The sequence below is a fragment of the Pseudomonas sp. P1_F1_2 genome (assembly GCF_056405815.1).
The window spans coordinates 1-57,671 of the sequence record NZ_JBFUBK010000001.1; the positions used below are offsets into that span (position 1 = coordinate 1).

Annotated in this window: 46 protein-coding genes and 2 pseudogenes (1 of these 48 running past the window's edge); 17 read left to right on the top strand and 31 right to left on the bottom strand. The window is 59.6% G+C overall.

Going from position 1 to position 57,671, the window contains the following annotated elements; translation table 11 throughout:
- Positions 1 to 153: pseudogene (locus AC1D2P_RS00005) on the top strand (IS110 family transposase); the annotation flags it as partial.
- A gap of 85 nt (positions 154 to 238) precedes the next feature.
- On the opposite strand, the gene AC1D2P_RS00010 reads toward AC1D2P_RS00005, so the two are convergent.
- Complete coding sequence (locus tag AC1D2P_RS00010; protein WP_223522541.1) at positions 239 to 1,579, bottom strand: substrate-binding domain-containing protein; 1,341 nt, start codon at positions 1,577 to 1,579, stop codon at positions 239 to 241.
- Positions 1,580 to 1,769: 190 nt separating this feature from the next.
- Positions 1,770 to 2,582, bottom strand: a complete 813-nt coding sequence (gene xthA / locus AC1D2P_RS00015; RefSeq protein WP_223522542.1) for an exodeoxyribonuclease III — start codon at positions 2,580 to 2,582, stop codon at positions 1,770 to 1,772.
- A 309-nt stretch (positions 2,583 to 2,891) separates the two neighbouring features.
- Here xthA and AC1D2P_RS00020 point away from each other — a divergent pair, with 309 nt between their 5' ends.
- The 7 genes from AC1D2P_RS00020 to AC1D2P_RS00050 all read left to right on the top strand — a co-directional run bounded on the left by AC1D2P_RS00020 (position 2,892) and on the right by AC1D2P_RS00050 (position 13,991).
- Positions 2,892 to 3,542, top strand: a complete 651-nt coding sequence (locus AC1D2P_RS00020) for a GNAT family N-acetyltransferase (protein WP_046032523.1) — start codon at positions 2,892 to 2,894, stop codon at positions 3,540 to 3,542.
- 66 nt (positions 3,543 to 3,608) lie between these two features.
- Complete coding sequence (locus tag AC1D2P_RS00025; protein ID WP_223522543.1) at positions 3,609 to 5,336, top strand: autotransporter assembly complex protein TamA; 1,728 nt, start codon at positions 3,609 to 3,611, stop codon at positions 5,334 to 5,336.
- Complete coding sequence (locus AC1D2P_RS00030; protein WP_477758191.1) at positions 5,333 to 9,001, top strand: translocation/assembly module TamB domain-containing protein; 3,669 nt, start codon at positions 5,333 to 5,335, stop codon at positions 8,999 to 9,001. Before AC1D2P_RS00025 ends, AC1D2P_RS00030 begins: the two co-directional genes overlap by 4 nt.
- Positions 9,002 to 9,239: 238 nt before the next feature.
- Entirely contained in the window at positions 9,240 to 9,713 is a 474-nt protein-coding gene (locus AC1D2P_RS00035) for a MarR family winged helix-turn-helix transcriptional regulator (RefSeq protein WP_109786615.1), read from the top strand.
- The gene (locus AC1D2P_RS00040) at positions 9,710 to 11,179 is read left to right on the top strand and encodes an efflux transporter outer membrane subunit (RefSeq protein WP_477811281.1); all 1,470 of its coding nucleotides are present in this window, start codon (positions 9,710 to 9,712) and stop codon (positions 11,177 to 11,179) included. Before AC1D2P_RS00035 ends, AC1D2P_RS00040 begins: the two co-directional genes overlap by 4 nt.
- A gap of 15 nt (positions 11,180 to 11,194) precedes the next feature.
- On the top strand, positions 11,195 to 12,397 hold the full coding sequence (locus AC1D2P_RS00045) for an HlyD/EmrA/EmrK family protein (protein WP_109786613.1): 1,203 nt from the start codon (positions 11,195 to 11,197) through the stop codon (positions 12,395 to 12,397).
- A gap of 64 nt (positions 12,398 to 12,461) precedes the next feature.
- Positions 12,462 to 13,991, top strand: a complete 1,530-nt coding sequence (locus AC1D2P_RS00050; RefSeq protein ID WP_477758192.1) for a DHA2 family efflux MFS transporter permease subunit — start codon at positions 12,462 to 12,464, stop codon at positions 13,989 to 13,991.
- A gap of 182 nt (positions 13,992 to 14,173) precedes the next feature.
- Here AC1D2P_RS00050 and lpxH read toward each other — a convergent pair whose 3' ends face one another.
- Both lpxH and AC1D2P_RS00060 read right to left on the bottom strand, forming a co-directional pair.
- Positions 14,174 to 14,926: a UDP-2,3-diacylglucosamine diphosphatase gene (gene lpxH / locus AC1D2P_RS00055; protein ID WP_223522546.1), complete on the bottom strand. Its 753-nt coding sequence runs from the start codon at positions 14,924 to 14,926 to the stop codon at positions 14,174 to 14,176.
- Positions 14,923 to 15,426, bottom strand: a complete 504-nt coding sequence (locus AC1D2P_RS00060) for a peptidylprolyl isomerase (RefSeq protein WP_034146890.1) — start codon at positions 15,424 to 15,426, stop codon at positions 14,923 to 14,925. Before AC1D2P_RS00060 ends, lpxH begins: the two co-directional genes overlap by 4 nt.
- Positions 15,427 to 15,676: 250 nt before the next feature.
- Between AC1D2P_RS00060 and AC1D2P_RS00065 the strand changes: the two genes are divergently transcribed.
- Both AC1D2P_RS00065 and cysS read left to right on the top strand, forming a co-directional pair.
- Positions 15,677 to 17,374, top strand: coding sequence for a glutamine--tRNA ligase/YqeY domain fusion protein (locus AC1D2P_RS00065; RefSeq protein ID WP_109786610.1), 1,698 nt, complete (start codon positions 15,677 to 15,679; stop codon positions 17,372 to 17,374).
- A 43-nt stretch (positions 17,375 to 17,417) separates the two neighbouring features.
- Positions 17,418 to 18,800, top strand: a complete 1,383-nt coding sequence (gene cysS, locus AC1D2P_RS00070) for a cysteine--tRNA ligase (RefSeq protein ID WP_109786609.1) — start codon at positions 17,418 to 17,420, stop codon at positions 18,798 to 18,800.
- A 290-nt stretch (positions 18,801 to 19,090) separates the two neighbouring features.
- Here cysS and AC1D2P_RS00075 read toward each other — a convergent pair whose 3' ends face one another.
- A complete protein-coding gene (locus AC1D2P_RS00075; protein WP_223522547.1) occupies positions 19,091 to 20,941 on the bottom strand; it encodes a sigma-54-dependent Fis family transcriptional regulator in 1,851 nt (616 codons plus the stop codon).
- Positions 20,942 to 21,404: 463 nt separating this feature from the next.
- On the opposite strand from AC1D2P_RS00075, the gene AC1D2P_RS00080 reads away from it, so the two are divergent.
- Genes AC1D2P_RS00080 through AC1D2P_RS00105 form a run of 6 tightly spaced genes read left to right on the top strand, consistent with a single transcriptional unit; the run spans position 21,405 to position 27,341 of the window.
- On the top strand, positions 21,405 to 22,499 hold the full coding sequence (locus tag AC1D2P_RS00080) for an ABC transporter ATP-binding protein (protein WP_046032511.1): 1,095 nt from the start codon (positions 21,405 to 21,407) through the stop codon (positions 22,497 to 22,499).
- Entirely contained in the window at positions 22,499 to 23,596 is a 1,098-nt protein-coding gene (locus tag AC1D2P_RS00085) for an ABC transporter ATP-binding protein (RefSeq protein ID WP_477758193.1), read from the top strand. Before AC1D2P_RS00080 ends, AC1D2P_RS00085 begins: the two co-directional genes overlap by 1 nt.
- Positions 23,593 to 24,459, top strand: a complete 867-nt coding sequence (locus AC1D2P_RS00090) for a carbohydrate ABC transporter permease (RefSeq protein WP_046032509.1) — start codon at positions 23,593 to 23,595, stop codon at positions 24,457 to 24,459. The genes AC1D2P_RS00085 and AC1D2P_RS00090 overlap by 4 nt, the downstream gene beginning before the upstream one ends.
- An 8-nt stretch (positions 24,460 to 24,467) precedes the next feature.
- Complete coding sequence (locus AC1D2P_RS00095) at positions 24,468 to 25,268, top strand: carbohydrate ABC transporter permease (RefSeq protein ID WP_046032508.1); 801 nt, start codon at positions 24,468 to 24,470, stop codon at positions 25,266 to 25,268.
- Between the two features lie 10 nt (positions 25,269 to 25,278).
- Positions 25,279 to 25,551 carry a DUF2160 domain-containing protein gene (locus AC1D2P_RS00100; protein ID WP_046032507.1) on the top strand — a complete coding sequence of 91 codons (273 nt, stop codon included), beginning with the start codon at positions 25,279 to 25,281 and terminating at the stop codon, positions 25,549 to 25,551.
- A gap of 47 nt (positions 25,552 to 25,598) precedes the next feature.
- The gene (locus tag AC1D2P_RS00105; RefSeq protein ID WP_223522549.1) at positions 25,599 to 27,341 is read left to right on the top strand and encodes an ABC transporter substrate-binding protein; all 1,743 of its coding nucleotides are present in this window, start codon (positions 25,599 to 25,601) and stop codon (positions 27,339 to 27,341) included.
- Positions 27,342 to 27,724: 383 nt separating this feature from the next.
- On the opposite strand, the pseudogene AC1D2P_RS00110 reads toward AC1D2P_RS00105, so the two are convergent.
- The 26 genes and pseudogenes from AC1D2P_RS00110 to AC1D2P_RS00235 form a co-directional block, all read right to left on the bottom strand.
- Positions 27,725 to 28,660 (bottom strand): annotated as a pseudogene (locus AC1D2P_RS00110) (OprD family outer membrane porin); the annotation flags it as partial.
- 176 nt (positions 28,661 to 28,836) lie between these two features.
- Positions 28,837 to 29,151, bottom strand: a complete 315-nt coding sequence (locus AC1D2P_RS00115; RefSeq protein ID WP_046032497.1) for a helix-turn-helix domain-containing protein — start codon at positions 29,149 to 29,151, stop codon at positions 28,837 to 28,839.
- Entirely contained in the window at positions 29,141 to 29,542 is a 402-nt protein-coding gene (locus AC1D2P_RS00120) for a type II toxin-antitoxin system RelE/ParE family toxin (protein ID WP_223522550.1), read from the bottom strand. The genes AC1D2P_RS00115 and AC1D2P_RS00120 overlap by 11 nt, the downstream gene beginning before the upstream one ends.
- 368 nt (positions 29,543 to 29,910) lie before the next feature.
- The gene (gene nuoN, locus AC1D2P_RS00125) at positions 29,911 to 31,374 is read right to left on the bottom strand and encodes an NADH-quinone oxidoreductase subunit NuoN (RefSeq protein ID WP_046032495.1); all 1,464 of its coding nucleotides are present in this window, start codon (positions 31,372 to 31,374) and stop codon (positions 29,911 to 29,913) included.
- 7 nt (positions 31,375 to 31,381) lie between these two features.
- Entirely contained in the window at positions 31,382 to 32,914 is a 1,533-nt protein-coding gene (gene nuoM, locus AC1D2P_RS00130; protein ID WP_046032494.1) for an NADH-quinone oxidoreductase subunit M, read from the bottom strand.
- Between the two features lie 40 nt (positions 32,915 to 32,954).
- Positions 32,955 to 34,808, bottom strand: a complete 1,854-nt coding sequence (nuoL, locus tag AC1D2P_RS00135; protein WP_477811282.1) for an NADH-quinone oxidoreductase subunit L — start codon at positions 34,806 to 34,808, stop codon at positions 32,955 to 32,957.
- Positions 34,805 to 35,113, bottom strand: a complete 309-nt coding sequence (nuoK, locus tag AC1D2P_RS00140; protein WP_007946416.1) for an NADH-quinone oxidoreductase subunit NuoK — start codon at positions 35,111 to 35,113, stop codon at positions 34,805 to 34,807. Before nuoK ends, nuoL begins: the two co-directional genes overlap by 4 nt.
- A 2-nt stretch (positions 35,114 to 35,115) precedes the next feature.
- Complete coding sequence (gene nuoJ, locus AC1D2P_RS00145; RefSeq protein WP_033057072.1) at positions 35,116 to 35,619, bottom strand: NADH-quinone oxidoreductase subunit J; 504 nt, start codon at positions 35,617 to 35,619, stop codon at positions 35,116 to 35,118.
- 9 nt (positions 35,620 to 35,628) lie between these two features.
- Entirely contained in the window at positions 35,629 to 36,174 is a 546-nt protein-coding gene (gene nuoI, locus AC1D2P_RS00150) for an NADH-quinone oxidoreductase subunit NuoI (protein WP_007946418.1), read from the bottom strand.
- 12 nt (positions 36,175 to 36,186) lie between these two features.
- The gene (gene nuoH / locus AC1D2P_RS00155) at positions 36,187 to 37,194 is read right to left on the bottom strand and encodes an NADH-quinone oxidoreductase subunit NuoH (RefSeq protein WP_109786602.1); all 1,008 of its coding nucleotides are present in this window, start codon (positions 37,192 to 37,194) and stop codon (positions 36,187 to 36,189) included.
- Positions 37,191 to 39,905: an NADH-quinone oxidoreductase subunit NuoG gene (gene nuoG / locus AC1D2P_RS00160; RefSeq protein ID WP_223522551.1), complete on the bottom strand. Its 2,715-nt coding sequence runs from the start codon at positions 39,903 to 39,905 to the stop codon at positions 37,191 to 37,193. Before nuoG ends, nuoH begins: the two co-directional genes overlap by 4 nt.
- A 137-nt stretch (positions 39,906 to 40,042) precedes the next feature.
- Positions 40,043 to 41,398 (bottom strand): NADH-quinone oxidoreductase subunit NuoF, encoded by a 1,356-nt coding sequence (gene nuoF / locus AC1D2P_RS00165; protein WP_477811283.1) that lies wholly within the window; start codon positions 41,396 to 41,398, stop codon positions 40,043 to 40,045.
- A complete protein-coding gene (gene nuoE, locus AC1D2P_RS00170) occupies positions 41,395 to 41,892 on the bottom strand; it encodes an NADH-quinone oxidoreductase subunit NuoE (protein WP_008020715.1) in 498 nt (165 codons plus the stop codon). The genes nuoF and nuoE overlap by 4 nt, the downstream gene beginning before the upstream one ends.
- A 2-nt stretch (positions 41,893 to 41,894) precedes the next feature.
- Positions 41,895 to 43,679, bottom strand: coding sequence for an NADH-quinone oxidoreductase subunit C/D (nuoC, locus tag AC1D2P_RS00175; protein ID WP_046032489.1), 1,785 nt, complete (start codon positions 43,677 to 43,679; stop codon positions 41,895 to 41,897).
- Positions 43,680 to 43,752: 73 nt separating this feature from the next.
- Positions 43,753 to 44,427, bottom strand: a complete 675-nt coding sequence (locus AC1D2P_RS00180) for a NuoB/complex I 20 kDa subunit family protein (RefSeq protein WP_007946424.1) — start codon at positions 44,425 to 44,427, stop codon at positions 43,753 to 43,755.
- A 10-nt stretch (positions 44,428 to 44,437) separates the two neighbouring features.
- Complete coding sequence (locus AC1D2P_RS00185) at positions 44,438 to 44,851, bottom strand: NADH-quinone oxidoreductase subunit A (RefSeq protein ID WP_003223812.1); 414 nt, start codon at positions 44,849 to 44,851, stop codon at positions 44,438 to 44,440.
- 689 nt (positions 44,852 to 45,540) lie between these two features.
- The gene (aceA, locus tag AC1D2P_RS00190; protein WP_477811284.1) at positions 45,541 to 46,866 is read right to left on the bottom strand and encodes an isocitrate lyase; all 1,326 of its coding nucleotides are present in this window, start codon (positions 46,864 to 46,866) and stop codon (positions 45,541 to 45,543) included.
- A gap of 475 nt (positions 46,867 to 47,341) precedes the next feature.
- Positions 47,342 to 48,103, bottom strand: a complete 762-nt coding sequence (locus AC1D2P_RS00195) for a secretin N-terminal domain-containing protein (RefSeq protein WP_223522553.1) — start codon at positions 48,101 to 48,103, stop codon at positions 47,342 to 47,344.
- Between the two features lie 216 nt (positions 48,104 to 48,319).
- Positions 48,320 to 48,745 carry a GNAT family N-acetyltransferase gene (locus tag AC1D2P_RS00200; RefSeq protein WP_046032487.1) on the bottom strand — a complete coding sequence of 142 codons (426 nt, stop codon included), beginning with the start codon at positions 48,743 to 48,745 and terminating at the stop codon, positions 48,320 to 48,322.
- On the bottom strand, positions 48,738 to 49,907 hold the full coding sequence (locus AC1D2P_RS00205; RefSeq protein ID WP_046032486.1) for a ribosomal protein uL16 3-hydroxylase: 1,170 nt from the start codon (positions 49,905 to 49,907) through the stop codon (positions 48,738 to 48,740). Before AC1D2P_RS00205 ends, AC1D2P_RS00200 begins: the two co-directional genes overlap by 8 nt.
- Positions 49,908 to 49,993: 86 nt before the next feature.
- Positions 49,994 to 51,364, bottom strand: coding sequence for an adenylosuccinate lyase (purB, locus tag AC1D2P_RS00210; RefSeq protein WP_109786599.1), 1,371 nt, complete (start codon positions 51,362 to 51,364; stop codon positions 49,994 to 49,996).
- 124 nt (positions 51,365 to 51,488) lie between these two features.
- Positions 51,489 to 52,112 carry a high frequency lysogenization protein HflD gene (gene hflD / locus AC1D2P_RS00215; protein WP_046032484.1) on the bottom strand — a complete coding sequence of 208 codons (624 nt, stop codon included), beginning with the start codon at positions 52,110 to 52,112 and terminating at the stop codon, positions 51,489 to 51,491.
- Complete coding sequence (gene mnmA, locus AC1D2P_RS00220) at positions 52,109 to 53,242, bottom strand: tRNA 2-thiouridine(34) synthase MnmA (protein WP_046032483.1); 1,134 nt, start codon at positions 53,240 to 53,242, stop codon at positions 52,109 to 52,111. The genes hflD and mnmA overlap by 4 nt, the downstream gene beginning before the upstream one ends.
- A gap of 59 nt (positions 53,243 to 53,301) precedes the next feature.
- A complete protein-coding gene (locus tag AC1D2P_RS00225) occupies positions 53,302 to 53,748 on the bottom strand; it encodes an NUDIX hydrolase (RefSeq protein WP_223522554.1) in 447 nt (148 codons plus the stop codon).
- Between the two features lie 237 nt (positions 53,749 to 53,985).
- Complete coding sequence (locus AC1D2P_RS00230) at positions 53,986 to 56,211, bottom strand: NADP-dependent isocitrate dehydrogenase (protein ID WP_109786597.1); 2,226 nt, start codon at positions 56,209 to 56,211, stop codon at positions 53,986 to 53,988.
- Positions 56,212 to 56,478: 267 nt separating this feature from the next.
- Positions 56,479 to 56,706 carry a hypothetical protein gene (locus AC1D2P_RS00235; protein WP_109786596.1) on the bottom strand — a complete coding sequence of 76 codons (228 nt, stop codon included), beginning with the start codon at positions 56,704 to 56,706 and terminating at the stop codon, positions 56,479 to 56,481.
- Here AC1D2P_RS00235 and icd point away from each other — a divergent pair.
- Positions 56,705 to 57,671: the 5' portion of an NADP-dependent isocitrate dehydrogenase gene (icd, locus tag AC1D2P_RS00240; protein WP_017339594.1), read on the top strand. 290 nt of this gene lie beyond the right edge of the window; 967 of the gene's 1,257 nt are visible here — the first part of the coding sequence; it begins with the start codon at positions 56,705 to 56,707; its stop codon lies off the right edge, out of view. The genes AC1D2P_RS00235 and icd overlap by 2 nt on opposite strands.

The following is a 57,671-nucleotide window of genomic DNA, read 5'->3' on the forward strand; positions in this document are numbered from 1 at the left end:
CCGTACTATGAGTCCTATCTCGTCAGAGGCTTGGCAAAAACCCAAGCCCTGGTGATCCTCGCCCGCAAGCTATGCCGGGTGGCATTCGCTCTCATGAAAAACCAGAGCGAATACCAGCCAAATTTAAGGCTGCAGGGTTCCCCTGCAACATAGAATCTCCCACAGGTACAGCGTGACCCCTGTGGGAGCCGAGCTTGCTCGCGATAGCGTCAGCCGATCCACCGTATCAGCATCTGACTCAATACACCCAAACCTCAACCCGCCGATTCTTGATCCGCCCCTCATCGCCGCTATTGGTCGCCACCGGCATTTCGGCGCCAAAACCGCGGATCTCGCGAAACACCACACCGCTTTTCACCAATTCCCGCCGCACGGCCATCGCCCGCAGCTTCGACAGCAGATCGGCACGCGCCGGGTCACTCTTGGCGTCACCAAACCCTACCAGCGTGACCTCGCGGTTGGTCTTGTCGTGCTGCTTTATATAGTCGAGCACCCGTGACAGGTCTTGCTGGGCCTTGTTGTCCAGCGTGGCACTGCCTTCTTCAAAGCGGAAATTCACCGACAGTCGCTGAGCATGGCGACTGAGCGCCTGGTAAGCCTCGGGCATCAGCGCGTTCGGCGTCACCGTGATGGCCTGGACGGTCTGAGCGATAAAACCGTTGGCCGCGACAATCGCCTGGCCTTTATTGCTTTGAGCGAACGTCGCCAAGGCCTCGGCCCAAGGGTTTTGGGCGTGGGGCGGCAGGTAAAAGAACAGCCGGCGCGACAGCGGATAGTCTTCCGTGGCGATCAGGCTATTGAGTGGCAGCATTGCCTGGGATTGGCCGTCGACGATGGCCACGGCTTTGGCCTGGCGCACATAAGGCAGGCCGATGAAACCGATGCCTTGCGGGTCCAGACTGACCGCGTCGGACAATTGCTCACTGGATTCGAAGCGTTTCGCAGCGCTGTTGAGCGTTTTTCCACGACGGCTGAGGACTAATTCCTTGAAGGTGTCGTAGGTGCCCGATTGGTCATCCCGCGCATACAAATGAATGGCGCCGCCTCTGCCGCCGAGTTCTTCCCAAGTTTTGACTTCGCCACTGAAAATTCGCGCCAGTTGTTCGGTATCGAGTTGGTTCAGCGGGTTTTGCGGGTGCAGGATGATGGCCAGCCCATCGATCGCGATGACTTGTTCGGCGTCGGGGCTTTTGAAGTCGCCCAAGGGTTCGAGGTCGACCCGTTCGCTGTCCTTGATCGGGCGCGAAGACGCGGCGAGGTCGGCGGACCTGTTTTTCAGCGCGGTGAAACCGGTGCTGGAACCGTGGGCCGCGACCTCCACCACGACGCGATGGCCTTGGGCCGTTTCGCCGACAACTTGCAGTTCGTTGGCTTTGTCCGGTGCTTCGCTGTGAACCTTGAGCAGGCCCTGTTCGCGCAGCATGCCTTCGACCAGCGCCGGACCCAAGGCCGCACCGATGGTGTTGGAACCCTGGATGCGCAGCACCGGGCCATTGGCGGTTGTCGGTAAATCACCGGCCGATGCCGTCAATGGCAGGCCGGCGCACAGCATCAACACAAACAAAACGCGCAGCGTCATGCCCGCACCTTAAAAAAACAAAGAAAGTGCGGGGACAATAAGTCAGCAAGGTTTCCGAAAGATGACAGTTAACTAATGTGGGAGCGAGCTTGCTCGCGATGACGGTGGCACTTCCAACATCTATGTTGGCTGAAAGTCCCCAATCGCGAGCAAGCTCGCTCCCACATTTTGATTTGTGTAAAGCCTGGGATCAGCTCAACTCAAGCCAGATCGGCGCGTGATCGGACGGTTTTTCCATCCCGCGCAGGTCGTAATCCACGCCGGCGTCCTTGATCCGTGGCAACAAGCCATGGGAGGCCATGATCAAGTCAATCCGCAGCCCGCGCTTGGGTTCATCTTCAAAGCCACGACTGCGGTAGTCGAACCAACTGAAACGATCGGCCACGTCCGGGTTGAGGTGACGGAAACTGTCCACCAGGCCCCAGTTTTTCAGGCGTGCCATCCATTCGCGCTCTTCCGGCAAGAAACTGCATTTGCCGGTTTTCAGCCAGCGTTTCATGTTGTCCGGGCCGATGCCGATGTCGCAGTCTTCCGGGGAAATATTCACGTCACCCATGACGACCACCGGCTGATCGTTGCTGAACTGGCTTTCCAGCAGTTGCTGCAGGTCGCTGTAGAAACGTTGCTTGGCCGGGAACTTGGTCGGGTGATCGCGGCTTTCGCCCTGTGGGAAATAGCCGTTCATGATCGTCACCGGCACGCCGTTGGCGTCGGCGAATGTGCCCCAGATGAAGCGGCGCTGAGCGTCTTCTTCATCGGTGGCAAAGCCTTTGTGCAGTGCCAGCGGTTCTTTGCGCGAGAGCAGGGCGACGCCGTAATGGCCTTTCTGCCCATGAAAGTACACGTGATAGCCCAGCGCCTGAACCTCGGCCAGGGGGAACTGGTCGTCGTGAACCTTGGTTTCCTGCAAGCCGATGACGTCTGGCTGATGTTTTTCAATCAGCGCCGCCAGCTGATGCGGGCGAGCACGCAGCCCGTTGATGTTGAAGGAGACGATCTTCATGGTCGGCAGTCCTGGCAAAAGGGCGATGCTAGCTGACATGTAGGAATCGGGCCAGCGTGGGGTGAGGGGATTCGTGTCCGGAGGTAGGTCTTTCATCGCCAATGCGGGCCTCATCGCGAGCAGGCTCACTCCTACAGTCCGAGTCTGGTCTATACCTTTGTGGGAGCCGAGCTTGTTCCGGGCGGCGTTCCGACGATGGCGTCATCACAGTCAACACTGATATCGATCAGTAGGGAACTGTGTCAGCACCGATAGGCTCGTACCAAGAAGAGCACAGCCATTTGAGCTGTACCGGGGAGATTAACCGTTATGCCTGAAACCTCTACCGCCCTTGCCGATATCCACATGCTCGACAGCGGCTATGCCCACGAAGCGCGCTCCCTGCTTTACCACGCTTACCGCCACGAACCGACCTTTGGTTACCTGTTCGAGGCCGAACGCCCCGGTTATGAACATCGCGTGCGGGCGACCGTGCGTGAGCTGGTCAAACAGCACTTTGTCCAGGAGTTGCCGGCCATTGGCTTGCTGGTCAACGACCGTTTGATTGGCATCGCGCTGATCGCGCCCCCGCAACGACGCCTGGGCATCACCGAAAGTTGGGCCTGGCGTTTACGCATGGTGCTCAGTGCCGGTTTTCGTTGCACCCGCCGCTACCTCGACTACCACGCCGCCGTCGCGGCCTGTCTGCCCACGGACTCGGTCCATGTGTTGCCGCTGCTGGGCATTCACCCGCAATTTCAGGGCAAACATTTTGGCGAGCAACTGCTGCAAGCGGTGCATAACTGGTGCGCCGTCGATGAAACCTCCGAGGGTGTGATCCTCGACACCGGAAATCCTCGCTACCTGGAGTTCTATAAACGTCAGGGTTACGAGGAAATCGGCGAGGTCGCTGTAGGACCCATCCGCGAGCACGTTTTTTTCCATGCCAATCCGCAGGTTTTGCACACCGCGACGGCATAAACGGTAGAACTTTAACGCCTCCCCACGCTCTATCACGCTCCCAAGCTCGTGATAGCATCCGTGCCTATGAAGTTTCCAGGAAGATTTACCAGTGGCGTACTGATGCTGTTAACCAGCAGTGCGGCACTGGCCCAAAGTGAATTGGATGTGCGGATCAAACCGTCCAATGATGAGCTGAAAGCCAATGTAGAGGGCTATATCGGCAACCTTGGCGATCGTGACGAAGAAGCGCTGCTGCGCTTCAGTCGTGGCGCCGAGCAGCAGGCGCGCAAGGCCGCCCAGGCCTTGGGTTATTACCAGCCGCAGATCGACAGTAATGTGAAGGGTGGCAAGACGCCGCGCCTGGTGCTCAACATCGACCCCGGCGAGCCGGTACACCTGCGCAATGTCACGATTCGCGTCGACGGCCCGGCGGCAGACCTCAAATCCTTTCGTGTGCCCCAAGGCGCTTCGCTGAAAACCGGTGCGGTGCTCAATCATGGTCATTACGAAGACGCCAAGCGCCTGATCCAGAATCAAGCCTCGCGCTTCGGCTTTTTCAGTGGTCACTTCACCAGCCAGAAGTTGTCGGTGGACCCGCGCGCCGGCGTGGCCGATATCGAACTGATCTACAACAGCGGCCCGCGTTATGCGCTGGGCAAGGTCAGTTTCGAAGGCGACACGCCTTTCGATGAAGACCTGCTGCAACGCATGGTGCCGTTCAAGGCCGGCGCGCCTTATGACTCTGAGCTCATCGCCGAGCTCAATCAGGCGTTGCAATCGAGTGGCTATTTCGAAGGTGTGCGCGTCGATGCAGCACCCACGGCATCCAAAGATGACGTGATCCCGGTGGACGTCAAACTCGAAACGCGCAAGCCGCGAACCATGGGCCTGGGCCTGGGTTATTCCACGGACGTCGGTCCCCGGATCAAGGCCAACTGGACCCGGCACTGGGTCAATCCGCAGGGGCATAGTTATGGCTGGGAAGCCGAGCTATCGGCGCCCCGGCAAAACGTCGGGCTGTTCTACGACATCCCGCTGGACCCGCCACTGACCGACAAACTGCGTTTTGCCGGTGGTTACCAGAACGAAGACATCGCCGGTACCGACACCCACAGCAAGCTGCTGACCCTCGGCCCGGAATGGCACAGCAAGTTACCCAGTGGCTGGCAGCGCGTGGTGTCGTTGAAATGGCAGCGTGAGGATTACTCACTGGGTGACGACGCGGGTTTGAGTACGTTGCTGATGCCCGGCGTCAGCTATTCCTACCTGAAAAGTGACAACCGCATCGACCCGCACAACGGCTATCGCCTGCAATTCGAGTCCAAAGTGGCGAAAGAAGGCCTGGGTTCAGACAGCAACTTGCTATACGGCACCGCGTTGGTGAAAGGCTTGACCACGGTCTTTGACAAACACCGCTTTCTTGGCCGGGTGCAGGTGGGCGGCAGCGCCACCAATGGCTTCAGCTCAGTCCCGCCGTCGCTGCGGTTTTTCGCCGGTGGTGATCAGAGCGTGCGCGGTTACGACTATCAAAGCCTGTCCCCGGAAAACTCCGAGGGCGACCGCATCGGCGGCCGCTACATGGTCGCAGCCAGCGCCGAATACCAATATTCCGTCGCCGAAAAATGGCGGGTCGCGACCTTCGTTGATCAGGGCAACGCCTTCAATACACTCGAATTGCCGAACCTCAAGACCGGTGTGGGTATCGGCGTGCGCTGGGTCTCGCCGGTAGGGCCGATCCGTCTTGACCTGGCCCATGCGCTGGACGACGACGGCGGCATTCGACTGCACTTTTCCATGGGGCCTGAGCTTTGAATCGTGGTTTGAAAATAACGCTGCTGGCGATTCTGGCGCTGCTGATGCTGGTGCTGCTGAGCGTGGTGTCGGTGCTGGGTACAGCCACGGGCAGCCGCTGGGCATTGGGGTTCGTGCCGGGTCTGACCGTCGAGAATTTCCAGGGCCGTTTGGGCGGACAGTGGAGCGCCGATCATGTGCTGTGGCAGCAAGACACCCGCCGGGTTGAACTGAGCAAGGTGATTTTCGCCTGGTCACCGTTGTGCCTGACGCGCATGACCCTGTGCCTTGAGCAAGTGAAGGCTGACCAGGTCAGCCTGCAATTTCCCCCGGGCGCTGAAGAGCAAAGCAGCGGGCCGCTCAGCCTTCCGGAATTGAAGTTGCCCGTGGCGATCGAGCTGGGTGACGTCCAGGTCGGCAGCCTGCTGTTCAATGGCAGCGAAGCGCTCAAAGGCCTGCAATTGGCGGCGCACTGGACGGTGCAAGGCTTGCAGATCGACTCGGTGAAGTTGCAACGCGATGACCTGAGCCTGAACCTCTCCGGCCTGTTGCAGCCCAGCGGTAATTGGCCACTCAAGGCTGAAGGCAATCTGACCCTGGCGACCCCGGGGCCTTGGACACTGGCGTTGAAGGTTGACGGCGATCTGCTGAAAACCCTGAACTTGAAAGCCGACAGCAGCGGTTACCTGAACGGGCAACTGACCGCTGAACTGCAACCCTTGGTGGAAAACCTGCCGGCCAAGGTGCGGATCACCGCCGATGGCTTCAAGGCCAGTGCCGACCTGCCGGACACGCTGCAACTCAATCAACTGGAACTGACCGGCGACGGTGATCTGAAAAACGGTTATCAATTGCTCGGCAAAGCCTCTTTGCCCGCCGAGCAAGGCCCGGTCGCGTTACTGCTGCAAGGCAAGGTCGACGCCAAGGGCGCGCAGATTGCCGGGTTGGACCTGACGGCCAACGACAAGCAATCCCTCAAACTCACCGGGCAGTTGGACTGGAGCAAAGGCCTGAGCGCCGATGCGAAGATCGACTGGCAGGATTTCCCGTGGCACCGACTCTATCCGCTGATCGACGAACCGGACGTCGCGTTGCGCCGCTTCAATGGCGACATCTCCTACACCGACGGAAAATACCTTGGCAGCTTCAACGCTGCACTGGATGGGCCGGCCGGCGCTTTCACCCTGAACAGCCCGTTCAGCGGCGACCTGACGAGAATCTACCTGCAACAGATTGAGCTCCAGGCGGGGCAGGGCAAGGCCGAAGGGCATCTGAACCTGCAATTCGCCGACGGCATTGCCTGGGATACGGCGCTCGACCTCTCGGCGATCAACCCGGCGTATTGGGTGGCGGAACTGCCGGGCACCCTCGCTGGGCCCTTGCGCAGCAAAGGCGAGATGAAAAATGAACAGCTCAGCCTGACCGCCGACCTCGATCTGAAAGGCAAACTGCGTGGCCAGCCGGCGGTGATTCAGGCCAAGGCTGACGGTGGCGGCGAGCAATGGAACCTCAATGCGCTGCACGTTCGTCTGGGCGACAACAGCATCAATGGCAAAGGCAGCCTGCAGCAGAAACTCGCCGGGCAGATCGACATCAACCTGCCGCGTCTGGCGCAACTCTGGCCGCAACTTCGTGGGCAACTGAACGGGCGCATCGATGTCGCCGGTACGCTGAAGGCGCCGCAAGGCAAGCTTGGGATGCAAGGTTCGCAACTGGCGTTCCAGGACAATCGCCTGCAAAGCCTGAACCTGGACGCGACCCTCGACAGTGCGCAACGGGCGAAAATCGAGCTCAAGGGCAGCGGCATCCAGGCCGGTGATACGTCGCTGGGAACGCTGACCGCCAGCGGTCAGGGCGACATCAAAAACCAGAAACTGACGCTCGACCTGCAAGGGCCGAAGCTCAAATTGGCGCTCGGCCTCGATGGCAATCTGAATCAGGGCAACTGGCGCGGGCGCTTGGCCAACGGCGATATCCAGGCCGGCGGGCAAGACTGGAAGCTGCAAAGCCCGGCGAAACTGGAACGACTGGCGGACGGCCAAATCACCTTCGGGGCACATTGCTGGGCGTCCGGCCCGGCCAGTCTGTGTGGTGAGGATTCGCGCCTGATGCCTGAGCCGAAGTTGCGTTATCACCTCAAGCAGTTCCCGATCGACAGCCTGGCGCAGTGGTTGCCGAAAGATTTCGCCTGGAAGGGCAGTCTCAATGCCGACCTGCAACTGGACTTGCCGGCCAGCGGTCCGAACGGCCAGATCAGCATCGACGCCAGCGGCGGTACGTTGCGCATGAAGGAAAAGGACCAGTGGCTGGACTTCCCGTACCAGACGCTGAAAATCACCAGCAAACTCACGCCCAAACGCATCGACACTGACCTCAACTTCGTCGGCGGCAAGCTCGGCGAGCTGATGGTCCAGGCGCAGATCAATCCGCTGCCCAAGAGCAAACCTGTGAGCGGCTCGTTCCGCCTCAGTGGGCTGGACCTGTCGGTGGCGCGGCCATTCGTGCCGATGGTCGAAAAGCTGACCGGGCGTTTGAATGGCAGTGGCACGATTTCCGGTGGCCTGTTGGCGCCGCAGGTCAACGGCAGCCTGCTGCTCAGCGACGGTGAAGTCTCCGGGGCYGAGTTGCCGATGGCGCTGCAAGCCTTGCAACTGCGCGCGGTAATTGCCGGTGAAACCGTGCAATTGGACGGCGACTGGAAAAGCGGCAAGACCGGGCAGGGCACGCTCAACGGCAACATCGACTGGGGGCAGGCGCTCATGGTCGACCTGGCGCTCAAGGGCTCACAATTACCAGTCACCGTCGAGCCGTACGCCAAGCTGGAAGTCGCGCCTGACCTGAAGATCTCGATGAAAGGTGACGAGCTGGCCATCGCCGGCAAAGTACTGGTGCCCAGAGGCGAGATCACCATTCGTGAGTTGCCGCCTTCCACGGTCAAGGTGTCCGATGACGTGGTGATCGTCGGTCAGCAGACCGAAGAGGGCAAACCACCCCTGGCCATGAAGATGGACATCGATGTGGTGGTCGGCGAAGACAAACTGAGCTTTGCCGGGTTTGGCCTGACTGCGAATGTGCAGGGCCATGTGCACATTGGCGACAACCAGGACACGCGCGGCGAGTTGTGGCTCAACGACGGGCGTTATCGCGCCTACGGCCAGCGCCTGTCCGTGCGTCGGGCACGATTGCTGTTTGCCGGCCCGCTCGATCAGCCTTACCTGGACGTCGAGGCGATTCGCCAGACCGACGACGTGATCGCCGGCATTCGCCTGAGCGGCAGCGCCGAACAACCGACCACGCAGATCTTCTCCGAGCCGGCCATGAGCCAGGAGCAGGCCTTGTCCTATCTGGTACTGGGTCGTCCGCTGAGCAGCAACGGCGAAGATAACAACATGCTTGCCCAAGCTGCGCTTGGGTTGGGCTTGATGGGCAGTTCGGGAGTGACTGGCGGGCTGGCCAAGGACCTGGGGATTCAGGATTTCCAGCTCGATACCCAGGGCAGTGGCAGCACCACCAGCGTGGTTGCCAGCGGCAATATCTCCGAAAAGCTCAGTTTGCGTTATGGCGTTGGCGTGTTTGAACCGGCCAACACCATTGCCTTGCGCTACAAGCTGAGCAAGAAGGTCTACCTCGAAGCCGCCAGCGGCGTGGCCAGTTCGCTGGACATCTTCTACAAGCGGGATTTCTAAGACCCCGTCACTTTTTCAAACCGAGTCGCTGCCATCGCGGGCAAGCCCGCTCCCACAGGGGATTACACCGATCCTGTGGGAGCGGGCTTGCCCGCGATAGCGTCCGTGCGCGCGCCACAATATCCGACTCCTTTGGTCAACTAAATACGAAGCAACCTAACTATTGCGTTGACATTGGCTGCCTAGGCAGTAACATCTCGTCATACATTCTCTGCCTAGGCAGCTAATTGGTGGCCAGATGAAACATTTCTCTCCGGACGATTTCCAGAATTGCCACCTCGGGCTCCTGCTCGGGCGCGCCGCGCTGCTCAAGGACCGGATTCTCGACACCCATATGGAACCCCACGGCATCACCGCCGCGCAGTTCAAAGTGCTGATCATCATTGGCCAATACGGCGTCGATACGCCGGCCGAGCTGTGCCGTCATCTGTCGCTGGACAGTGGTTCGATGACCCGCATGCTCGATCGTCTGGAACAGAAGGGTTTCCTCGCCCGCCAACGCAGCGAGGCGGATCGCCGTCAGGTTCAACTGGTGCTGACCGAAGACGGCCAGAAGCTCGCCGACCGCCTGCCGCACATCGGTGCAGAAGCGATGAACGAACTGGCCGGCGCCATCACCCCCGATGAGCTCAAGACCCTGGAACACATCCTCAAGAAAATCCTGGTGGCTGCCGGTGACTCGATCACCCTGCTGCGGGTAGGTGACAAATGAACAGTAAAACCCTGCGTACGAGCCTGAGTCTGGTGCTGTTGGCCATGACGCTGGCGGGTTGCGCCAGCTACAGCGGCCTGACCACCGAAGGCGTCAGCCTCGATGCGAAAAACCTGAAGGCCGGACAATCGTTGAACGGCGTCACGTTGTCGCCAGCGGCCTGGCCAAAAAACGATTGGTGGAAAAGCCTCGGTGATCCGCAGCTGGACGGTTTGATCCGCGAAGCTTTGCACGACAGCCCGGACATGCAAATTGCCGACGCTCGTGCCCACCAGGCCAGCGCTGCCGCTTACGCCGCCGACGCCGCCCGCATGCCGACCCTCGACGCCAGCGCTGGCGTCAGCCGTTCGCGACTCTCTCGGGATCAGGACCCGAGCGGGCAGGGCGGTACTTACGCCACCGTGCGTAACATCGGTGCCAGCTTCAATTACAACTTCGACCTCTGGGGCGGCCAGCGTGACGCCTGGGAAGCGGCGTTGGGCGAAGCCCGCGCTGCCGAAGTCGATCAACAGGCCGCCCAGTTGACCTTGTCCGCCGATGTTGCCCGCGCCTACAGCGATCTGGGTCAGGCGCACATCGTTTACGACCTGGCCAACGAGGACCTCAAGCGCACCCGGCAAATGCTCGATCTGGGCCAGCGTCGCTTGAGTTCGGGCATCGACAGCCAGTATCAGTTCCAGCAAACCGAAAGCCTGGAAGCCACTTCCGAAGCCAGCCTGATCGACGCTGAAAAACGCCTGAACAGCGCAAAAATCGCCCTGGCGGTGTTGCTCGGCAAAGGCCCGGATCGCGGCAACGAAATCGCCCGTCCAAAAATCCTCCAGGCCAGCGCCGTGGCATTGCCGTCGGTATTGCCCGCCGAGTTGCTGGGTCGCCGCCCGGACCTGGTGGCTGCACGCTGGCGGGTCGAGGCGGCGAGCAAGAACATTGCCGCCGGCAAGACCCAGTTCTATCCCAACTTGAACCTCAGCGCCGCCGCCGGTGCCGAATCGTTGTTAGGGGATGCCATGTTCGGGTCGGCCAGTCGCTTCTTTAATGTCGCGCCGACCATTTCGGTGCCGATTTTCGACGGCGGCCGGCTGCGCGCCGACCTCGATTCGCGCGATGCCGATTACGACCTCGCGGTGGCGCAGTACAACAAAAGCCTGGTGAAAGCGCTCGGCGATGTCAGCGACACGATCAACCAGTTACGCGATATCGGCCGGCAAATCGGTGCTCAGCAGCACGCCACCGACATTGCCCAGGATTCTTACAACACCGTGGTCCAGCGGTACGGTTCCGGCATCGGTAACTACCTGGACGTGCTCAGCATCGAGCAGCAATTGCTCCAGGCCCAGCGTCAGTTGGCCAACMTGAATGCCGAGCAGATCGACTTGTCGATCCAATTGATGCAAGCGCTGGGCGGCGGATTTCAGGGCGACACCCTGACCGCAGCCAACGCCATCCCAGCCACGCAGCACAACTAATTCAAGGTATTTGTCATGGCCACCGTCGATACACCTCAAGCCCCGGATAACGCTCAAGACACGGGCAATCCGCGTAAACGCAAAGTCATGCTGGTCGCTCTGGCCATCGTGGTTGTCCTCGCCGGAGTCGGCGTCTGGGGTTATCACGAACTCTACGGGCGCTGGAATGAAAGCACCGACGACGCCTACGTCAACGGCAACGTCGTGGAAATCACCCCGCTGGTGACTGGCACCGTGGTCAGTATCGGCGCTGATGATGGCGACCTCGTCCACGAAGGCCAGGTGCTGATCAATTTCGACCCGAACGACGCCGAAGTCGGTCTGCAAAGTGCCCAGGCCAATCTGGCCCGCACCGTGCGCCAGGTGCGTGGTTTGTACAGTAACGTCGATGGCATGAAGGCTCAGGTCAACGCGCAACAAGCCGAAGTGCAGAAGGCGCAGGACAACTTCAACCGCCGGAAAAACCTCGCAGCCGGCGGTGCGATTTCCCAGGAAGAGCTGTCCCACGCTCGCGATGACCTGACTTCGGCGCAAAACGCCCTGGCCAACGCCAAACAGCAGCTGAAAACCACCAGCGCGCTGGTCGATGACACCGTGGTTTCGTCGCACCCGGACGTGATGTCGGCCGCCGCGCAACTGCGTCAGGCCTACCTGAACAACTCGCGCAGCACCTTGATCGCGCCGGTCACCGGTTACGTGGCCAAACGCTCCGTGCAATTGGGTCAACGGGTTCAGCCGGGCACTGCGCTGATGGCCGTGATTCCACTGGATCAACTGTGGATCGACGCCAACTTCAAGGAAACCCAACTGCGTGACATGCGCATCGGTCAACCTGTGGACATCGAAGCCGACCTGTACGGCAGCGACGTGAAATTCAGCGGCACCATCGACAGCCTTGGCGCCGGCACAGGCAGCGCGTTTGCCCTGCTCCCGGCGCAAAACGCTACCGGTAACTGGATCAAGATCGTGCAACGGGTGCCGGTGCGGATCCACATCAACGCCGAAGAACTGGCCAAGCATCCGCTGCGGGTTGGTTTGTCGACGCTGGTCAATGTGAACCTGCGTGACCAGAGCGGCCCGGTACTGGCGCAACAACCGCCGCAAAAGGCCTCGTTCAGCACCAATGTCTACGATCGTCAGTTGGCCGAGGCCGACGCAATGATCACCCAATTGATCCACGACAACAGCGCCGCGGTCAGCAAAACCGCGCAACGCTGATTCGCCAATCCGTCAGTTGCGCCCGTAGTGGGCGCAGCGCCTGCGTTGTTTCAAAGGATTCGCGATGAGCAATAACGCCTCTTTCACGCCGCCCAGCCTGTTGCTCAGCACCATCGGCCTGTCGCTGGCGACCTTCATGCAAGTGCTCGACACCACCATCGCCAACGTGGCGCTGCCGACCATTTCCGGCAACCTGGGCGTGAGTTCGGAGCAGGGCACCTGGGTGATTACTTCATTTGCCGTGAGCAACGCCATTGCGCTGCCGCTGACCGGTTGGCTCAGTCGGCGCTTTGGTGAAGTGAAGCTGTTTCTGTGGGCCACGGTGCTGTTTGTGCTGGCCTCGTTTCTCTGCGGTATCTCGACCTCGATGCCGGAGCTGATCGGCTTTCGGGTGTTGCAAGGGCTGGTCGCCGGTCCGTTATACCCAATGACCCAAACGCTGCTGATCGCGGTTTATCCGCCCGCCAGACGCGGCATGGCCCTGGCGTTGTTGGCGATGGTCACGGTGGTGGCGCCGATTGCCGGGCCGATTCTCGGTGGCTGGATTACCGACAGTTACAGCTGGCCGTGGATCTTCTTCATCAACGTGCCCATCGGCATTTTCGCGGTGATGGTGGTGCGCCAGCAGCTCAAGGCACGGCCGGTGGAAACCAGCCGTCAGCCGATGGATTACGTTGGTTTGATCACACTGATCATTGGTGTCGGGGCCTTGCAGGTGATTCTCGACAAGGGCAATGACCTGGACTGGTTCGAGTCGAACTTCATCATCCTCGGCGCGGCCATTTCAGTGATTGCGCTGGCGGTGTTTGTGATCTGGGAAATGACCGACAAGCATCCGGTGGTCAACCTGCGGCTGTTTGCCTATCGCAACTTCCGCATCGGCACGCTGGTGCTGGTGTTGGGGTACGCCGGGTTCTTCGGCATCAACCTGATCCTGCCGCAGTGGCTGCAAACCCAAATGGGCTACACCGCGACCTGGGCCGGTCTGGCCGTGGCGCCAATCGGGATTCTGCCGGTGATCCTGTCGCCTTTTGTCGGCAAGTATGCGCACGATTTCGACCTGCGGTTGTTGGCCGGGTTGGCGTTTTTGGCGATTGGCCTGAGTTGTTTCATGCGCGCCGGGTTCACCAATGAAGTCGACTTCCAGCACATTGCCCTGGTGCAACTGTTCATGGGCATCGGCGTGGCACTGTTCTTCATGCCGACCCTGAGCATCCTGATGTCAGACCTGCCACAGCACCAGATCGCCGATGGCGCGGGCCTCGCGACCTTCCTGCGCACCTTGGGCGGTAGTTTTGCGGCGTCGTTGACCACCTGGATCTGGATTCGCCGGGCGGACCAGCACCACGCGTACCTGAGTGAAAGCATCACCACTTACGACCGGGCAACCCGCGATGCGTTGAACACGCTGGGCGGGGCGGGGAGTCCGGCGTATGCGCAACTCGATCATGTGCTGACCAGTCAGGCGTACATGCTCTCCACCGTGGATTACTTCACGTTGCTGGGGTGGGGGTTCATGGGGTTGATTCTGATTGTGTGGCTGGCGAAACCACCGTTTGCCGCCAAAGCAGGCCCTGCGGCATCCGGGCATTGAGTGAAGATCGTTCCCACGCTCCGCGTGGGAATGCAGCCCGGGACGCTCCGCGTCCCATCCAAAGCCGAACGCGGAGCGTCCGTTGAGGCATTCCCACGCAGAGCGTGGGAACGATCAAATGATGTTGAATTTGAGTCCGCTATCGCGAGCAGGCTCGCTCCTACAGGGTGTGTGTCCGGCAGTCAGCTCGTGGGGGCTGCCAGTTGCGGCGGCGGGGCGAAGTCGAACGGTGCCAACGCAAACCCGTTCTCATCCACCTGCAACGCCCAACCCTGACGATCCCAATCCCCCAACACAATGCGCTTGGCCGCCTGCTCGCCAAGTTGCAGTTTATGGATGGCAGGGCGGTGGGTGTGCCCGTGGATCAAGGTCTTCACCCCGTATTCCTGCATGATTCGCGGAATTTCCTCGGGCGTGACATCAACAATGTCATTGGCCTTCATCCGCGTTTGCGTGCGGCTTTCACTGCGCAGCTTGCGGGCCAGTTTATGGCGCGTGCGCAGCGGCAAGTGACGCAGGATGAACAGGGTGACGGGGTTGCGCAGGTAACGACGCAGCTTCATATAGGCTTCGTCGCGGGTGCAGAGGCTGTCGCCGTGCATCAACAGTACCGGCTCGCCATAAAACTGCACGACACTCGGGTCCTTCAACAACGTGCAGCCGGCCAGTTTGCAGAAGGCCTGGCCGAGCATGAAGTCGCGATTGCCGTGCATCAGAAAAATGGCCGTGCCGCTGTCGCTCAATTCGCGCAGGGCCTGGCAGATGGAGCGCTGAAAGGGCGTCATGGCATCGTCGCCAATCCACGCTTCGAAAAAGTCGCCCAGAATGTACAACGCACTCGCCGAGCGGGCGCGTCCGGCGAGCAAATCCAGAAACGCCCGGGTAATGTCCGGGCGCTCCTCTTCCAGATGCAAGTCTGAAATCAGCAATATCACTCAATGATCTCGGCTTTCTCGATGATCACGTCGTCTGCTGGAACGTCCTGGTGGCCGGACTTGGAGGTGGTGGCCACGCCTTTGATCTTGTCGACAACGTCGGTGCCGGCAGTCACTTTACCGAATACCGCGTAGCCCCAACCCTGGACATTCTTGCCGCTGTGGTTCAGGAAGCTGTTGTCAGCCACGTTGATGAAGAACTGGGCGGAAGCCGAATGCGGCTCCATGGTGCGGGCCATGGCAACGGTGTACTTGTCGTTGGAAAGACCGTTGTCAGCTTCGTTCTGGATGCTTGGGCGCTTGTCTTTCTTTTCTTTCATGCCTGGCTCGAAACCGCCGCCCTGGATCATGAAGTTACCGATGACGCGGTGGAAAACGGTGTTCTCGTAGTGACCGGCTTTAACGTATTCGACGAAGTTAGCCACGGTGATCGGGGCTTTCTCGGCGTTCAGTTCCAGGACGATGTCGCCATGGTTGGTGGTCAGTTTGACTTGGGTCATGATCGGTACTCTATCTGGGAATTCGTGGGTTTCGGGGCATTACAGCCCCCAACCGGTTTGGCCAGTAACAGCCAAGGTGCGCAGTTTAGCGTGCCGGACGCGAATTTCGAGGCTGTTTTTCATTTATGGCCTATTAAATACGACCGTTTGCAGGCGCGCTCTGTCAGGTGCTTGACAGCATCGGCTATGATAGCGGCTTTGTTTTATCTGGCCCTTCTTCTGGCCGCGCACTTGTACGTTCAAGGATCCTATGAGCAAGCCCACTGTCGACCCTACCTCGAATGCCAAGACCGGCCCTGCCGTGCCGGTCAATTTCCTGCGCCCGATCATCCAGGCGGACCTGGACTCGGGTAAGCACACGCAGATCGTCACCCGTTTCCCGCCTGAGCCCAACGGCTACCTGCACATCGGTCACGCCAAGTCGATCTGTGTGAACTTCGGCCTGGCCCAGGAGTTCGGCGGCGTCACGCACCTGCGTTTCGACGACACCAACCCGGCCAAGGAAGACCAGGAATACATCGACGCGATCGAAAGCGACGTCAAATGGCTGGGCTTCCAATGGTCCGGCGAAGTGCGCTACGCCTCGCAGTATTTCGACCAGTTGCACGACTGGGCCGTCGAACTGATCAAGTCCGGCAACGCCTATGTCGACGACCTGAGCCCTGAACAGGCCAAGGAATACCGTGGCACCTTGACCGAACCGGGCAAGAACAGCCCGTTCCGCGAGCGTTCCGTGGAAGAAAACCTGGACCTGTTCGCCCGCATGAAGGCTGGCGAGTTCCCGGACGGCGCACGCGTGCTGCGAGCCAAGATCGACATGGCCTCGCCGAACATGAACCTGCGCGACCCGATCATGTACCGCATCCGTCACGCTCACCACCACCAGACCGGTGACAAGTGGTGCATCTACCCGAACTACGACTTCACCCACGGTCAGTCGGACGCCATCGAAGGCATCACCCACTCGATCTGCACCCTGGAGTTCGAAAGCCACCGTCCGCTGTACGAGTGGTTCCTCGAGAACCTGCCAGTGCCGGCCAACCCGCGCCAGTACGAGTTCAGCCGTCTGAACCTGAACTACACGATCACCAGCAAGCGCAAGCTCAAGCAACTGGTCGATGAAAAGCACGTCAACGGCTGGGACGATCCGCGCATGTCCACGCTGTCGGGCTTCCGCCGCCGTGGCTACACGCCGAAATCGATCCGCAACTTCTGCGAAATGATCGGCACCAACCGTTCCGACGGCGTGGTCGACTTCGGCATGCTCGAATTCAGCATCCGCGACGACCTCGACCACAGCGCCCCGCGTGCCATGTGCGTGCTGCGCCCGCTGAAAGTCGTGATTACCAACTACCCGGAAGGCCAGGTCGAGAACCTCGAACTGCCGTGCCACCCGAAAGAAGACATGGGCATGCGCGTTCTGCCGTTTGCCCGTGAAATCTACATCGACCGTGAAGACTTCATGGAAGAGCCGCCAAAAGGCTACAAGCGCCTGGAACCGGCCGGCGAAGTGCGTCTGCGTGGCAGCTACGTGATCCGTGCCGACGAAGCGATCAAGGACGCCGACGGCAACATCGTCGAGCTGCGTTGCTCCTACGACCCGGACACCCTGGGCAAGAACCCTGAAGGCCGCAAGGTCAAAGGCGTGGTGCACTGGGTGCCAGCGGCCGCCAGCGTCGAGTGCGAAGTGCGTCTGTACGATCGCCTGTTCCGTTCGGCCAACCCTGAGAAAGCCGAAGACAGCGCCAGTTTCCTGGACAACATCAACCCTGATTCGCTGCAGGTACTCACCGGTTGTCGTGCCGAGCCTTCGCTGGGCAACGCACAGCCGGAAGACCGTTTCCAGTTCGAGCGCGAAGGTTACTTCGTCGCGGATATCAAGGACTCGAAACCAGGTCAGCCGGTATTCAACCGTACCGTGACCCTGCGTGATTCGTGGGGCCAGTGATTTAGTGACAGGCCTGACCGGCCTGTATAGAAAGGCAACTAACGTGCTTACGATCTACAACACGCTCACCAAGAGCAAAGAAGTCTTCAAGCCGCTGGATGGCAACAAGGTGCGCATGTACGTCTGCGGGATGACCGTGTACGACTACTGCCACCTGGGCCATGGCCGCAGCATGGTTGCGTTCGACCTGGTGACCCGCTGGTTGCGGTTCAGCGGTTACGACCTGACCTACGTGCGCAACATCACTGACATCGACGACAAGATCATCAATCGTGCCCGCGAGAACGGCGAGTCGTTCGAAGCCTTGACCGAGCGCATGATCGCGGCGATGCACGAAGACGAAGCGCGCCTGAACATCAAGAAGCCGGACATGGAACCGCGTGCCACCGGGCATATCCCCGGCATGCACGCGATGATCCAGACCCTGATCGACAAGGGTTACGCCTACGCCCCGGGCAATGGCGACGTGTACTACCGCGTCGCCAAGTTCATGGGCTACGGCAAGCTGTCGCGCAAGAAGATCGAAGACCTGCGTATTGGCGCACGGATCGAAGTCGACGAGTCCAAGCAGGACCCGCTGGACTTCGTGCTGTGGAAGGGCGCCAAGCCGGGCGAGCCGAGCTGGGAATCGCCGTGGGGCGCCGGGCGTCCGGGCTGGCACATCGAGTGCTCGGTGATGTCGACCTGCTGCCTGGGCGAGACGTTCGACATTCATGGCGGCGGCAGCGACCTTGAGTTCCCGCACCACGAAAACGAAATCGCCCAGAGCGAAGCGGCCACCGGCAAGACCTACGCCAACGCGTGGATGCATTGCGGCATGATTCGTATCAATGGCGAGAAGATGTCCAAGTCCTTGAACAACTTCTTCACCATTCGCGACGTGCTCGACAAGTACCACCCGGAAGTCGTGCGTTACCTGCTGGTGTCGAGCCACTACCGCAGCGCGATCAACTACTCGGAAGACAACCTCAAGGACGCCAAAGGCGCACTCGAGCGTTTCTACCACGCGTTGAAAGGCCTGCCGAACGTGGCACCGGCTGGCGGCGAAGCCTTCGTCGAGCGTTTCACTCAGGTGATGAACGACGACTTCGGCACGCCAGAAGCCTGCGCCGTGCTGTTCGAGATGGTGCGTGAGATCAACCGCCTGCGCGAGAACGATCTCGATGCAGCGGCCGGTCTGGCGGCGCGCCTGAAAGAACTGGCCAGCGTGCTGGGTGTGTTGCAGCTCGAAGCCGATGACTTCCTGCAAGCGGGCGCCGAAGGGCGTGTCGATGCCGCTGAAGTGGATGCGCTGATTGCTGCGCGTCTGGCGGCACGTGCTGCCAAAGACTGGGCCGAATCCGACCGCATCCGCGACCAGCTCACCGCCATGGGCGTGGTGCTGGAAGACGGCAAGGGCGGCACGACCTGGCGCCTGGCTGACTGATGATCGTTCCCACGCTCTGCGTGGGAATGCCTCATTGGACGCTCCGCGTCCGCTTCGGCATGGGACGCGGAGCGTCCCTGGCTGCATTCCCACGCGGAGCGTGGGAACGATCAAACAAAACCCGCCTTGTGCGGGTTTTTGTTTTTTTTGGGGGGGGCTCAAGTGCAGCAGTGGCTCGGCTGATGCTATCGCGGGCAAGCCTTGCTCCTACGGGACAGAGTCGTTCACCGAACCTGTGTACGGCGCAATCCTGTAGGAGCAAGGCTTGCCCGCGATTGACTGCGCAGCAGTCAGCTTTCTGACTGGCGCAATCGCTTGTAAAGGGTATTACGACTAACCCCCAGCCGCCGCGCCAGATACGAAATGTTCCCCCCGGCCGCCTGCAGCTGTCGATTCAAGTCTTCGACATCATTGAGATCCACCTCCAACGCCTGCGGCGAATCCACCGGCTCCATCTCCAGATCGACAAAAAAATCATCCGGCAAATGTTCCGGTCGCACCGGTTGTTCCTCCGCCATGGCCAGCGCCACCTGCATTACGCTGCTGACCTGACGCAAATTCCCCGGCCACGGGTGGCGGCCGAACAACTCCAAAACTTCCCGGCTCAACCCGGCCCATTGCGTCGGTTCGCGATGTTGCTCCCACAGCCGCTTGAACAGTGCTTCCTTGTCACTGCGTTCCCTTAGCGGCGGCAGCTCCAGGGTCAGGCCGCCAATGCGGTAATACAGGTCTTCACGAAAGCGACCGAGCTGCACCTGTTCACGCAACGCACGGTTGGTGGCCGAAATAATCCGGATATCGACCGGGAACAGTTCGCTACTGCCCACTGGTTGCACGCAGCGCTCCTGCAAAACCCTCAACAACCGGGCTTGAGTCGGCAACGGCATATCACCGATTTCATCGAGGAAGAGGGTGCCTTTGTCGGCCTTGCGAATCAGCCCGATGCTGCCTTTCTGATTGGCACCGGTGAATGCACCTTTCTCATAGCCAAAGAGCTCAGACTCCACCAGTTCGGCGGGGATAGCCGCACAATTGACGGCAATAAACGCTTGTTTGCTGCGCGAACTGGCCTGGTGCAGGGCTTTGACGAAAACTTCCTTGCCGACCCCGGTTTCGCCGTGGATCAACAGCGGAATGTCTTTCTCCAGCAGGCGTTCCGCCTGACGCACAGCCTTTTCCACGCGGCTGTCACCGAAATGCAGGGTGTTGAGGCTGATGGCTTCGGGCGCCGCCACCACCGGCTCGGCGCTCTTGGGTTCAGAAAACAGTCGAGGTTGTATGGGCACTTGTTTCGGCCGCTTCAACAGGCACTGAAAGCGGTTGCGGCCGGAGGCTTGCAGGGCAAACGGCAGGCCGTCGGGTTGGTTCAGCAGTTCCAGCAACGAGACCTTGAACAGGCTTTCGATGCTGACCCGCGACAGGCTGATGCCTAACAGATTGTCGGCCCGGCGGTTGGCCGACAGCACCTGGCCGCTCTCATCAAAAATCAGCAAACCGGCCCATTGGCTGTCGAGGTTGTTTAGCCCGGTGTTGAAGGTCAGTTGAAAATGCTGGCCATGGAACAGGTTGAGGATCAGCCGGTTTTCCACGGTCTGGCTCATCATCTTGACCATGCCCAGGGTGTGCGATGGCGGCAGGTAGCTGTCGCTGGACACATCCAGTACCGCGATCACTTTGCGTTCGGCATCGAAAATCGGTGCGGCGGAACCGGTCATGAAGCGGTTGGCTTTCAAAAAGTGTTCATCGTGTTCAATGTGCACCGCCTGCTCACAGGCCAGGGCGGTGCCGATGGCGTTAGTGCCGCTGCAACGCTCCATCCAGCTGGCGCCCGCGCTGAAGCCACGGGCCAGGGTCGGCTCGATAAAGCGCTGAGTGCCCCACGACGTCAGCACCTGGCCCTGATTATCGGCAAGCATGATCAGGCAGTTGGAATTGCTCAGGATGTTTTCGTAATACGGCAGTACTTCCTGATGCGTGGTTTGCACCAATGAATGCTGACTCTCCAGCAACTGCGCAATGCCTTCGGCCGGCAGTTGATCAAACGCTGGGGCGCTTTGGTGATTGAGGCCGAACGCGCGGCAACGGGACCAGGAGTCCTGAATGATGGCGTCGTGGGAGAGCGGCGTGGCGGGTGCGGCCATGGCAGTCGATCTCTAAGCATTTATTGTTTTTGTTTTGGGTAAACGCAATCTGCACGCATCTCGACATACCGCCGAACGCGATTTTGTAGCAGCTGGCGAAGCCTGCGTCCGGCGACGCAGTCGTCGTAAAACCTGTATTCGCGGTCTTTCTTATACACCGCGACACCTGATCTAACGACGACTGCGTCGCCGGACGCAGGCTTCGGCAGCTGCTACAAGGTTGTGCGTAATTCGGAAATTTTCGCAGTAAAACGGTTTGTAGAGTGTTGTTCACTATTGTTCATTGTCAACCGGCGGATTGTTCAGTTGTTCAGTCCAGGTTGTTCATTTGTGTTCAGCAACGAAAGCGATGACGYCGTCCATTCGAGGTTTTTCAAGCTAGATCAATGGCTTGTGATTTTTGGCACGAAAGTCGCTCTGTAGCTCCGGTCGCTTGACTCCAAATAATAAAAAAGGCCGAGCCATGTCATTAACCCTGGAGCACGTCAGCCGCACCGTCGAGGGCCAGACCTGGATCGATGATGCGTGCCTTAGTTTTGAACCCGGTTCCTTCAACGTTTTGCTTGGGCGAACACTGTCCGGCAAAACCAGCCTGATGCGCTTGATGGCCGGTCTGGACAAGCCCGACAGCGGCCGCATCCTCATGAACGGCGTCGACGTCACCCAGCGCCCGGTGCGTTTGCGCAATGTGTCGATGGTCTATCAGCAATTCATCAACTATCCGACCATGACGGTGTTCGAGAACATTGCTTCGCCGTTGCGCCAGGGTGGTGTTTCCAACGAACTGATCCAGAGCAAAGTGCTGGAAACCGCGAAGATGCTGCGCATCGAGAAGTTCCTCCAGCGCCATCCCCTCGAACTGTCCGGCGGCCAGCAACAGCGCACGGCTATGGCACGGGCGCTGGTCAAGGATGCCGAACTGATTCTGTTCGACGAACCGCTGGTCAACCTTGATTACAAGCTGCGCGAAGAGCTGCGCCAGGAAATGCGCGAGCTGTTCAAGGCGCGGCACACCATCGCCATTTACGCCACCACCGAACCCAACGAAGCGCTGGCGCTGGGCGGCACCACGACGATTCTTCACGAAGGCCGGGTGATCCAGAGTGGCAAGTCTTCCGAGGTCTATCACCAGCCGCAAACGGTGCTGGCGGCCGAGCTGTTCTCCGAGCCGCCGATCAACCTGATGCCCGGCCGGATTGCCGGCAACGAAGTGAGCTTTGCCAACTTCGTGCACTTCCCGTTGAACGTGGATTTGCGGCCAGTGGGCGAGGGCGAGTTCCGCTTTGGCGTGCGGCCCAGCCACATCTCGTTGGTGCCGAGCAACGACGATGACCTGGAGCTGGCCGTGACCGTCGAGGTCGCCGAGATCAGCGGTTCGGAAACCTTCCTGCACGTGCGCAATGAGCATTTCCTGCTGGTGCTGCACCTGCCCGGTGTTCACGAATACGACGTCGATGCGCCGATTCGCATCTATATCCCCACCCACAAACTGTTTGTGTTCGATGCGCAGGGGCGTTTGGTCCAGGCGCCCGGTCGCCGTATCGCGAGGGTTGCCTGATGGCCGAAATTCGTTTGCAAAACCTCGCCCACAGCTACACCCGCACGCCAACCGGCCCTGAGGATTACGCCATCCGCGAGATGGACCACATTTGGGAGCAGGGTGGTGCCTACGCGTTGCTCGGGCCTTCGGGTTGCGGCAAATCCACCTTGCTCAACATCATTTCCGGATTGCTCAGCCCGTCTCAGGGGCATGTGTTGTTCGACGGCAAAGCGGTCAACGACCTGACCCCCGAGAAGCGCAACATCGCCCAGGTTTTCCAGTTTCCGGTGGTCTACGACACCATGACGGTGTTCGATAACCTGGCATTTCCGCTGCGCAACCAAGGCATGGCCGAGGCAAGAATTCACAGCAAGGTGCAGGAAATTGCCGAGGTGCTGGACCTTCAGGCGCTGCTGAGCAAGAAGGCCAGCAACCTCACCGCCGACGAGAAACAGAAAGTCTCCATGGGCCGTGGGCTGGTACGCGACGACGTCTCGGCCATCCTGTTCGATGAACCACTGACCGTGATCGATCCGCACTTGAAGTGGAAGCTGCGGCGCAAGCTCAAGCAGATCCACGAGCAGTTCAACATCACGATGGTCTACGTGACCCACGATCAACTGGAGGCCTCGACCTTCGCCGACAAAATCGCCGTGATGTACGGCGGGCAGATCGTGCAGTTCGGTACGCCGCGAGAATTGTTCGAACGCCCAAGCCACACCTTTGTCGGCTATTTCATCGGCAGCCCGGGGATGAACCTGATTGAGGTCACGCCGCAGGCCGGGGGCGTGGGGTTCGCTTCGACGCATCTGCCGCTGTCCGAGGCGCAGCAAAAGCGCATCGCCGAATCCGAGTGGAAAACCCTGAAAGTCGGTATCCGTCCGGAGTTTGTGCATGTGTGGGAAGAGCCCTTTGATGATGCGATGAAGGCTCAAGTCGTACACATCGAAGACCTTGGCACCTACAAGATCCTGACCCTGAACCTCGACGGCGCACCGTTGAAAGTGCGCCTGGCCGAAGACAAACCGGTACCCGAAGGCACCGCGTACATCAGTTTTCCGGCGCAGTGGTTGATGGTGTATGCCGATGAATACTTGCTGGAGGCACAGCCATGAACAAGGTGCAAAACAACAAGGCCTGGTGGCTGGTGTTGCCGGTGTTCCTGCTGGTGGCCTTCAGTGCGGTGGTCCCGATGATGACGGTGGTCAACTACTCGGTGCAGGACATTTTCGACCAGTCCAGTCGCTACTTCGTCGGCGCCGACTGGTACAAACAAGTGCTGCTCGATCCGCGCCTGCATGACTCGCTGCTGCGCCAGTTCATCTACTCCGCCTGCGTATTGCTGATCGAAATTCCGCTGGGCATCGCCATCGCACTGACCATGCCCACCAAGGGACGCTGGTCGTCGCTGGTGCTGATCGTCCTGGCCATTCCGTTGCTGATTCCGTGGAACGTGGTCGGCACGATCTGGCAGATTTTCGGTCGAGCCGATATCGGCCTGCTTGGGTCGAGCCTCAATGCCATGGGCATCAGCTACAACTATGCGGCGAACACCATGGACGCCTGGGTCACGGTGCTGGTGATGGACGTCTGGCACTGGACGTCGCTCGTGGCGCTGTTGTGTTTCTCCGGGTTACGGGCGATTCCGGACGTGTATTACCAGGCCGCGCGGATTGACCGAGCGTCCGCCTGGGCGGTGTTCCGCCACATCCAGTTACCCAAGCTCAAAAGCGTGCTGTTGATCGCGGTGATGCTGCGGTTCATGGACAGTTTCATGATCTACACCGAGCCGTTTGTGTTGACCGGTGGCGGCCCGGGGAATGCGACGACGTTCTTGAGTCAGACGCTGACCCAGATGGCGATAGGGCAATTCGACCTGGGGCCGGCAGCGGCATTCTCGCTGGTGTACTTCCTGATCATCCTGTTGGTGTCCTGGCTGTTCTACACCGCCATGACTCACTCTGACGCCAACCGCTGAGGCCCGCCATGAGTAAAAGAAAGCTCATCCCGCTGCTGATCTACATCCTGTTCCTGCTGGTGCCGATCTACTGGCTGCTGAACATGTCCTTCAAGAGCAACACCGAAATCCTCGGTGGCCTGACGTTGTTTCCCCAGGATTTCACTTTCCACAACTACAAGGTGATCTTCACCGATCCGGCCTGGTACACCGGTTACCTCAACTCGCTGTATTACGTGAGCCTGAACACGGTGATCTCCCTGAGCGTGGCGTTGCCGGCGGCGTATGCGTTTTCACGCTACCGTTTCCTGGGCGACAAGCACCTGTTCTTTTGGCTGCTGACCAACCGCATGGCGCCACCCGCCGTATTCCTGTTGCCGTTCTTCCAGCTGTATTCCTCGATCGGGTTGTTCGACACCCACATCGCCGTGGCACTGGCTCACTGCCTGTTTAACGTACCGCTGGCGGTGTGGATTCTTGAAGGCTTCATGTCCGGCGTTCCCAAGGAAATCGACGAAACCGCCTACATCGATGGCTACAGTTTTCCCAAGTTCTTCGTCAAGATTTTCATCCCGCTGATCGGTTCCGGCATCGGTGTCACGGCGTTTTTCTGCTTCATGTTTTCCTGGGTTGAACTGCTCTTGGCGCGCACGCTGACGTCGGTCAACGCCAAGCCGATTGCCGCGGTGATGACCCGCACGGTCTCGGCATCCGGTATCGATTGGGGCGTGCTGGCAGCGGCGGGGGTGTTGACCATTCTGCCGGGCATGCTGGTGATCTGGTTTGTTCGCAACCACGTGGCCAAGGGCTTTGCCCTGGGTCGGGTATGAGGAGCTGATGATGGAATGGATGAGTTGGACCGGTCCCACGGCGGCGTTCTTCTGTGTCATTGCCCTGATCCTGGTGGGGATGACGACCTGGGAGTTGCGCTCGCCGAGCATTCTCAAACGAGGTTTCTTGCCGATTGCCACCACCCGTGGCGATCGGCTGTTTATCGGTCTTCTCGGCAGCGCCTACCTGCATTTGCTGGTAATTGGCGTCACCGACTGGAGCATCTGGGTAGCGTCCGCGTTGTCCCTGGTGTGGCTGTTGGCTGTGATGCGTTGGGGCTAGTCGAATCGCTCGGCAATGTTGCTCCGAAAATCAAACAGGAGGTCTCTATGTTCGACAAAAACAATAAGCTGCGACATAGCATTTCATTGGCAGCCATTCTGGCACTCAGTGGGTTGAGCGCTTCGGCCTGGGCCGACGCCTATGAAGACGCTGCGAAGAAATGGATTGGCGACGAGTTCAAACCGTCCACCCTGACGGCCGATCAGCAACTCGCGGAGTTGAAGTGGTTCATCAAGGCCGCCGAGCCGTTTCGCGGGATGGACATCAAGGTCGTCTCGGAAACCCTGACCACTCACGAATACGAGTCCAAAGTGTTGGCCAAGGCGTTCACCGAGATCACCGGGATCAAAGTCACCCACGACCTGCTGCAAGAAGGCGACGTGGTGGAGAAGCTGCAGACGGTGATGCAGTCGGACAAGAGCATTTATGACGGCTGGGTCAACGACTCGGACCTGATCGGTACGCATTTTCGCTACGGCAAGACTGAAGCGATCACCGACCTGATGGCGAACGAAGGCAAGAACTTCACGTCGCCGACGCTGGACCTCAAGGACTTCATTGGCACATCTTTCACCACGGCCCCGGACGGCAAGCTCTACCAACTGCCCGACCAGCAGTTCGCCAACCTCTATTGGTTCCGCGCCGACTGGTTCGAGCGGCCGGAGCTGAAAGCCAAGTTCAAGGAGAAATACGGCTACGAGTTGGGCGTACCGGTGAACTGGTCGGCGTATGAAGACATCGCCAAATTCTTCAGCGAAGACGTCAAGGAAATCGACGGCAAGCGCGTCTATGGGCACATGGACTACGGCAAGAAAGACCCGTCCCTGGGCTGGCGTTTCACCGACGCCTGGTTCTCCATGGCCGGTGGCGGCGACAAGGGCCTGCCCAACGGTTTGCCGGTGGACGAGTGGGGCATTCGTGTCGAGGATTGCCATCCGGTGGGTTCCAGCGTGACGCGTGGTGGCGACACCAACGGTCCGGCAGCGGTGTTCGCCACCACCAAGTATGTGGACTGGCTGAAAAAGTACGCGCCACCGGAAGCCGCCGGGATGACCTTCTCCGAATCCGGCCCGGTCCCGTCCCAGGGCAACATCGCCCAGCAGATCTTCTGGTACACCGCCTTTACCGCCGACATGACCAAGCCAGGCCTGCCAGTGGTGAACGCCGATGGCACGCCGAAATGGCGCATGGCGCCGTCGCCGCGCGGTCCGTACTGGGAAGAGGGCATGAAACTGGGTTATCAGGACGTGGGCTCATGGACATTCATGAAGTCCACGCCTGAGAAACAGAAACTTGCTGCCTGGCTCTATGCGCAGTTCGTGACGTCGAAAACCGTGTCGCTGAAGAAAACCATCGTTGGCCTGACGCCGATCCGCGAATCGGACATCAACTCGCAAGCGATGACCGACCTGGCACCGAAACTCGGTGGTCTGGTCGAGTTCTACCGCAGCCCGGCCCGTGTGCAATGGACCCCGACCGGGACCAACGTGCCGGACTATCCACGCCTGGCACAACTGTGGTGGAGCCACATCGCCGAAGCCGCCAGTGGCGACAAAACCCCGCAAGAAGCCCTGGATGGCCTGGCCAAGGATCAGGACGCCATCATGACCCGTCTGGAACGTTCCAAGGCGCAGCTCACCTGCGCACCGAAAATGAACCCGGAGCGCGATGCACAGTACTGGTTCGACCAACCGGGCGCACCGAAACCGAAACTGGCGAACGAGAAACCGAAAGGGGAGACCGTGAGCTACAACGAACTGCTGAAATCGTGGGCGGACGCGCGTAAGTAACTGCCTGGTCTGTGAACAGCGAACGGCACCGAAAGGTGCCGTTTTTTTTGTGCCTGTTCCAGCGTCTTCGCGGGCAAGCCCGCTCCCACAGGTTTCAGTGGTGTTTACACATTCCACGGACGACGGTGATCACTGTGGGAGCGGGCTTGCCCGCGAATGCGGTGGTTCGGGCAGCGAAAATCTCAAGTCTGATACCTCAGAGAGCTACACCCTTAACCCTGTGGGAGCCGGGCTTGCCCGCGATAGCGGTGGGTCAGTCGGTGAGGATGCTGAAGGCGCCGGCGCCATCGCGGGCGAGCCTGAACTGGTCAAGTAATCTCGGACACCGATTACGGTGTTTATGCCGCTTTTTGCTCCATGGCTATTGGCGACAGGTAGTCGTTATAGCTATGGAGTCTGGTGCCGTTGTTGCGCTGGTGCGACAGCGCGACGGAATGGGCGCCGAGTTTCACGCCAACCCGACCGCTCCAGATGTTGTTGTCGAACTGGCCGAGTAATTGTTTGCCCTCGTCGACGGCCTTGTAATAGTTAAGGCCGCCAAACAACGACAGGTCGTCCATCAACGGGTAAGTCCATGCGGTGCCCGCGTAGTATTGATTCCAGGCGTCTTTGAGGCGACTGGAGTACAGGCTGACACTGAGGTTCTGGTTCAGCGCGTAGTCGCCGCCACCGTAAGCGATCCACGGCGAATTGACCGGGCCGGCGTAAAACGTCGCGAAGTTCTCGCGCAGGTCGCTGGACACCGGTTGGCTCATGGCATGCAACCGACCGCCCTGAACCGATAAGCCTTCGATACTGGTGTTGGTGGCCGTGACGCCGCGGAAACTTTCCGGCAGCAACCGCGAGTCACCTGCCGCGACGACCGGGGTGGCGGGGAACACGTCGCCGATTTTTATCTCCGTGTCAAAGGCCCGGACTTTGGCGGCGCCACCGACCTTGGTGTATTCGTCCTGCGCTTGGCTGTCACTGTCGACCGGCAGCACGTCGAACGAACTGTTGCCACCGTTGCGACCGTCACCGGTATCGAGTTTCAAGCCGATCATCGCAAACGCATCGATCCCGAACCCGACGGTGCCTTGGGTGTAACCGGATTCGAACTTGCTGATGATGGCCTGGGCCCAGGCTTCGGAGTAGCCATTGCCGGTGGGGCTGGACTGGCCTTTGCGGTAATCACGATTAAAGTAGAAGTTGCGGTTGAGCACCGTCAGGCTGCTGCCTTCGACAAACCCCTCGGCTTTATCTTGCGCCAACACCATGGACGGCCCGGAGCCGATCACCACCGCTAAAGCGGCCATCGACATTTTTGTATGGTTAACCATCAATCACTCCTTGGGTTCGGCAGAACAGGAACGTGCTTCGGCATGGGTTTTATTGTTCGGCGGACAAAGGCCCGCCGGCATGGTCGCCGGGTGACATCGTTGCAAGCTGCGGATAACGCCAAGGTGATGGGGGAGTTACAATTTCGTCATGTGGGTCGGGTTGACGCCTCGGCGGGTCAGGTCAAGGCTGCGAGCTGCTCGATGGTTTGCGGGAAGCGTTCAACGAGGCGGATCAATGTCGTGGCTTGAGCATTGGGTGTTGCCCGTCCTTGTTCCCAGTTTTCGAGGGTGCGGGTGTTGGTGCGCAGATACATCGCGAACACCGACCTGGAGAGGTTGAGCTGTTGGCGGATGGCGACCACTTCCTCGGCAGTGATCGGCATCAGTTTCGGCAATTGGACCTTGTGGCTTCGCAGCGTGATCTTGCCTTGGCGCTCGTCGGCCAAGGCGTCGAGGCCTTCGATCAGTTCGGAAAAAATGTCACGTTTCATAGTGGGTTCTCGTATTGATTTCTCTATTCAGCATTTGTCTGAACAGTTTTTTCTGGGCCGGCGACAGATCGTCGTGCTCGTTTTTGCTGTACACGGTGAACAGCCAGAACTGCTCGAAGCCTGACCACCAGTAATAAATCACCCGCAGTCCACTGCGCTTGCCCTTGCCGCGACGTTGATCGAAGAAGCGGATTTTGCGCAGCCCACCTGTACCCTCAATGAGATCTCCCGCTGCTGGGTTTTTCAGCAGTTCCAGTTGAAAGCTGCGAAACAGATCGTCATCCAGATAGTCGTCTCGGTGTTTCTGAAACGCAGGTAATTCGATAAAAAGAGCATCCCTGTTCTGTACGTTGCCTGCGTATAGTGTTGTCTCGATAACCGAATAGGTCAAGGCATAGAAGCCGTCCTTTTCGTCCCTGTTCTCAAGATAGATCCCGGTCGCAAAAACACCTGTAGGACGAGTCGACCGGTGTGGTGAGAACGTTCGATCAAAGAGAGGGGAGACTTCGCAAATGAAGTGTCGGAACAATGCCTCCAGCGAGCAGCAAATGCTGGACTGGATCTAGGGTTGGCTGAGGACGGTTACGGTGTACTCATGGGAACGCATTTTTATCTGGGGGGAGGAGCTTGCGATCTACCATGCCCCCTTCGGACTTCAACTGGCCTGCGTGCCCATGGTGAAGAAACTGTGATGGTATAAACGCAAAAACGGCACCCGAAGGTGCCGTTTCTGTTTTTTACCGAGTGTCGCTTAAGCGATCAACCCGCCAGACCCGCCTGCTGAACCAGCACCAGCAACGGCTGCGGATACAGGCCCAGGAAGAACGCCAGTGCGGCGATGGCCAGCAGCATCACGCCGCCTGCACGTTGTTCCCAGTGCAGTTGTGCATCGTGGCGACGCAGGTTCGGCTCGATCAGGAACAGAGTGACCATCACACGCAGGTAGTAGAAAACGCCGATGGCGCTGCCCAGTACCAGGGAACCGACCAGCCACCACTGATGCGACTCGACGCCAGTCGCGATGATGTAGAACTTGCCGATGAAGCCCGCGGTCAGCGGGATACCGGCCAGGGACAGCATCATCACGGTCAGCACGGCGGTCAGGTACGGACGGCGCCAGAACAGGCCGCGGTATTCGTACAGGGCATCCGCGTCACGGCCGTTGTACGGCGAGGACATCAGGGTGATCACGCCGAACGCGCCCAGGCTGGTGATCACGTAGGTGACCAGGTACACGCCGATGGCTTCCACGGCCAGACCCTTGCTCGCCACCAGGGCGATCAGCAGGTAGCCGAAGTGCGCGATGGACGAGTAACCCAACAGACGCTTGAGGTTGCTTTGGGTCAGTGCCAGCAGGTTACCGAACAGGATCGACGCAATGGCGATGATGGTCAGTACGTCGCTCAGCACACCACTGCTTGCCGCTGGAGAGATCTGGAACAGACGCACCATCACGGCGAACACAGCAACCTTGGAAGCGGTAGCGAGAAACGCTGCAACCGGCGCCGGAGCACCTTCGTAAACGTCCGGGGTCCAGAGGTGGAACGGTACCAGCGACAGCTTGAACGCCAGACCGATCAGCATCATGCCCAGGCCCAGTTGTGCCAGCGAGCTTGGCAGACCGGTAGCCGCCAGGGCCTGACCGATACCGACGAAGCTCAGGGAGCCGGAGTCGGCGTACAGCAGGGCCATACCGAACAACAGGAACGCGGAACCGGCAGCCGACAGCACCATGTACTTGATACCGGCTTCCAGCGAACGCTTGTTGAAGAAGGCATACGCCACCAGACCGTAGACCGGTACCGAAAGCAGTTCCAGACCGACGAACAACCCGGCCAGGTGCTGCGCGCTGACCAGAACCAGGCCACCGGCGGCGGACATCAGAATCAGCAGGTAAAGTTCTTCACGGTTGCCCGGGTAACCCGAACCGCCATCGCCGAGGTAGGCGTGGGCGAGGGTTACACAAGCGAGGGTGGCGACCAGGATCAGCGCCATGTACAAGCAAGCGAAGCTATCAATCTGCAGCAGTGGGGTCACCGCCAGGGGCGCGACTTTCAAGGCTGGCAGGATCGACAGTAACGCCAGGTTCAGGCCCGCCACGGAAATCAGGAAGGTCTGCGAGTGGTTGCGGCGCCAGGCGATCGCCAGCATCACCACGATGATCGTGGCGCTGGTGATCAACAACGGCGCTAGCGCGATAAAGTGTTGAGTCGTGAATTCCATAGCGCTCTTACCGGGCCGAAGCGAGTTGAGTGAAGGCGGTGCCAAGCCACTGCTGCACGCCATGCATCGTCGCGGCAGAGGTGTCGAGGAACGGCTGCGGGTACACGCCGATGAAAATCAGCAACGCTGCCAGACCGACCACCATGATCAGTTCGCGACCATCCATGCCATGCAGCACCGCGTCCGATTTGGACGGGCCGAAGTAGGCACGGTGGATCATGATCAGCGAGTAGACCGAACCGAACACCAGGCCGGACGTCGCGAGGATAGTGATCAATGGAGCGCTCGGGAACGTGCCGATCAGGATCAGGAACTCACCCACAAAGTTACCGGTAGCCGGCAAGCCCAGGGACGCGGCGGCGAAGAACAGGCTGATGGCCGGCAGGTATGCGATCTTCGACCACAGGCCACCCATTTCACGCATGTCGCGGGTGTGAGTGCGTTCGTACAACTGACCGCTGAGGATAAAGAGTGCCGCGGCCGACAGACCGTGCGCCAGCATCTGCATCACCGCGCCCTGCAGCGCCAGTTGGCTGCCGGAGTAGATGCCGATCAACACGAAGCCCATGTGGGAAACGGAGGAGTAGGCGATCAGACGCTTGATGTCGGTTTGGGCGAAGGCCAGGAACGCACCGTAGAAGATCCCGACCAGACCCAGGCTCATGGCAACCGGCGCGAACTCGGCCGACGCATTCGGGAACAGCGGCAGGGCGAAACGCAGCAGGCCGTAAGCAGCTGTCTTCAACAAGATACCGGCCAGGTCGACCGAACCTGCGGTTGGCGCCTGGGCGTGAGCGTCAGGCAACCAGGAGTGGAACGGTACGACGGGCAGCTTGACCGCGAAAGCGATGAAGAAGCCGAGCATCAGGATGTACTCGGTAGTCATCGACATCTTGGTTTTCAACAGGTCGGCGTAGTTGAAGGTAATCACGCCAGTGCTGTTGAAGTTGACCAGGACCAGACCCAGGATCGCCACCAACATGATCAGGCCGGACGCCTGAGTGAAGATGAAGAACTTGGTCGCCGCGTAGATCCGGGTTTTCTTGCCGTCCGAAGAACTGTGACCCCAGAGCGCGATGAGGAAATACATCGGCACCAGCATCATTTCCCAGAAGAAGAAGAACATGAACAGGTCGAGGGCGAGGAACACGCCGACGACACCGCCCAGGATCCACATCAGGTTCAGGTGGAAGAAGCCAACGTGACGTTGAATCTCTTTCCACGAGCACAGTACCGAGAGGATACCCAGCAGACCGGTCAGCAGGATCATCAGCAGCGACAGGCCGTCGAGGGCCAGGTGGACGCTGATGCCGAAGCGCTGGATCCAGATGTGCTTGAACTCAAGCGCCCAGGTCGGATCGGCGCCAGGCGCCGGTGCAAATGAGTAGTTACCGTGGGCCCACAGCCAGAGGCCGAGTGCGAGTTCCAGGGTCATGGTCAACAGCGCAATCCAGCGCGGGAGGGTAGAGCCGAAGCGCTCACCCATCCAGCACAGCAGGCCGCCGATGAAGGGGATCAGGATTAGCCAAGGCAGAATCATGACGGGCTCAATTCCTTTCGCAAGTTCGCAAGGTTCATATTCAGACCGCTACCAGCACGATGGCGCCGATGACCAGCACGGAGCCGGCTGCCATCGATGCTGCGTACCAACGCAGTTGACCGGTTTCGGTACGGCTCAGGGCGGTGTGACCACCTTTGGCCATACGCGGGATCAGACCGATGGTCTGGTCGAGCGGGTCTCTGCGCAGTGCGTGGCTGATCGCCAGGTATGGCTTGACGAACAGTTTGTCGTAGATCCAGTCGAAGCCCCAGGCAGCGAACCACCAGGCCGAAAGGAAACGGCCGATGCCGCTGTTGGCGATGGCGGTGACGAAACGACGCTTGCCGAGGAACAGCAGCGCGGCCAGCAGGATACCGGCCAGGGCGATGGCGCCCGACGCGATTTCCAGACTGTGCTTGGCTTCGCCGCCGGCATGGCCGACGCTTTCTGGCAGTACACCGTGCAGCGGCGGAACGATCATCGCGCCGATGAAAGTCGACAACACGATCAGCACCGACAGTGGCAGCCAGTGAGCAATACCGTGACCGGCGTGCGCTTCGGTCTTCGCTTCACCGTGGAACGCGATGAAGATCAGGCGGAAGGTGTACAGCGAGGTCATGAACGCGCCGACCAGACCTGCGTACAGCAGACCGTGGTTGCCGCTGGCGAACGCTTCCCAGAGGATTTCGTCCTTGGAGTAGAAGCCTGCGGTCACCAGTGGCAGGGCAGACAGTGCCGCGCCGCCGACGATGAAGCTGGTGTAGGCCAGCGGCAGTTTCTTCCACAGGCCGCCCATCTTGAAGATGTTCTGCTCGTGGTGGCAGGCAACGATCACCGCACCGGAGGCAAGGAACAGCAGCGCCTTGAAGAAGGCGTGGGTCATCAGGTGGAAGATCGCGCCATCCCACGCACCAACGCCCAGCGCCAGGAACATGTAGCCGATCTGGCTCATGGTCGAGTAGGCGAGGATACGTTTGATGTCGGTCTGGACCAGTGCGGCAAAACCGGCGAGGACCAGGGTCACGCCAMCGACGATGCCTACCAGGTGCAGGATTTCCGGCGCCAGGGTGAACAGGCCGTGGGTACGGGCGATCAGGTAGACACCGGCGGTTACCATGGTTGCGGCGTGGATCAGTGCCGAAACCGGAGTAGGACCGGCCATCGCGTCCGCCAGCCAGGTTTGCAGCGGCAGTTGCGCCGATTTACCGACAGCGCCGCCCAGCAGCATCAGGGTGGCCATGACCATCCAGAAGTCGCCAGCCTGGAATTTCTGCGGTGCCAGCACCAGCAGTTCCTGGACGTTCAGCGTACCCAGTTGAGCGAACAGGATGAACAGGCCGATGGCCATGAACACGTCGCCGATACGGGTGACGATGAACGCCTTGAGTGCCGCGTTGCCGTTGTTGCGGTTGCTGTAGTAGAAACCGATCAACAGGTACGAGCACAGGCCCACGCCTTCCCAGCCGAAGTACAGGAACAACAGGTTATCGCCCAGGACCAGAAACAGCATGCTGGCGATAAACAGGTTGGTGTAGGCGAAGAAACGCGAGTAACCGGCTTCACCGCGCATGTACCAGGACGCGAACAGGTGGATCAGGAAGCCGACACCCACGACCACACCGAGCATGGTCACGGACAGGCCGTCGAGGTACAGCGCGAAGTTCGGCGTAAAGCCTTCCACCGCCATCCACTGCCACAACACCAGGGTGTAGTGACCGCCCTCAGGCGGGGCGACCTTGAATTGCCAGATCACGTAAGCCGTGACGATGGCCGACAGACCGATGGAACCGACGCCGATCAGCGCCGACAGGTTTTCCGAGAGGCGCCCGCGTGAGAACGCCAGCAGCAGGAAACCTATGAGAGGGAATACGAAAGTCAGATAGAGAAGATTCATCCGCGCATCTCGCTGGCAGCGTCGATATCGAGAGTGTGGAAGCGGCGATACAGCTGCAACAGAATCGCCAGGCCAATACTGGCCTCGGCGGCTGCCAGGCTGATCACCAGGATGAACATGATCTGTCCATCCGGCTGCGCCCAGCGGCTACCGGCAACGATGAAGGCCAGTGCGGAGGCATTCATCATGACCTCCAGGCTCATCAGCACGAAGAGAATGTTGCGGCGGACCATCAGGCCGACCAGACCGAGGCAGAACAGGATGCCGGCGACCGCCAGACCATGCTCCATAGGGATAGCAGGCATCGTCATTGCTCCTTGGCTTCGTTGCGGCCCAAGTGGAACGCCGTGACAGCTGCGGCGAGCAGCAACATCGAGGCGAGTTCGACCACCAGCAGATAAGGACCGAACAGGCTGATGCCCACGGCCTTGGCGTCTACGGTAGTGTGGCCGACGGCCTGGCCGCTGGAATGGCTGAACAGCACGTACAGCAGTTCAACCAGCAGCAGGGCGCCGAGAGCAACCGGGCCAAGCCAGATACCGGGCTTGAGCCAGACGCGCTCTTGCTGAACCGAAGCCGGGCCCAGGTTCAGCATCATCACCACGAACACGAACAGCACCATGATGGCGCCAGCGTAGGCGATCACTTCCAGTACACCGGCAAACGGTGCGCCGAGGGCGAAGAACGTCATGGCCACGGCGATCAGCGAAATGATCAGGTAGAGCAGGGCGTGCACAGGGTTGGTGTTGGTGATCACGCGAAGCGTGGACACCACAGCGATACCCGATGCGAAATAGAAAGCGAATTCCATCTTTCTTCCTTAAGGCAGCAAGCTCTTCACGTTGATCGGCTGGGCTTCATTCTGCGCGGAGCCTTTCGGCTTCCCGGCAATCGCCATACCTGCAACACGATAGAAGTTGTAATCAGGGTTTTTGCCGGGGCCGGAGATCAGCAGATCTTCTTTCTCGTAAACCAGGTCCTGACGTTTGAACTCGGCCATCTCGAAATCCGGTGTCAGCTGGATCGCGGTGGTCGGGCAGGCTTCCTCGCAGAGGCCGCAGAAAATGCAGCGCGAGAAGTTGATGCGGAAGAAGTCCGGGTACCAGCGACCGTCTTCGGTTTCAGCTTTCTGCAGCGAGATGCAACCCACCGGGCATGCCACGGCGCACAGGTTGCAGGCTACACAACGCTCCTCGCCATCAGGGTCGCGGGTCAGGACGATACGACCACGGTAGCGCGGCGGCAGGTACACGGCTTCTTCCGGGTACTGCAGCGTGTCGCGCTTGCGGAAGGCGTGGCCGAAAATCATCACCAGGCTGCGAAGCTGGGTGAAGAAGCCATGCACGATGTCAAATATGTACTTCATGATTCTCTATCCTCACTGAGCCGCGACGGCGGGCGTGTTGAGCAACACGATCGCAGCGGTCACCAGCATGTTGACGAGGGTCAGCGGCAGGCAGAACTTCCAGCTGAAGTCCATCACTTGGTCATACCGTGGGCGCGGAATCGAGGCGCGCAGCAGGATGAAGATCATGATGAAGAACGCGGTTTTCAGTGCAAACCAGATGAACGGGATCTGCGGCAGGATGCCGAACGGGCCGTGCCAGCCACCGAAGAACAAGGTCACCAGCAGCGCCGAGATCAGCACGATGCCGATGTACTCACCGACGAAGAACATGCCCCATTTCATGCCGGCGTATTCAATGTGGTAACCGTCGGCCAGTTCTTGTTCCGCTTCCGGCTGGTCGAACGGGTGACGGTGAGTCACGGCCACGCCAGCGATGAAGAAGGTCAGGAAACCGAAGATCTGCGGAATGATGAACCACAGGTTCTGAGCCTGGTAATCAACGATGTCGCGCATGTTGAACGAGCCGACCTGGATCACGATGCCCATCAGCGACAGGCCCATGAACACTTCGTACGACACAGTTTGCGCCGAGGCCCGCAAGCTGCCCAGCAGGGCGAACTTGTTGTTACTCGACCAACCGGCGAACAACACCGCGTAGACCGACAGACCGGCCATGGCGAAGAAGAACAGGATACCGATGTTCAGATCCGCCACGCCCCAGGTCGGGGTGATCGGGATGATCGCGAAGGCAATCAGCAGGGCGCTCATGGCCACGACCGGTGCCAGGGTGAAGATCATCTTGTCGGCGAACGGCGGGGTCCAGTCCTCCTTGAAGAACATCTTGATCATGTCGGCCGCGATCTGGAACGCGCCGAACGGGCCGACGCGGTTCGGACCGTAACGGTCCTGCCAGAGGGCGAGCAAACGACGCTCGACCCAGCTCAGCAGCGCGCCGCACACCACCACGGCGAGCAGAATCACGATGGCCTGGATGACCGAGATGATCACGGCGATCACTTCAGGAGTGAACCAAGTCATTGCGCTGCCTCCTGCAGACCATCAACGGATTTGCCAAAGATCGCTGGCGGAATGCCGGCGATGCCCGCAGGCAATGCAACCAGACCGGCACCCAGTTCTTCGTTGATGCGCAGCGGCAGACGCAAGGTCTGGCCAGCGACGTTCAAGCTGAGCATGGCGCCGTCGTTGACACCCAGGCGGTCGGCTTCGGACTTGGCCAAAGCGACGTAGGCGGCTGGAATGCGTTCCTGAACCGGCGCGGCTTTCGAAGAGGTCTCTTCGCTGCCGAACAGGTGGAAGAACGGCACAACCTGCCAGGTGCCCGGAGCCGGGTTGAACGCGCGCGGAACACTGGCGAACCAGTTCAGCGAGTCACCGGTGCTTTCGATCAGGCGGGTGCCCGGGTCGCCAGCGCGGATGTGACCACCGACTTCGTCCTGGAACTTGTTCCAGGCTTGCGGCGAGTTCCAGCCCGGAGACCAGGCGAATGGCACTTGCTGACGTGGTTCGACCGAGCCCGAGTAACCTTCCATCGAGAAGTTGAACGCGGTGTCGTTGTCTTGCGGAGTACGCGGTTCGTGCACGTTGATGTCGGCGCGCATGGCGGTACGACCGGAGTAACGCAGCGGTTCGCGGGCCAGCTTCATGCCTTTGATGCGGAACGAGGCGGACGGTGCGGCATCGACGATGGGGTTCAGAATCGAAGTGCTGGAAGCAACGGCGGCGGTGACGTGGTCCAGTTGGGTCCAGTCGATCGGCTGGTTCAACAGGGTTGCGCGCAGGGCATGCAGCCAGCGCCAGCCTTCGTGAACCAGGATGCTCGCGTCCATGTACTTCGGATCAAACACCTGGAAGAAGCGCTGGGCGCGGCCTTCCTGGCTGACCAGAGTACCGTCGCCTTCAGCGAAGCTGGCGGCTGGCAGAACCAGGTGCGCGCGATCGCTGGTGGCAGTCTTCTGGTGGTCGGCGACGATCAGCACTTTGGCGGCGGTCAGGGCAGCATCGACTTTAGCTTTGTCGGTTCGGGTGTACAGATCGTTTTCCAGCACGACGATGGCGTCGGCTTTACCGTCGATCACGGCTTGCAGCGCGGCGTCGACCGATTCGCCACCGAGCATGGCCAGGCCGAGGCTGTTGGCCTCTGGCACGATCAGGCTGATGGAACCGTTCTTCTCGCGCAGCTTCAGAGCCTTGGCGATGTTCGCGGCAGCTTCGATCAAGGCTTTGGAGCCCAGGGAAGTACCGGCGATGATCAATGGACGCTTGGCGGCGAGCAGGGCGTCGGCAATGCGCTTGGCCAGTTCGAGGGCTTCAGCGTCCAGGCCTTCAACGGCCGGAGCGCTGGCGTCGAGGGCGTGAGCCACGGCGAAACCGATGCGGGCCAGGTCGTCGGGAGCGGCGTGAACGCACTCTTCGGCGATGTCGTCGAGCTTGGTTTCAGCCAGGCTGGCGATGAACAGCGGGTTCATCGCGTGCTGACCGATGTTCTTCACGGCGGCGTCGAGCCAAGGCTGAACGCGCATGGCGTCGGCCATGTCTTCGGCTTTGCCTTTGACCGATTGACGCAGGGACAGGGCCATGCGGGCTGCGGTCTGGGTCAGGTCTTCACCGAGGACGAACACGGCGTCGTGGTCTTCGATGTCGCGCATGTTCGGGATCGGCAGCGGGCTGTCTTTCAACACCTGCATGACCAGACGAATGCGCTCCAGCTCGGCCGCTTCGATACCGGAGTAGAAGTGCTCGGCGCCGACCAGTTCGCGCAACGCGTAGTTGCTTTCGAGGCTGGCACGTGGCGAACCGATACCGACGATGTTGCGACCGCGCAGCAGGTCAGCGGCTTTGTCCAGCGCTTCGTCGAGGCTCAGCTTGGCGCCGTTGGCCAGCAGTGGCTGACGCGGGCGGTCTTCGCGGTTGACGTAGCCATAGCCAAAACGGCCACGGTCGCACAGGAAGTACTGGTTTACCGAACCGTTGAAACGGTTTTCGATACGACGCAGTTCGCCGTAACGCTCGCCCGGGGAGATGTTGCAACCGCTGGAGCAGCCATGGCAGATGCTCGGCGAGAACTGCATGTCCCACTTGCGGTTGTAGCGCTCGGAGTGAGTCTTGTCGGTGAACACACCGGTCGGGCAGACCTCGGTGAGGTTGCCGGAGAACTCGCTTTCCAGGGTGCCGTCTTCAACGCGACCGAAGTACACGTTGTCGTGGGCGCCGAATACACCCAAGTCGGTGCCGCCGGCGTAATCCTTATAGAAGCGCACGCAGCGGTAGCAAGCGATGCAGCGGTTCATTTCGTGGGAAATGAACGGGCCCAGTTGCTGGTTCTGGTGAGTACGCTTGGTGAAGCGGTAACGGCGCTCGTTGTGGCCGGTCATTACCGTCATGTCTTGCAGGTGGCAGTGACCGCCTTCTTCGCACACAGGGCAGTCGTGCGGGTGGTTGGTCATCAGCCATTCAACAACACTGGCGCGGAAGGCTTTGGATTCTTCATCTTCGATGGAGATCCAGGTGCCATCGGTTGCAGGGGTCATGCAGGACATGACGATACGACCGCGGGTGTCGTTTTCGTCGGTGTACTGCTTGACCGCGCACTGGCGGCAAGCGCCAACGCTGCCTAGGGCTGGGTGCCAGCAGAAATACGGGATATCGAGGCCTAGCGACAGACATGCCTGTAACAGGTTGTCTGCCCCATCGACTTCGAGCTCTTTGCCGTCTACGTGGATAGTGGCCATGGTTCAAAGTTCTTCGTTGGCCCGGTGTCAGCGGGCGTGGCTAATGGAATCTTGTTATTCGCGTGAATCAACACAGCCGTTCAAGGCGTCATCACACGAGAAGGCGAACGGCACGGACCGTTCACCTTTTTTAAGCGTTAAGCGCCGACTACGATCGGCCTTGCCAGAGGCGGGACGACGGCGCTGACAGGCGCGATGCCGGCTTCGAACTCATGGCGGAAGTATTTGATTGCGCTGCCCAACGGCTCCACGGCGCCCGGTGCGTGAGCACAGAAGGTCTTGCCTGGGCCGAGGAAGCCGACCAGACCCAGCAGGGTCTCGATGTCGCCGGCTTGCCCTTCACCGTTCTCGATCGCACGCAGGAGCTTGACGCTCCACGGCAAACCATCACGGCACGGGGTGCAGAAGCCGCAGGATTCGCGGGAGAAGAACTCTTCCATGTTGCGCAGCAGGGAAACCATATTGACGCTGTCGTCGACCGCCATGGCCAGGCCAGTACCCATACGGGTGCCCACCTTGGCGATGCCGCCGGCGTACATTTGTGCGTCCAGGTGTTCCGGCAACAGGAAACCGGTACCGGCGCCGCCTGGCTGCCAGGCCTTGAGCTTGTAACCGTCGCGCATGCCGCCCGCGTAGTCTTCGAACAACTCGCGACCGGTGACGCCGAACGGCAATTCCCACAGGCCCGGGTTCTTGACCTTGCCGGAGAAGCCCATGAGCTTGGTGCCCATGTCTTCACTGCCTTCGCGGGCCAACGATTTGTACCAGTCCACGCCGTCGGCAATGATCGCCGGCACGTTGCACAGGGTCTCGACGTTGTTCACGCACGTCGGCTTGCCCCACACGCCAACGGCGGCAGGGAAGGGCGGCTTGGAGCGTGGGTTGGCGCGGCGGCCTTCGAGGGAGTTGATCAGTGCGGTTTCTTCACCGCAGATGTAACGCCCGGCACCGGTGTGGACGAACAGCTCGAAATCGAAGCCGCTGCCCAGGATGTTCTTGCCCAAAAGGCCTGCTGCCTTGGCTTCTTCCACGGCACGGTTCAGGTGCTTGGCGGCGGTGGTGTACTCGCCACGCAGGAAGATGTAGCCACGGTAGGTTTTCAGCGCGCGAGCACTGATCAGCATGCCTTCGATCAGCAGATGGGGCAGTTGCTCCATCAGCATGCGGTCTTTCCAGGTGTTCGGTTCCATTTCATCCGCGTTGCACAGCAGGTAACGGATKTTGATGGATTCGTCTTTGGGCATCAGGCCCCACTTCACGCCAGTGGGGAAGCCTGCACCGCCGCGACCTTTGAGGCCGGAGTCTTTCACGGTCTGGACGATATCGTCCTGAGCCATGTCGGCGAAGGCCTTGCGCGCTGCGGCGTAACCGTTCTTGGCCTGGTACTCGTCGAGCCACACGGCTTCGCCGTCGTCACGCAGACGCCAGGTCAACGGGTGAGTCTCGGCCGAACGCTTGATGCGGTTGGCAGGACCGAAGGAAGTCAGGGTCATACGTAGCCCTCGAGCAATTTGGCAACGCCGGCAGGCTGCACATCACCGAAAGTGTCGTCGTCGATCATCAACGCCGGCGCCTTGTCGCAGTTGCCGAGGCAGCAGACCGGCAGCAGGGTGAAACGACCGTCGGCGGTGGTCTGACCCAGGCCGATGCCCAGCTTGCTCTGGATTTCGCTGACCACGGACTCGTGGCCGCCGATGTAGCAGACCATGCTGTCGCAGACGCGAATGATGTGACGGCCCACTGGCTGACGGAAGATCTGGCTATAGAACGTAGCCACGCCTTCAACGTCGCTGGCCGGAATGCCGAGGATCTCGCCGATGGCGTACAAGGCGCCGTCCGGCACCCAGCCACGTTCCTTCTGGACGATCTTCAGGGCTTCGATCGACGCCGCGCGCGGGTCTTCGTAGTGATGCAGCTCGTGCTCGATGGCCGAGCGCTCGGTTTCACTCAAGGTGAAACGGTCTGTCTGGATAAGCGTGCTGTTCATGCTTAGCGGTCCACGTCGGCCATAACGAAATCGATACTACCCAGGTACGCAATCAAGTCCGCGACCATGCTGCCTTTGATCACCGAAGGGATCTGCTGCAGGTGCGGGAAGCTTGGGGTACGAATCCGGGTGCGGTAGCTCATGGTGCCGCCATCGCTCGTCAGGTAATAACTGTTGATGCCCTTGGTCGCTTCGATCATCTGGAAGGATTCGTTGGCCGGCATGACCGGGCCCCACGAAACTTGCAGGAAGTGCGTGATCAGGGTCTCGATGTGTTGCAGCGTGCGCTCTTTCGGCGGCGGCGTGGTCAGCGGGTGATCCGCCTTGTACGGGCCTTCCGGCATGTTGCGCATGCACTGCTCGATGATCTTGATGCTCTGGCGCATTTCTTCGACGCGCACAATGCAGCGGTCGTAGGCATCGCCGTTGGCCGCCAGCGGCACTTCGAATTCGAAGTTTTCGTAACCGGAGTATGGACGAGCTTTACGCAGGTCGAAGTCGCAACCGGTCGAACGCAGGCCGGCACCGGTGACGCCCCATTCCAGGGCTTCCTTGGTGTTGTAGGCGGCGACGCCGATGGTCCGGCCACGCAGGATGCTGTTGTCCAGGGCGGCTTTCTGGTATTCGTCCAGTCGCTTTGGCATCCACTCGACGAAGTCTTTCACCAGTTTTTCCCAGCCGCGCGGCAGGTCGTGAGCGACGCCACCAATGCGGTACCAGGCCGGGTGCAGACGGAAACCGGTAATGGCTTCGATCACCGTGTACGCCTTCTGACGGTCGGTGAACGTGAAGAACACCGGGGTCATGGCGCCGACGTCCTGGATGTAAGTCCCCAGGAACAGCAGGTGGCTGGTGATACGGAAGAACTCGGCCATCATGATGCGGATGACGTCGACCTTCTCGGGCACCTTGATGCCGGCCAGCTTCTCGACCGAGAGCACGTACGGCAGGTTGTTCATCACGCCGCCGAGGTAGTCGATACGGTCGGTGTACGGGATGAAACTATGCCAGGACTGACGCTCGGCCATTTTCTCGGCACCACGGTGGTGGTAACCGACGTCCGGCACGCAGTCGACGATCTCTTCACCGTCCAGCTGCAGGATGATGCGGAACGCACCGTGCGCGGAAGGGTGGTTGGGACCGAGGTTGAGGAACATGTAGTCCTCGTTCGCACCGGAACGCTTCATGCCCCAGTCTTCAGGCTTGAAGCGCGCGGCTTCTTCCTCAAGCTGTTGCTTGGCCAGGTTCAGGGTGAACGGGTCGAACTCGGTGGCACGGGCCGGGAAGTCCTTGCGCAGCGGGTGACCTTCCCAGGTCGGCGGCATCATGATGCGGGTCAGGTGCGGGTGACCGGCAAAGTTGATGCCGTACATGTCCCACACTTCACGCTCGTACCAGTTGGCGTTCGGCCACAGACCGGTCACGGTCGGCACGTTGAGGTCGCCCTCGGACAAGGCGACCTTGATCATTACGTCACTATTACGTTCGATCGACATCAAGTGGTAGAACACAGTGAAGTCGGCGCCACTTGGCAGCCCTTGACGCTTGGTGCGCAGACGCTCGTCCACGCCGTGCAGGTCATAGAGCATGACGTACGGCTTGGGCAGGTTACGCAGGAATGTCAGGACTTCGACGAGTTTGGCACGCGCAACCCAAAGCACCGGCATGCCGGTGCGGGTAGGTTGGGCGGTGAACGCCTCCGGGCCAAAACGGTTGTTCAGTTCGACGACCACATCCTGGTCGTCTGCCTTGTAAGGCGGGATGTACAGAGCACTGCCTGTAGTCATGGTTATTTATCGCTTTCGGTCAACGTAAAGAATGAAGCCAGGTTCTCGTTCTATAGAAAGAAGCAGATCTGGATCAGACTTCGTCGGGGCTGCGCAGGTTGGTGACTGCGATTCGCTGTTCGCGGCGCTTTTCCTTTTCGGAAGGCATCTCGGCGCGATACACGCCTTGATCACCAACGACCCAGGAAAGCGGACGACGCTCCTGTCCAATCGACTCTTGCAAGAGCATCAAACCTTGCAGAAAAGCTTCAGGGCGGGGCGGGCAGCCAGGCACGTAGACGTCCACGGGCAGGAACTTGTCCACCCCTTGAACGACGGAGTAGATGTCGTACATGCCACCGGAGTTGGCGCACGAACCCATGGAGATAACCCATTTAGGTTCGAGCATTTGCTCGTAGAGACGCTGAATGATCGGCGCCATCTTGATGAAGCAGGTACCGGCGATAACCATGAAATCCGCCTGACGCGGCGATGCCCGGATAACCTCGGCGCCAAAGCGCGCGATGTCGTGGGGCGCCGTGAAGGCGGTGGTCATTTCCACGTAGCAGCACGAAAGACCGAAGTTATACGGCCACAGGGAGTTCTTGCGCCCCCAGTTGATCGTGCCGTTAAGCACGTCTTCGAGCTTGCCCATGAAAATGTTTTTGTGGACTTGATCTTCTAACGGATCGGAAACGGTTTCCCGTTCGCCAATCGGATACTGCTCGTTAGGAGCATCGGGGTCGATCCTGGTGAGATTGTATTGCATTGCCAAAGCCTCATTGTTTCAGCTTCGCTTGTCGCTTACGACGAGCTTCCGGAGCCCAGTCAAGGGCGCCCACTCGGAATAGGTAGACAAGGCCTGCCAACAGAATTGCTATGAAAACGAGAGCTTCGACGAATCCGGTCCAGCCGCTTTCGCGGACGGACACAGACCATGCAAAGAGAAAGAGGGCTTCGATATCGAAGATCACGAAGAGCATCGCGACCAGATAGAATTTGGCTGAGAGCCGCAGACGGGCGCCACCTGTAGGCAGCATGCCGGATTCGAACGGTTCGTTTTTGCTACGGCCCCAGGCTTTTGACCCGAGGAGGCTGGAAACGCCGAGCATGAAGGCGCAAAGGCCGACGACGCCCAGAAGGAAAATGGCAAAGCCCCAGTTGTGGGCCATGAGTCCTGTCGCTTCGGGCATGCTGGTAATCCTTAACAGAGAGCAAAGGTCTCTGAGCTTAAAAAAGTAACAACGCAGTGACGATATGTCGCAGCAATCAATCCCGCTGATTTTATGGCTAAACACCCAGCAAGTAAAATTCCTATAGCGAAATTATTTATAGGAATAAGGACATAGCGCACCTCCAAAGCCCCGCAGCCCATGCGCTTCGGGCATTAGCCGGGATTTCATTAATTATGTTTTGCGCAGCGCGTAACGAACATAGCTGCAGCTAAATGATAATCAATATTGTTTGCGGTGGTTTTTAAACTGGTTATCCGGGTTGGGGCCGGGAAGTTGTCTTACATGCGCGTTACTGCAAGTAGCGAGCGGGGTTGTTTTACCCTGTTTTCCTAATCGGGAAAATGCTCAGGATCAATGATTTTCCGCACAAAATCCGGCGTGCACGATCCCTGTAGCAGCTGCCGAAGGCTGCGTTCGACTGCGCAGCAGTCGTAAAACCCGAGTGCACGGTGAAACAGGCACAACACGGTGGATGGTTTCGCGAGGACTTCGTCCTCGAACGCAGCCTTCGGCAGCTGCTACAGGGTTGTGATGGCCTACAAATCACAGGCAAAAAAACGCCCCGAACCAGTCGGGGCGTCAGATGTGCAGCGTTGCGGTTAGCTTTTTACTCGGTCCGCAGCGGCCACTTGTTCAGGTGAAGCAGATCAGTGGAACTGTTCTTCTTCAGTCGAACCGGTCAGTGCGGTTACCGAAGACGAGCCGCCCTGAATCACGGTGGTCATGTCGTYGAAGTAGCCGGTGCCCACTTCCTGCTGGTGAGCCACGAAGGTGTAACCCTTGGCAGCGTCAGCGAACTCTTGCTCTTGCAGCTTCACGTAGGCAGTCATGTCGTTGCGGGCGTAGTCGTGCGCCAGGTTGAACATGCTGTGCCACATGTTGTGAATGCCGGCCAGGGTGATGAACTGGTGCTTGTAACCCATGGCGGACAGTTCGCGCTGGAACTTGGCGATGGTCGCGTCGTCCAGGTTTTTCTTCCAGTTGAAGGAAGGCGAGCAGTTGTACGACAGCAGTTGGTCCGGGTATTCCTTTTTGATCGCTTCAGCGAAGCGACGAGCCTCGTCCAGGTCTGGCTTGGCGGTTTCGCACCAGATCAGGTCGGCGTACGGAGCGTAAGCCAGGCCGCGAGCGATGGCCTGGTCCAGACCGGCGCGCACTTTGTAGAAGCCTTCCTGGGTACGTTCGCCAGTGACGAACGGCTGGTCGTACGGGTCGCAATCGGAAGTCAGCAGGTCAGCTGCGTTAGCGTCGGTACGGGCCAGAATGATGGTCGGAGTACCGGCAACGTCAGCGGCCAGGCGAGCAGCGGTCAGCTTCTGTACGGCTTCCTGGGTAGGAACCAGTACCTTGCCGCCCATGTGGCCGCATTTTTTCACCGAAGCCAGTTGGTCTTCGAAGTGAACGCCGGCGGCGCCTGCTTCGATCATGCTCTTCATCAGCTCGTAAGCGTTCAGTACGCCGCCGAAACCGGCTTCGGCGTCAGCTACGATCGGAGCGAAGTAGTCGATGTAGCCTTCGTCGCCCGGGCCTTTGCCGGCTTTCCACTGGATCTGGTCAGCACGACGGAACGAGTTGTTGATGCGCTTGACCACGGTTGGAACCGAATCCACCGGGTACAGCGACTGATCCGGGTACATCGATTCAGCGGAGTTGTTGTCCGCCGCAACCTGCCAGCCCGACAGGTAGATCGCCTGGATACCGGCTTTAACTTGTTGTACAGCCTGGCCGCCGGTCAGGGCGCCCATGCAGTTAACGAAATCTTTCTCAGGGCGGAAGGACGGCTTGGCACCCTGGGTAACCAGGTTCCAGAGCTTCTCGGCGCCCAGTTTTGCAAAGGTGTGCTCAGGTTGAACCGAGCCACGCAGGCGGACGACGTCAGCAGCGGAGTAAGCGCGTGTCACGCCTTTCCAGCGTGGGTTTTCAGCCCAGTCTTTTTCGAGGGCTGCAATTTGCTGTTCGCGTGTCAGTGCCATGGAGATAAACCTCGTCGCGTCTTTACGGAAAGTTGTGCTGCTGTGGAAAATTCATGCTGCGCGCTGACCAGAAGCTTTGGCGGTCAAGTCGGATTTGGCGGGGGTGGCGACGGGATGAACGATGGGCTCGAGGGGAAGTGAGCAGGTAAGGGCGAGCTGGCGAGCGCATTCGGGCATCGTGGGCCTTGGTGCGAACTACAGTGAGTAGCCGGGTTACCTAATTACGCTTCCGTCCCTCGGGACAACTTCGTTCCAGTCGGCAACCTCGTCAAACACACCTTGTGGGCGGTACAGACACGAAGCGGCTCGCGGGGTAGGTGCGAGCATCGCCTCGAAGGCCCTTGCCAGGGCCTCTGATTAGCGGGAGCGAGGCCATCATGCCTTTGCTTTTTTCGATCGTCAAACGTTTTGTAGTGCTTTTTTTTAAGCACTACATCTTTGGTCTAATAAGACTAATCAGTCAGTTTTTGGTGCTTTAGTCCAAGGTGTCGACTTTCACCCGCAAAGTCATGTCGTTGCGACTCTGGGTTGAGTAGCTGCGGGTCATGGCCTGTTTGTCGGCCTGGGTCTGGCCGTTCATCCCGGCCAGCAGGATCCACTCACCGAGGCGTCCGGTGACAGTTGTGTCGGTACTTTGCACGTTCACTACATCGGGCCGTTCCTGGCTCATGCGGTCACGGTTTGTGCTGATTGCCAGGTGAACGATGTCGCCGGTGACGCTGGCGGTGACGTAGAAGCCTTGAGTGACGTTGCGGTATTCGGTCTGGCTGCGCAAATCACCGTAGGAGTCGGTTTGCGAGCTGATGAGTGGAACGCTCTGGCCCACCTGAATCAGTGCGGGGGTGCCTTCGCTGGCCTGGACCTGTTGGATGCCGCCGTCACGGCTGTCAGTGCTGTGATTGATGATTCGGGTCTGGCTCGGCTTGGCGCCGTTTACCGAGTAGCCCTGATCGCCCTGGAAGTTGTTTTCATTGGTGTCGACGGTGATCAGCAGGCGTTTGGGCTGGGTATCAAGTTGTGCGATCAGCGCTTTAAGTTCGTCGATTTTGCGTTGATCGGCATTGATGATCAGTTGATTGCCGTAGGCGCTGACCTGTCCTTCCTTGCCAATGAAATCCTGCGCCATGGGCAGCATGTCAGCACTGGTACGGAAGCTCAGCGGCACGATCTCGGTGGCCGCCATGGCCGAAAAACTGCAAGCCAACAGCAAGGTGGTGAGCAGGGTGCGTAGGGACATATCCGTTATCTCCGACATCTTGAAGTGTTGATAGTGCCAGTTTGTCGGCCCGGCGTGGGGCAAGTTGAATTTTAGACAGCAAAACGCCCCGACATCCGAAGATGGTGGGGCGTTTTGTGTGTTCTTGCGGGCCTCATCGCCAGCAAGCTCGGCTCCTGCAGGTATCGCGCTGAATCTGTAGGAGCCGGGCTTGCCCGCGATGGCAGCGCTTCGGTCTCACGCGGAGTGCCGCACCATGTCCACATGCGGAATCCCGGCTTCCAGGAACTCCTCGCTGACCATGCTGAAACCCAGGCGCTCATAGAACGCCGTGGCTTGCACTTGTGCGCTGAGCATTTGCTGCTTCAGCCCACGTTTTTCGGCTTCGCCGATCACCGCTTGCATCAGTGCATCGCCGACCTTCAAGCCGCGCCAGTCCTTGAGTACCGAGACCCGGCCAATGTGCCCATCGGGCAGCAGGCGGGCGGTGCCTATCGGAAAGTCGCCTTCGAAGGCCAGGAAATGCACCGCGGTTGCGTCATCAGCATCCCATTCCAGCTCAGGTGGAACGGATTGCTCGGCGATGAACACCGTCTCACGAATGCGCCGGATCTCGGCGATATCCTTCTGCCAGTCTGCGACACGTACGTGAATTTTATTCATCAGCAAACCCCAGGCTGCCTTGCTTGATCAGTTCGCACAGCAGGCCACGACCGTCTTCATCGGTCAGCCACGCGCCGAGGTTGTCGATGTGCAGTGCGTCGGCAGCGCAAATCAACTTCAGCAGTTCGCGCAGCTTGCCTGGCAGGTAACGGCTTTGGCCGCTGGCAAACAGCAGCAGGTCGTCATCGACTTCGGACCAGGCCAGGCGCGCACTTGGGTTGCGGATCAGTACGGCACCTTGCTCCAGGCTGGCGAGCAGGTCGTCTTCTTCGATCTCTTCCGGGCCGACCACCAGTTCTGGATAGCGCGGCTCGGTCATGTACTGGCCAAACCAGGTCAGCAGCAGACGCTCGTCGCTCATGTGCTCGGCCAGCAGGCTTTTGAGGCGATCAAGAGCGTCATGCTGGATCTGGTGAGGATCAACCGCTGGCAGGGCGTCGGCGTCGGTGTAACGCTCTTCGTCGGTCAGGAACTGGCTGAGGAAGTCGGTGAAGTGGGTCAACACTTCAGCGGCGCTCGGCGCACGGAAACCCACGGAATACGTCATGCAATCATCGACAGCCACGCCGCAGTGGGCCAGGCGTGGCGGCAGATACAGCATGTCGCCCGGTTCCAGGACCCATTCAGCGGTCTCTTCGAATTCCGCCAGGATGCGCAGGTCGGCGTGTTGCAGCAGCGGGCTCTCGGAATCGCACATCTGGCCGATTTTCCAGTTGCGCTTGCCATGGCCTTGCAGCAGGAATACGTCGTAGTTGTCGAAGTGTGGACCGACGCTGCCACCTGGGGCGGCGAAACTGATCATCACGTCGTCAACGCGCCAGCTCGGCAGAAAGCGGAAGTGTTCCAGCAGCTCGCTCACTTCAGGCACAAACTGATCCACCGCTTGAACCAGCAGGGTCCACTCGCGTTCCGGCAGTTTGCTGAACTCGTCTTCGGCAAACGGGCCGCGACGCAATTCCCAAGGGTGCTCGCCGTGCTCGATCACCAGGCGCGATTCGACTTCTTCTTCCAGCGCCAGGCCGGCCAGTTCGTCGGCGTCGATCGGGCTTTCGAAATCAGGAATCGCCTGGCGGATCAGCAGCGGTTTTTTCTGCCAGTAGTCTCGCAGGAACTCGCGTGCCGTGATACCGCCCAGAAGTTGAAGAGGAATGTCAGGATTCATGTGTAACCTATTGAAAAAAAGCACTTTTGAGGCAGGAATAAAAACGCCCGGCGCTGCCGGGCGTCTCAAGCGGGGCAAGCGGTCAATCAGATGCGTTTGGCTTGCTCTACAGCGTTACCGATGTAGTTCGCCGGGGTGAGCAATTTCAGCTCGGCCTTGGCGGCGGCTGGCATGTCCAGGCCGTCGATGAAAGTCTGCAACGCTTCAGGGCTGATGCCCTTGCCGCGGGTCAGTTCTTTCAGTTTTTCGTACGGGTTTTCGATGTTGTAGCGGCGCATTACGGTCTGGATCGGCTCGGCCAATACTTCCCAGCAAGCGTCCAGGTCGGCAGCGATCTTCTGGGCATTGAGCTCCAGCTTGCTGATGCCTTTGAGGCTGGCTTCGTACGCGATCACGCTGTGGGCGAAGCCGACACCGAGGTTGCGCAGCACGGTGGAGTCGGTCAGGTCGCGCTGCCAGCGGGAGATTGGCAGCTTGCTCGCCAGGTGCTGGAACAGTGCGTTGGCGATGCCCAGGTTGCCTTCGGAGTTTTCGAAGTCGATCGGGTTGACCTTGTGCGGCATGGTCGACGAACCGATTTCGCCAGCGATGGTGCGCTGTTTGAAATAACCCAGGGAGATGTAGCCCCAGATGTCGCGGTCGAAGTCGATCAGGATGGTGTTGAAGCGCGCGATGGCGTCAAACAGCTCGGCAATGTAGTCGTGCGGTTCGATCTGCGTGGTGTACGGGTTGAAACCCAGGCCCAGCTCGTCTTCGATGAAAGCGCGGGCGTTTTCTTCCCAGTTGATCTCAGGGTAGGCCGACAGGTGAGCGTTGTAGTTGCCGACAGCGCCGTTGATCTTGCCCAACAGCGGAACGGCAGCGACCTGAGCAATTTGACGCTCCAGGCGGTACACCACGTTCGCCAGCTCTTTGCCCAGGGTGGTCGGCGAAGCCGGTTGACCGTGGGTGCGCGACAACATTGGCACGTCGGCAAAACGGATGGCCAGTTCGCGGATGGCTTCGGCGGTCTGACGCATCAGCGGCAGCATCACGTCATCACGGCCTTCGCGCAGCATCAGGGCGTGGGACAGGTTGTTGATGTCCTCGCTGGTGCAGGCAAAGTGGATGAATTCGCTGACGGCAGCCAGTTCTGGCAGCTTGGCCGCTTGCTCTTTGAGCAGGTATTCGATGGCTTTAACGTCATGGTTGGTGGTGCGCTCGATCTCTTTGACACGCTCGGCGTGCTCCAGAGAAAAGTTTTCCGCCAGGGTGTTCAGTACAGCGTTGGCTTCGGCGGAGAACGCCGGTACTTCGCTGATGGCAGGATGAGCGGCCAGGCGCTGGAGCCAGCGCACTTCAACCAGAACGCGAGCACGGATCAGGCCGTATTCGCTGAAAATTGGGCGCAGGGCCTGGGTTTTGCCGGCGTAGCGGCCGTCAACAGGGGAAACCGCAGTGAGCGAAGAAAGCTGCATGGGGTGTTCTCGGACAGTCGGGCAACGAAATGGGGCGCGTATCATACATGAAAAAATCCGCCGGTCCGTCGCCAACTGACCGGCGTATTACGCGTAACTCGGTGTAAAGGTCTGCCGATGCGAGTTATTCGTTACGCATCAACGGGTAAAGCTCTTTGAGCAATTTGCGGCGGCTGATCACCAGCTGCCAGCGGTGACCGCCCAACTGTCGCCACAAGCGCGCCGAACGAATACCGGCCAGCAACAGGGCGCGGATCTTCGAGGCGTTGCTCGGTTGCTGCAGGTTGCGCATGTCGCCATGGACCTGGATGCGTTGGCGCAGTGTGCTCAAAGTGTCCTGATACAACGCGCCGCACGCGGCGATCACGTTTTCATGAGCGGGGCCGAAGTGTTCGACCTGGGATTGAATCTGCGGCAAGCGCTTGCCGATCGCGTCCAGCATGTCGCCACGTTTGGCCAGCTGGCGCTCCAGCCCCAGCATCGCCAGCGCGTAACGCAACGGTTCGCGTTGCAGGGCGCTCGGGTCGCGCTCCAGGGCGCCGATCAGTGCACGATAACCTTCGCGCAGGTTGAGGTCGTCGCCGCCGTAGACTTCCAGCGTGTCCTTGGGGTCGCGAATCAGCAGGCTGCCGAGCATGCAGGTCAGGCCGGCTTCAGAGGTCTGGCCGCTCTTGGCAATCTTGTCGACGAGGACGGCGGCGAGAAACACGCCGCCCAGTGCCGTCAGTTGCTCCTGGGTCGGGCTCATTGAGGCTGGCCTTTGCTGGTCCACGGCTCTGCAATTTCGATCACGCCACCGCCGAGGCAGATTTCACCGTCATAGAACACCACGGACTGGCCTGGAGTGACCGCACGCTGCGGGTCATCGAAGGTCGCGCGGTAGCCGGTGGCGGTTTTCTCCAGCGTGCAAGGCTGATCGCTTTGGCGGTAGCGGACCTTGGCGGTCAACTTGCGCGGTTCGGTCAAATCAATCGGGTTGACCCAATAGATGTCCGAAGCGAGCAGGGCGCGGGAAAACAGGTAAGGGTGGTCATTGCCCTGGCCAACAATAAGCTCGTTGTGTTCCAGGTCTTTGATCAGCACGTACCATGGCTCGTCACTGGCGTCTTTCAAGCCGCCGATGCCCAGGCCCTGGCGCTGACCGATGGTGTGGTACATCAAGCCGTGGTGGCGGCCGATGACTTCGCCTTCGGTGGTCTTGATCTCGCCAGGCTGCGCGGGCAGGTACTGCTTGAGGAAGTCGCTGAAGCGGCGTTCGCCGATAAAGCAGATGCCGGTGGAGTCCTTTTTCTTCGCGGTCGCCAGCTCGTATTTCTCGGCAATTGCGCGTACTTCGGGTTTTTCCAGTTCGCCGACCGGGAACAGGGTCTTGGCAATCTGTTCACCGCCCACGGCGTGCAGGAAGTAGCTCTGGTCCTTGTTCGCGTCCAGGCCCTTGAGCAGTTCGGTGCGGCCGTCGATATCGCGGCGGCGCACGTAGTGGCCGGTAGCAATCAGGTCGGCACCGAGCATCATGGCGTAGTCGAGGAACGCCTTGAACTTGATCTCACGGTTGCACAGGATGTCCGGGTTTGGCGTGCGGCCGGCCTTGTATTCGGCCAGAAAGTGCTCAAACACGTTGTCCCAGTACTCGGCGGCGAAGTTGGCGGTGTGCAGCTTGATACCAATTTTGTCGCACACGGCCTGGGCATCCGCCAGGTCGTCCATGGCGGTGCAGTATTCCGTTCCATCGTCTTCTTCCCAGTTCTTCATGAACAGGCCTTCCACCTCGTAGCCCTGCTCGATCAGCAGGAGGGCGGAAACGGAAGAGTCCACGCCGCCGGACATACCGACAATGACGCGCTTCTTTTGTGTGTCAGAAGGGGCTGGATCACGCATAGGGATTCAATGAGTGTCTTGAAAAAGGACGCGATTCTAACAGGCCGGAGCCCGCAAGGCTAAAGAGAAGGGCGGATCAGTTCGAGACTGAAGTGATTGCCGTCCAGATAATCATCGATACAGCGGATGATCAGCTCACTGCGCCAGTTTGCGCGCTGTTCCAGCAATTCGTCACGCGTCAGCCACTTGGCGCCGACGATGCCGTCGTCCAATTGATAGTCCGGGTGGTGCTTGAGCGGTTTTGCAATGAAGCAGACTCGCTGGTAAGTCACGCCATTGCTGGGGGCGGTATAGAGATAAATGCCGACGACGCCGGTCGGCTCGACGTCCCAGCCGGTTTCTTCGAGGGTTTCGCGGATGGCGGCTTCGGTCAGGGTTTCGTCCGGGTCGAGGTGGCCAGCGGGCTGGTTCAGCACGTTGCGACCGGCTTTGTGTTCCTCGACCATCAGGAAGCGGCCGTTATCCTCGACGATCGTGGCGACGGTGATGTGGGGTTTCCAGTCCATGAAAATACCTCGGTTTTTTGTAGGGGGTAGCAGCTGCCGAGCTTGCGAGGCTGCGTTCGACTGCGCAGTAATCGCAAGAAGTCATGCCGGGTGGGGCATGGAGCACTACATTGCCTGATTTGTGGCCGCTTCGCAGCCAAACGCAGCCTCGCGGGCTCGGCAGCTGCTACAGAAGTGGTGATGTCAGAAACACAAACCCCGGCACAGGGCCGGGGTTTGTGATGTTCCCTTACAACCTTAAACCAGCGCAGCAACCGCCGCGTTGAAGGTTGCGCTCGGGCGCATGGCCTTGCTGATCAGCTCGGCGTCGGCGTGGTAGTAACCGCCGATGTCCACTGGCTTGCCCTGAACGGCGTTGAGTTCGGCAACGATGGTTGCTTCGTTCTCGGTCAGGGTTTTGGCCAGGGTCGCAAACTGCGATTGCAGTGCAGCGTCTTCAGTCTGGGCGGTCAGGGCTTGAGCCCAGTACAGCGCCAGGTAGAAGTGGCTGCCGCGGTTGTCGATGTTGCCGACTTTGCGCGATGGCGACTTGTTGTTGTCCAGGAACTGGCCGGTGGCCTGGTCCAGGGTCTTGGCCAGAACCAGCGCCTTAGGGTTGTTGTAGGTCACACCCAGGTGCTCAAGGGATGCGGCCAGGGCCAGGAACTCGCCCAGGGAATCCCAGCGCAGGAAGTTTTCTTCCAGCAACTGCTGAACGTGCTTCGGAGCCGAACCACCGGCGCCGGTTTCGAACAGACCGCCACCGTTCATCAGTGGAACGATCGACAGCATCTTGGCGCTGGTGCCCAGTTCCATGATCGGGAACAGGTCAGTCAGGTAGTCGCGCAATACGTTGCCGGTCACCGAGATGGTGTCCTTGCCTTCGCGGGTGCGCTGCAGGGTGAACTTCATTGCGTCGACCGGCGACATGATCTGGATGTCCAGACCGGCAGTGTCGTGATCCTTCAGGTAGGCCTGAACTTTCTCGATCATCACGCCGTCGTGGGCGCGCATTGGGTCCAGCCAGAAGATCGCTGGCGTGCTGCTTGCGCGAGCGCGGTTGACGGCCAGTTTGACCCAGTCCTGGATCGGCGCGTCTTTGGTCTGGCACATGCGGAAGATGTCGCCGGCTTCAACCGATTGCTCCAGCAGCAGGGCGCCTTTGCCGTCGGTGACGCGGACAACGCCGTTGGCCTTGATCTGGAAGGTCTTGTCGTGCGAGCCGTACTCTTCGGCTTTCTTCGCCATCAGGCCAACGTTTGGCACGCTGCCCATGGTGGTTGGGTCGAAAGCGCCGTTTACCTTGCAGTCTTCGATGACGGCCTGGTAGATGGTCGCGTAGCAGCGATCCGGGATCACAGCCTTGGTGTCGTGCAGCTGGCCGTCAGTGCCCCACATTTTGCCGGAGTCACGGATCATCGCCGGCATCGAGGCGTCGACGATCACGTCGCTCGGCACGTGCAGGTTGGTGATGCCTTTGTCGGAGTTGACCATGGCCAACGATGGACGAACGGCATAGACCGCTTGAATGTCAGCTTCGATCTGAGCTTGCTGCTCGGCCGGCAGGGCCTTGATGCGAGCGTACAGGTCGCCAATGCCGTTGTTCAGGTTGAAGCCGATCTGTGCCAGCACGTCAGCGTGCTTGGCCAGTGCGTCTTTATAGAACTCGGCAACGATCTGGCCGAACATGATCGGGTCGGAGACCTTCATCATGGTGGCTTTGAGGTGAACCGACAGCAGCACGCCTTGTTGCTTGGCGCTTTCGATCTCGGCGGCAATGAAGCTGCGCAGAGCGTTTTTGCTCATGACTGCGCAATCGAGGATCTCACCGGCTTGTACGGTGGTTTTTTCTTTCAGGACGGTGGTGGTGCCGTCTTGAGCGATCAGCTCGATTTTTACAGCGTCAGCGGCATCGATCAGGGCGGCTTTTTCGCTGCCGTAGAAATCGCCGGTGCTCATGTGCGCGACGTGAGACTTGGAGTCTTTAGCCCAGGCACCCATTTTGTGCGGGTGCTTGCGAGCGTAGTTCTTGACCGACAGTGGTGCGCGGCGATCCGAGTTGCCTTCGCGCAGAACCGGGTTCACGGCGCTGCCCTTGATCTTGTCGTAGCGCGACTTGGCGAGCTTGTCGGCGTCGCTGGTCACGGTTTCCGGGTAGTCAGGAAGCGCGAAGCCCTGGGCTTGCAGTTCCTTGATCGCTGCTTGCAGCTGAGGAACGGAAGCACTGATGTTCGGCAGCTTGATGATGTTGGCTTCAGGCGTAACGGCCAGGTCGCCCAGTTCGGCGAGGTGGTCGGCTACGGCTTTGTCACCCAGTTGCTCGGGGAAGCTGGCCAGAATGCGTCCTGCAAGAGAGATATCGCGGGTTTCAACGGCGATATCAGCCGAGGCGGTGAAGGCCTCTACGATAGGCAACAGTGAATAGGTGGCGAGGGCTGGGGCTTCGTCGGTGAAGGTATAGATGATCTTCGAGCGGGTGGGCATATTCGGATTAACTCTCTCTTCTTTGCTAAAGCGTGCGCAGAAACTCGAGGTGCGCCGGGTAAGCGCGTTCGTTCAAAGTCATCCATGAGCCGAATATCGAGGTTTCGTTGCTGTGATGTTGGGTGCATCAGTAGGGCGTCAAGCGTTCGGGCTGCGGTAACAGACCGGCTTATCGGGCTGAAAGTCTCGTCATAGAGCCCCTCAGTCGTCGTGACCCTTTGGTCAGCGGCGGCATTATACATAGGTAGCTGGCAATCTGCCGATGGTTCATGAGTAACGATTCTCGTCCATTGGTCTAAAGGTCGCAGGGGCGAGGGCGGCGTAGAGTCGTTCGGCGTGCTTGAGTTTGGCGCTTTTCCCTTTGCTTTCAGGCTTGTAGCTCGCAAGTAATGCAGCTTTGCGGCAGATGGATGGAACATAGGGTTTGCGCGCCGATTTAACTGGGTTACGCTCGAACGAAGCCAGATGTTCAATCCAAACAATGGAGTTCAGCATGGGATACAAGAAGATTCAGGTTCCAGCAGTCGGCGACAAAATCACCGTCAACGCGGACCATTCTCTCAATGTTCCTAACAACCCGATCATCCCCTTCATTGAAGGCGATGGTATTGGTGTTGATATCAGCCCGGTCATGATCAAGGTTGTCGATGCTGCTGTTAAGAAGGCTTACGGCGGCGAGCGCAAAATTTCCTGGATGGAAGTCTACGCCGGGGAGAAAGCGACTCAGGTTTACGATCAGGACACCTGGCTGCCCCAGGAAACCCTGGACGCGGTCAAGGATTATGTAGTTTCCATCAAAGGCCCCCTGACCACTCCGGTCGGCGGCGGCATCCGCTCGCTGAACGTGGCGCTGCGCCAACAACTCGACCTGTATGTCTGCCTGCGCCCGGTGCGCTGGTTCGAAGGCGTGCCAAGCCCGGTCAAGAAGCCAGGCGATGTCGACATGACGATCTTCCGTGAGAACTCGGAAGACATTTACGCCGGTATCGAGTGGAAAGCCGGTTCGCCGGAAGCGACCAAAGTCATCAAGTTCCTTAAAGATGAAATGGGCGTCACCAAGATCCGCTTCGACGAAAACTGCGGTATCGGCATCAAGCCGGTTTCGCTGCAAGGCACCAAGCGTCTGGCACGCAAGGCTCTGCAGTATGTGGTCGACAACGACCGCGACTCGCTGACCATCGTGCACAAAGGCAACATCATGAAGTTCACCGAAGGTGCTTTCAAGGAATGGGCCTACGAAGTGGCGGCTGAAGAGTTCGGTGCGACCCTGCTCGATGGCGGTCCGTGGATGCAGTTCAAGAACCCGAAAACCGGCAAGAACGTCATCGTCAAGGACGCCATCGCTGACGCCATGCTGCAGCAGATCCTGCTGCGCCCTGCCGAATACGATGTGATTGCGACCCTGAACCTGAACGGCGACTACCTCTCCGACGCCCTGGCGGCGGAAGTGGGCGGCATCG

Excerpts from the sequence above, each read along its gene's own strand:
- AC1D2P_RS00205 (WP_046032486.1), bottom strand. The coding sequence starts at position 49,907 with ATGAATCCTGACATTCCTCTTCAACTTCTGGGCGGTATCACGGCACGC.
- AC1D2P_RS00225 (WP_223522554.1), bottom strand. The coding sequence starts at position 53,748 with ATGGACTGGAAACCCCACATCACCGTCGCCACGATCGTCGAGGATAAC.
- nuoH (WP_109786602.1), bottom strand. The coding sequence starts at position 37,194 with ATGACTTGGTTCACTCCTGAAGTGATCGCCGTGATCATCTCGGTCATC.
- AC1D2P_RS00045 (WP_109786613.1), top strand. The coding sequence starts at position 11,195 with ATGGCCACCGTCGATACACCTCAAGCCCCGGATAACGCTCAAGACACG.
- AC1D2P_RS00230 (WP_109786597.1), bottom strand. The coding sequence starts at position 56,211 with ATGCCCACCCGCTCGAAGATCATCTATACCTTCACCGACGAAGCCCCA.
- nuoI (WP_007946418.1), bottom strand. The coding sequence starts at position 36,174 with ATGAAGTACATATTTGACATCGTGCATGGCTTCTTCACCCAGCTTCGC.
- nuoK (WP_007946416.1), bottom strand. The coding sequence starts at position 35,113 with ATGCCTGCTATCCCTATGGAGCATGGTCTGGCGGTCGCCGGCATCCTG.
- nuoJ (WP_033057072.1), bottom strand. The coding sequence starts at position 35,619 with ATGGAATTCGCTTTCTATTTCGCATCGGGTATCGCTGTGGTGTCCACG.
- AC1D2P_RS00080 (WP_046032511.1), top strand. The coding sequence starts at position 21,405 with ATGTCATTAACCCTGGAGCACGTCAGCCGCACCGTCGAGGGCCAGACC.
- nuoC (WP_046032489.1), bottom strand. The coding sequence starts at position 43,679 with ATGACTACAGGCAGTGCTCTGTACATCCCGCCTTACAAGGCAGACGAC.
- AC1D2P_RS00075 (WP_223522547.1), bottom strand. The coding sequence starts at position 20,941 with ATGGCCGCACCCGCCACGCCGCTCTCCCACGACGCCATCATTCAGGAC.
- nuoN (WP_046032495.1), bottom strand. The coding sequence starts at position 31,374 with ATGGAATTCACGACTCAACACTTTATCGCGCTAGCGCCGTTGTTGATC.
- AC1D2P_RS00235 (WP_109786596.1), bottom strand. The coding sequence starts at position 56,706 with ATGCTGAACTCCATTGTTTGGATTGAACATCTGGCTTCGTTCGAGCGT.
- AC1D2P_RS00115 (WP_046032497.1), bottom strand. The coding sequence starts at position 29,151 with ATGAAACGTGACATTTTTTCCGAACTGATCGAAGGCCTCGACGCCTTG.
- AC1D2P_RS00090 (WP_046032509.1), top strand. The coding sequence starts at position 23,593 with ATGAACAAGGTGCAAAACAACAAGGCCTGGTGGCTGGTGTTGCCGGTG.
- nuoM (WP_046032494.1), bottom strand. The coding sequence starts at position 32,914 with ATGATTCTGCCTTGGCTAATCCTGATCCCCTTCATCGGCGGCCTGCTG.
- AC1D2P_RS00035 (WP_109786615.1), top strand. The coding sequence starts at position 9,240 with ATGAAACATTTCTCTCCGGACGATTTCCAGAATTGCCACCTCGGGCTC.
- nuoE (WP_008020715.1), bottom strand. The coding sequence starts at position 41,892 with ATGAACAGCACGCTTATCCAGACAGACCGTTTCACCTTGAGTGAAACC.
- AC1D2P_RS00180 (WP_007946424.1), bottom strand. The coding sequence starts at position 44,427 with ATGCAATACAATCTCACCAGGATCGACCCCGATGCTCCTAACGAGCAG.
- AC1D2P_RS00200 (WP_046032487.1), bottom strand. The coding sequence starts at position 48,745 with ATGAATAAAATTCACGTACGTGTCGCAGACTGGCAGAAGGATATCGCC.
- AC1D2P_RS00010 (WP_223522541.1), bottom strand. The coding sequence starts at position 1,579 with ATGACGCTGCGCGTTTTGTTTGTGTTGATGCTGTGCGCCGGCCTGCCA.
- AC1D2P_RS00100 (WP_046032507.1), top strand. The coding sequence starts at position 25,279 with ATGGAATGGATGAGTTGGACCGGTCCCACGGCGGCGTTCTTCTGTGTC.
- xthA (WP_223522542.1), bottom strand. The coding sequence starts at position 2,582 with ATGAAGATCGTCTCCTTCAACATCAACGGGCTGCGTGCTCGCCCGCAT.
- AC1D2P_RS00085 (WP_477758193.1), top strand. The coding sequence starts at position 22,499 with ATGGCCGAAATTCGTTTGCAAAACCTCGCCCACAGCTACACCCGCACG.
- AC1D2P_RS00065 (WP_109786610.1), top strand. The coding sequence starts at position 15,677 with ATGAGCAAGCCCACTGTCGACCCTACCTCGAATGCCAAGACCGGCCCT.
- AC1D2P_RS00050 (WP_477758192.1), top strand. The coding sequence starts at position 12,462 with ATGAGCAATAACGCCTCTTTCACGCCGCCCAGCCTGTTGCTCAGCACC.
- AC1D2P_RS00020 (WP_046032523.1), top strand. The coding sequence starts at position 2,892 with ATGCCTGAAACCTCTACCGCCCTTGCCGATATCCACATGCTCGACAGC.
- AC1D2P_RS00060 (WP_034146890.1), bottom strand. The coding sequence starts at position 15,426 with ATGACCCAAGTCAAACTGACCACCAACCATGGCGACATCGTCCTGGAA.
- nuoG (WP_223522551.1), bottom strand. The coding sequence starts at position 39,905 with ATGGCCACTATCCACGTAGACGGCAAAGAGCTCGAAGTCGATGGGGCA.
- hflD (WP_046032484.1), bottom strand. The coding sequence starts at position 52,112 with ATGAGCCCGACCCAGGAGCAACTGACGGCACTGGGCGGCGTGTTTCTC.
- purB (WP_109786599.1), bottom strand. The coding sequence starts at position 51,364 with ATGCAGCTTTCTTCGCTCACTGCGGTTTCCCCTGTTGACGGCCGCTAC.
- AC1D2P_RS00195 (WP_223522553.1), bottom strand. The coding sequence starts at position 48,103 with ATGTCCCTACGCACCCTGCTCACCACCTTGCTGTTGGCTTGCAGTTTT.
- mnmA (WP_046032483.1), bottom strand. The coding sequence starts at position 53,242 with ATGCGTGATCCAGCCCCTTCTGACACACAAAAGAAGCGCGTCATTGTC.
- AC1D2P_RS00095 (WP_046032508.1), top strand. The coding sequence starts at position 24,468 with ATGAGTAAAAGAAAGCTCATCCCGCTGCTGATCTACATCCTGTTCCTG.
- AC1D2P_RS00025 (WP_223522543.1), top strand. The coding sequence starts at position 3,609 with ATGAAGTTTCCAGGAAGATTTACCAGTGGCGTACTGATGCTGTTAACC.
- AC1D2P_RS00185 (WP_003223812.1), bottom strand. The coding sequence starts at position 44,851 with ATGCCCGAAGCGACAGGACTCATGGCCCACAACTGGGGCTTTGCCATT.
- AC1D2P_RS00105 (WP_223522549.1), top strand. The coding sequence starts at position 25,599 with ATGTTCGACAAAAACAATAAGCTGCGACATAGCATTTCATTGGCAGCC.